Source organism: Clostridium sp. Cult3, from assembly GCF_021655115.1.
GTDB lineage: Bacteria > Bacillota > Clostridia > Tissierellales > Tepidimicrobiaceae > PPXY01.
Genome location: NZ_PPXY01000013.1, coordinates 57,672 through 115,342, shown reverse-complemented (window position 1 = coordinate 115,342; position 57,671 = coordinate 57,672). Strand labels below are relative to the sequence as shown.

Here is a 57,671-nt window from a genome sequence, read left to right as displayed (position 1 = left end):
GAGCTCTTCCCTCTTTAACCTCTTCTTTAAATCCAATAGGCATAGGTTTCATCTTATTAGTTTTGATAAACTTATCAGTTATCACTCCATATATACCAAAAGGGGAATTCTTAGTTATTTCGCCTAATACATTTTCTGTCTCGTAAAATACACCTTTAATTTCCCCTGGACTTCCTTTTTTACCTTGTTCAATATTGGCTATTTTTGCATTCATTATCTTACCATACTCTACATTTAATAGATTTCCTGTATCCATATCTGCAATCCCATGGCCTAAAGCTCCAAATATTTTACTGTCTTCATCATAAAAAGTAAGTGTTCCAATACCAGCAGTTTTATCTCGTACCCAAATACCCAATCTAAGGCAATTATCCTGTATACTCTTAATGGGCCTAACCTCTGTTTCATATTTTATTTTATTTCGTTCTATCATTAACTTAACCTTATCTTCCTGTACCTGATTTAATAACTCTACTAGGTGTTCTGCATCTTTTACTTTTACTTGATTTAATTCTAATATGCTATCTCCATTTTTTATGCCTGCATCTCTAGCAGGATTATATCGTTTCCCATCAATACCAATTACATCTGTAACTGCTACTACTAATACACCTCTTGTATTTAACCTAACGCCTATTGCATTTCCTCCAGGAATTAATGTATCCCTATTAACTACACTTACATCATATCTTTTTACTGGAATTAAGCCTAATAACTTTAATTGAAATCTTGCTTCTCCTGCATTCATTGCATCTATTTTATAGGTTTTCTTAAAACCGATAGTGGAATCCTCATTATAAGTTGATTGTACTATAGTATCCTCATCGTGTAGTGCACTTAAAGAAAATGGAAATAGTACTTCTATACTCTTATTCTCACCTTTTGCAATTTTAATTTCTGCAGGATAGTAAAATACGGTCAACATCTGAATTATATAAAAAAAAGCCAATACTATAACGGATAAAGAAAATACCTTTCGGTTTTCTTTATATCTATCCAAGTACAATCACTCCTCTAATTTTCCCTTAAGCTAATTCACCTCCATAAAATATTATTTGCGTAAATATAATTTAGCCTTTTTTCATCATATTTATTCTTTAAAAATTTAATTGTAATGCTAAGTAAAATATATTTTTACAAATGTTGGAAAATAAAAAAACGCTTTACTGAATATAAAGCGTTTTTTTATTTAATTACCCTGACTTTTAATTTTTTAACATTTTTGACATCTCTAACATCTCTTTTGCATGAAGTTTCGTCGTATCGGTTAGATCAACACCGCCTAAAAGTCTAGATAACTCCTCTATTCTTTCTTCTTCATTAAGTTTACGTACTTTTGTTATAGTATTATTATCAATAACATCTTTTTCAATAACAAAGTGGGTATCCGCTAGAGCAGCTATTTGAGGCAAGTGAGATATACAAATAACTTGATGACTATTAGATACCATTTTTATCTTCTCTCCTACTACCTGGGCTGTTCTACCACTAATTCCAGTATCGATTTCATCAAATATTAAACAAGGTATATTATCATAATCTGCTAATATAGTTTTAAAAGCTAACATTATTCTAGACATTTCCCCTCCAGATACAATTTTAGACAATGGCTTCAAATCCTCGCCTCTGTTTGTAGATATTAGAAATTCTACCCTATCCCATCCATTAGGCGTAAAATGATTTAGTTTATTAAAATTTATCTGAAATACAACATCTGACATATTTAACTCTCTTAGTTCTCTCATAATTGATATTTCTATATCCTTACTTATGGTCTTTCTTATATCGGTTAGGCAAGTACAATACTTCACTAATTGATTTTCAATATCACGAATTTTGTGGTTAGATTTTTCAATTTCCTTTTCATTGTTTAACAGAACCTCAAGTCTATTATTTATAGATTCCCTATACTCCAATATATTATCAATAGTATTACCGTATTTTTTCTTCAAGACATTTATTGTATCTATTCTTTCTTCTAAAAACTCTAGTCTTTCTTCATCAATTTCTATGCTTTCCAAGTAATTTTTTATATCTCTAGATAAGTCCTGTAATTCAAATCCTATGTTTTCCATAGTAGCATTGTATTGTTGTAATCTACTGTCAAACTTCTCAATATCCTTCAAATTTACTACGCATTTATTAATACCATCTAATAGGGATAGACTCCCATATATTTCATTATCTAAGATATCAGATACTTCTCCCAACTTATAAATAATTTCTTTTATATTGGTCATCTTCAAATGTTCCCTAATTATAACCTCTTCATCAAAATTCAATAAATTGGCATTATCGATTTCATCTAATTGATATTTTAATAAATCTATTTCCCTATCTCTTTCTATGCTGTCTAAAGATAGTTCCTCTAATCTTCTAATTTCTTTAGTTAGATCTTCGTACTTACTTTCTACATTATTTAGCAAATCCTTTAATTTCATATCGCCAAATGTATCTATTAATTTAATATGATTATTTATATTTAATAGAGATTGGTGTTCATGTTGCCCATGAACATCTACCAAAGTCGAAGTTATACTATTTAACATCGTTAAAGTTACAGTTCTACCATTTACTCTAGACACACTTCCACCATTGGCATATATTTCCCTAGATATTAATAGATAATTACTTTCATCTACATCGATACCATAGTCATTCAAAGTATTATTTACTCTATTTGGATCCTCTAGATAAAATAATCCCTCTAATATCGCCTTCTCCTTTCCCGTTTTCACCAAATTCTTGTTAGCACGTCCACCTAAAATCATACTAATTCCTTCTACAATTATGGATTTTCCTGCCCCTGTTTCGCCAGTAAGTACATTAAATCCATTAGTAAAGTTAATATTTAAACTATCTATAATAGCAAAGTTACTTATATTTAACTCAACTATCATAATTTATACCCCCAAATTATTTGAGAAAATTATGGATACTAGTTAACACAGAATCCATTATATTTATGTTTTTTACAGCTATAAAAATAGTATCATCTCCTGCAATAGTTCCTATGATACCTTGAATCTTAAAATTATCAACTGCTGATGCACAGACCTGAGCTGCGCCTGGTAAAGTTTTTATCACTATGATATTTTCTGCTGGTTCTACACTTAAAACTGAAGATCTAAATATATTGCTCAATCTTTGATGGACCCCTTCATAACTGCTGTCCATAGCCGCATACTTATATTTTCCCGTTGTTGTTAATACTTTTACAAGTCTTAATTCCTTTATATCTCTAGAAATAGTAGCTTGAGTGATATCTATTCCCTGATTTAACAGATAGTCAGCTAGCTCCTCCTGAGTTTCTATCTCATATTTATTAATCAAATTTAAAATAATCCTCTGTCTTGTATATTTATTCATTTTTCCCTCCTAAACATTATCCTTAGGAAATATATAACTACTATAAAGACTCATGAGCTTCACTTACAACTTTTAATATATATTCATCGTCAATAGAACTTTCATCCATATTTTTAGATATATAGGCCAAAAACTCAATATTGCCTGTAGCACCCGCAATGGGAGAGTAGTCTAAATCCACTATATTTAATTGAATGCTATTGCTAAAATCAGCTATAGCTTTTATAACCTCTATGTGGATATTTCTGTCTCTAACTATCCCCTTTTTGCCAACCTTGTCCCTTCCAGCTTCAAATTGGGGTTTTATCAAAGCTACTATATGGCCATCATCAGCTAATAACTCCTTTGCAACAGGTAATACTAGTCTTAAGGATATAAAGGATACATCTATGGATATTAAGTCAAATATTTCATCTATGTCTTCCTTTGTCACATGTCTAATGTTGGTCCGCTCCTTGACTACAACCCTAGGATCCTTTCTCAATTTCCAATCTAACTGTCCATAACCAACATCTATAGCATATACTTTTCTAGCTCCATATTGAAGCATACAATCGGTAAATCCTCCAGTAGAAGCACCTATATCCATGGTTATTTTATCTTCTAAATTCAAATTAAAATATTTTATAGCTTTTTCTAGCTTTAATCCACCTCTGCTTACATAAGTAAGGGGATTTTTTTTAATTTCTATAGGATCATCAATACTAACCTTTTCACCAGGTTTATCTATCCTCATATCTCCAATAAATACCGTCCCTTCCATGATAACTCTCTTGGCCTTTTCCCTTGATTCTACCAATCCCTTTTCAAATAGTATTATATCAGCTCTTTTTTTTTCCATATAATCTCTCCTAATTATCTATCCCTTTCATTGTTTGATTTATTATTCTTGTTCTTTTTTTTATCGGGTAATATATCTATTCCAAATTTTTTCTCTAAAAAATTGAATATCCTAGCAGTTTCAAATATTATTTTCTCTGAATGAGATATAGCTATAGATTTACCTAAAGCTTTACCTCCTACAGTCACAGAAGCTACTAGTGAAGTAATAATAATACTCAATATACTGCCATTTTTTATATCATAAATATTAATCAATTTATAGATTATGCTAGTGCCTACTGCACCACTGACGATACCACTTATATCACCAATAACATCATTGCAAAAGTTGGATACTTGTCCCGCATTCTTAACCAGTTTTATAGCATATTTAGCTTCTTCTACTCTATTAGCTGCCATAGCATGAAAGGGTTTTTCTTCTGAAGTAGTAACTGCAATACCTATAATATCAAAAAAAATTCCTATAAATATTATTATTATAAGTATCACAAATGCAAGAAAAATATTGAGGTTTTTCACTAAACCTTCAGTAATTATACTAAAAACTATAGCCATAATAAATGTCCATATAGTTATCATAATAACCCATCTCATATTATGCTTTTCCGCAAAATTGTTATCTTCTTTTTTATCCATTTAATATTGGTACCTCCACAATATAATATAAAAAGCTGATAGCATTATGCTATCAGCTCATGAGTGGCAGCATATTGGGTAAATCTTACGGCTTAAGGTCCAGCAGGATTTCCCTGATAAAAACTGTATGTCGCCATAACCAGCGGTTTCCCTTCAATTTTACCACTACTTTGTCACCAATAGCAGGGCTGGATTACCACTTAGTCCGCACTGTAATCCCCAATATACTTCTACCGTGAACAGTCTAGGAGTTTTCCTCTACAACCAGTCTAACCCTTAGCCTCTTTTGCAATCTAGGTTTCGATAACAAAACTATTATCACTTGGGCCCCTCATGAAAATAGTCGAACTTATCATCTCCCTAAATCACTCAAGGCAGGCTACTCTAAGTGTTTCTATTTCTACACCTAGGTCTATCTTACCATGTCCCAAATGGTAAGTCTCCACGAAAGTAGGGTCAACGCCTGCATGCCATTGCAGATCGCCCCATCTTTCTTACTCCCAGCACCGACCCTCGACTGGGCGTCGCGAGCCGAAACAAGGAACTTCATCGATATGCCCTTCGACGGATTTTTAGCCCCGCCCTCCAGATTAGCTGTGTTGACTAGAATACTGTGCCACTCTTTGCTCTACTAATTATAGCATAATTTTTATAATTATTCAATATAAGTTCAATGCTTTCTATCTATTAGATCCTTTGTAAATAAAGTGAGAAATTGGGTATCTTTGTTTATAAATTGATTTAAAATGCCTATTGCCTTTTTGCTTAAATCCTCTACCTTTTTTTCTGCATCGTCAATATTATGGAACTTTAAATAGGTAATTTTATCTATTTCATTATCCTCTTTCACATCTAGAATATCATCCTTAATTTGATAGGCTAACCCAAGATATAAACCAAACTTTCTCATGTTTTCTACATCCTCATCAGTGCCTCCACCTAATATAGTTCCAGCAACAACAGAAGCCTGAATTAAAGCAGCAGTTTTACAACTGTACATAAATATTAGTTTATCCTCATCCATGGATATATCATTAGATAGTAAATCCACTACTTGACCGCCTATCATACCATATACACCTGAATATTTCGCAATTTCATTCATTGCCTTTGTATATTTTTCATAATCATTAATATCCTCTGAATGTTTTAAGGTATGATCAATCATAGTTTCAAATGCCAAGTTCAATAATCCATCTCCTGCTAGGATTGCAATAGCCTCACCATATACCTTGTGATTAGTAGGTTTGTCTCTTCTAAAATCATCATCGTCCATAGAAGGTAGATCATCATGGATTAGAGAATAAGTATGTATCATTTCTATAGCTAATGAAAATGGAATTGCTTTGTCATATTTTCCACTAAACATTTCACAGCTTTTCAATAATAATATAGGTCTAATTCTTTTGCCTCCAGTAAATAGGCTATAGTTTATCGAATCAAATATTACATCTTGATATCCTATTTTTTTTACAAAAATTTTTTTTAAGTCATCATCTATTTTACCCTTTACTTGGCCTATTATTTCAGCTAACGTCATTTAATTATACCTCCATTTGAAATTCCTCTTCCTCAATGGCTCCTTCATCGTCTTGAAGTAATATCTTAACCTCACCTTCCACACTTTTTAATATTTCATTACAATAATTATATAAGGCTACCCCTTTTTTAAACTTTTCTAGGGAGTCCTTTAAAGCAATGTCATCCTCCTCGAATGCTTCTAATATTTCTTCCAATTCTTTTACTGCTTCCTCATAAGTCAAATCCATATCATTCATGATAAAACTCTCCTTTGTTAATTTTAACCACTTTAATCGTTAACATACCATCTTTGATAATTAAGTTTAAATTTTCTTCAGCCTGTACGTCTTCTATGCTGGAAATCATATTACCTTGTTTATCTAACACTAAACCATATCCCCTATCTAAAGCAGATATAGGATTTAAATAATTTATTTTGTTATGTAGATTATCTATAAGAACCCTGTTCTTATTTATTTTAGTATCCATCATCATAGTCAGATTCCTAAATAGATTGTCCAACTCCTGGGCTTTTTCCTTAATTTGGTCAATAGGGTTGTAATAGTCTAGACTTCTCCTTATATATTTCAGCCTAACACAATGCTCATTCAAAATATAGTTATAATTTCTATTCAACTGAGCCATTTTAGCATCAAGATTTTCCTTTAACTTATCTAGTTCTGGTGTGACTAGTTCTGCCGCTGCAGAAGGAGTAGGAGCCCTTAAATCTGCCACAAAATCTGCTATAGTAAAATCCGTCTCATGGCCTACTGCCGACACTACCGGTTTTTCCATAGCATAAATAGTTCTAGCTACGGATTCATCATTAAATGCAAACAGCTCCTCTATAGATCCTCCACCACGTCCTGTAATAATTACATCTATATCATCTCTATTATCTAAATATAATAAGCCTTGACATATTTCCCTTGGTGCTTGTATGCCTTGCACTAATACCGGATATATCAATATATCAGCAATAGGATATCTTCTTTTTATTACAGTAATTATATCTCTAATTGCAGCTCCAGTAGAAGAGGTAACAACACCAATTTTCTTCGGCATATAAGGCAATTCCTTTTTATTTAATGGATCAAACAGTCCTTCCTTTTCTAATTTTTGCTTCATCTCTTCAAAAGCTGCAAACAGATCCCCGACGCCACTTTCTTCTATTTTTTTCGCATATAGCTGATAGTCACCTTCTTTTTCGTAAATAGATATATATCCTGTAATCACAACCTTTAATCCATCTTTCAACTGAAAATTGACTAATCGATTATCAGATTTAAACATCACACATTTTAATTTTCCTCTTTCATCCTTTAATGAAAAATACATATGCCCACTATAATGATGCTTAAAATTTGAAATTTCCCCTTCGACCTTAATATTTGAGAGTATTAAATCTCTTGCAAAAGTTTTTTTGATATATTGATTCACTTCACTCACCTTTAAAGGCTTTTCTACCAAATTTATCACCTACTAAATTACTTTTTGTTTTCCCCAAGTAAGCTATGCCAACTGCATTGTCCGTACACAAGTTTTTCTTAGGAAAAAATACGTCTATTCCCTCTCTACATAGTTCTTTACTTAAATAGTTTCTTATAGTACTATTAGCAGCTACACCTCCTGTAATTAACACACTGTGAATATTATACATATTGCAACCGTTGAGAATAATATCCTTTAAAAATTGGGATATGGTATAAAACAAGGTTGCTATTATATCTTCTAGATCGTGTTCACTTTTTTGTATTAGTGCCTTAAAATAGTTTTCCATACCCGATAGATTAAACCAACAACTATCTTTAATATTAATATGTATATCCAATTTTAAATTATTCCCTATTTGGGACACCTTATCCATCTCTTCGCCACAGGGGAATATTAATCCAAGCTCCACTCCTACCCTATCTATAAGCTGCCCTAAACTTAAATCCAGAGTACCTCCTATTATTTCAATATCAAAACCATTCTTTTTATTCTTTACTAGCAACATTTCTGTAGTTCCTCCAGAAATATGAAGGCTAATGAATCTTTCTTTTTCCTCCATATTACTATTTATCATTCCAGCCCCTATATGACCTTCTTGATGACTAAACTCCTTATATCCCGTATTTAGAACTTTAGACAGAATAAAAGCCTGTCCTTTACCAACAACAAAAACAGGCATATATGATTCTTCCCTATTTCTAGGTCTATTGCTACATGATATATTCACTATTTTAGTAGTATCTATTTCTTGAGCCATCTTTTCTATTAAGAAAGGTAGATTTTGGATATGTTGAAATACAGCTTCCTGTTGTCTCAATCCCCTTTTACCTTTTTTTACCTTTAGTATATCTCTTATATTTAATACGATATTATCCTTTTCATCTAATACAGCTAAAGATGTAGTATATGAAGAGGTGTCTATCCCGACAAAATATTTGGTCATATTCTATCCCTCGATTTTACAAAGCCACCTAAAACACCATTGATAAACTTAGAGGATTCTACAGTACTATACTTTTTGGAGATCTCTATAGCTTCATTGATTGAAACTTCTATTGGTATATCTTCCCTATACATTATCTCGTAAATTGCAATTCTTAGAATAGATAGATCTACCCTTGCTAGTCTATGTATCTCCCAACCTTCTATATTTTGTTTTATATGTGAATCAATTAACTCTAAATTATTCACTATGGTATTAATGGCACCTTCTATATATGCTTTTTCCCCTTCATCAAATACATTGTTCTCGAAAAATATATTGACTACTGTTTCAGAAAAATCTGAGTTTATTTCCATTTGATATAATAATTTCATTGTAGATTCTCTTGCGTATTTTCTACCCATCCTTTGCCTCCCTGGTAATATCTATTATTTATTGTTCCCTATTATGAGGGATGATTTTATCTATTAGATCTTTAAAATTCTCCTTACTGTCCGATTTGCTTCCTAAATAATATCCAGCCCACGTACATAGGACGATAAACAAGGTCTTAAAAAAACCTATATTTAAAACCAATATAGCTATTAAAAAACCTAAAATTCCTCCAAAAAATTTCCCCTTGTGGTTTCTAACCCAATCTATAAATTTACTAAACATTTCTCTCGCCAATTTGCCAACACCTCTACAATTATTTTACATTTCTTATAGGTGCAGTCACATTAGTAATCAATACTTTAATTTCACTAACATTAACTCCTGTACAATTTTCTACATGTTCCTTTACCTTTAACTGTAACTCTTCAGTAGTTTCAGGTATGTTTATCTCTGGAGACACTTGCCCCTTTAAATCTATAAATATTTGTCCCTCTAATATCTCTACTTTGGTCTTAATATCTCTAACACCTGTAAAGTGTTCAGCAACGGATTCAACCAGACCAACTATAGTATTAGATGATATATTAATTTCACCATGGTCTGTTCTCTGAATTAAATAGGTTGTTTTGTTTTTATCTTTGTTACCCTTAAATGCCACAACTATTAATCTAATACTAGCTAACAGAAAAATCAGTCCTACTACAGAATAAACATAGTTACCTATAATATTATCTAACAGTAATTCAACATTGTTTTTAGACAAAAAATCAAATTGTTGAAAAGGAAACAGTACCAAAGCTAATGATAGTATAGCTATACAAAGTGAAAAAACAACTAGTACTATCTTATCGAAAATATTCATATTTAGCTTCATCCTCCCAAATAATATTTAAATTTACCCCCTGGATTCCAGAGGGTAAATATACTATTTTACTCGTGGTTCTACTTCTACTTTAGGCTCTTCTTTAGGTATATTAACCCCTTGTATGTTTACATTAACTTCTACTACACTAAGACCAGTCATAGTTTCAACTGTCTCCTTAACATGATTTTGTACTGTATTTGCAACCTCAGAAATCTTAGAACCATATTCCACTATAATAAATATGTCAATAGCAGTTTCTTTTTCACCAACCTCCACCTTAACACCCTTTGATAGGTTTTTCATACCTAACATCTCTGTAAAATCTGCTGTCATACCACCACTCATTCCAGCAACGCCGTCTACTTCAGTAGCTGCTAGGCCAGCTATTATAGCAACAACTTCATTAGCAATTTTAACTGTTCCATATTTGACTTTTTCATCATTCACAAACTCTGCCACATTGGACACCTCCTATACTCTGAAACTCTTTAGAATTATTATATCAAAGCCCTGTGATTTTTACAAACATTTCTAATTCTTTTTCATGATTTTAATATTAGAGGCATCTAAATTTGTTTCTCCCATTACGATATCTAAAATTTTTACTACATCCTGTTCAGTAAGTTCTTCTCTAGATACTACTATTTTAGCACTTTCTTCTGTCATAAAAACTAAAGCTTCCTCAAATCCTTTTGCCTTAATTAAACCTTCTATAGCCAACTCTTTTTCTGCTAAATCACCAATATTCATTATTCTTTTTTGGGCTTCAGATCTTACATCTTCGCCTGTATTCTCATTATCCACTATTGTGTTTAATCTATCTACTAAGCCCGCTCTCAATTTATCTCTAGCTAATCTTTGCTCAATAAAATAGTTCTTAGAGCGCAAACTTTCTTCTTTGCTAATGGCCTGGTTGATATTAGAGTTAGCTTCTTTTGATATTTCATTTATATTCTCGTCTTTTGTATCAAGTATTTCAATATCCTCTAGCTCTTCACTACCTTCGCCTTCCGATATAGCCTCCACCAGCTCTTTATCATCCATATCCCAACTCTTAGCCATCTCCATCTCCTCATGTTTTTGATAATCGCTAGAAACTTTAGACGAAGCCCTCAAAGTAAGGCTATGATTAATATAACCAGTAACTACCAATAATACTATCAACACCATAATTATTGCTGGTTTTTTCATTGTAAACATCTATATCCCTCCTATTTACTAGAATACACTTCAACCTTGTTTCCTGGTATACCCAGTACAGTTTTAACTGCTTCATATAACATCTCTTTTATCTCTATATCCTCTGCCCCATCTGCTATTACTATTACACCTTTTACTGTTGGTTTAATCTCTTTCAAAACTACCAATCCTCCTTCATTACTAGTAACAACTTGAATGGTCATATCATCTCTAATGATCTCACGGGTACCTCCTTGTGAATCGATCTCGTTAGTAGTTTCATTATTTTTAGTAGTATTAAAAGCAGGAATTTTTTCTACCGTATCTTCCAATGTGATCATAACTTTTACCTTATTCACACCTTTTAGCTGGCTTAAGGCGTCCTCTAGTTTTACTTCCAGCAGAGAGCCATAATCTTGTTCAGAACTTGACAATTTGCCAACAGTATTAGCGGATTCTAAATTTGTATTATCAGTTTTTCTTTCCTCTATAAATATATTAGCTATTATTAAAAGTATGATTCCTATGATGAGTATTATAAATAAATTATTCATAAATTTCTTATTATCCATAGTTTCCATATATTTTTTGATTTTATCTATAAACTTCTCCATCTAGTTCACCTGCCTCCAAAGTATTCAAAAATACTCTAATATTTTCTTTAGAAATATTAAATTTTTTTGATAGAGATTTCTTAAGGTCCTCCCCATCTTCCAGGGTCTTATAAGCATTAAATGCTTCGTCGTTATTATCTATAGACACATCATCTATCTTGATAATAGCAATTGAATTTTTATTTACATTTTTGTCTATCTTTTCTTCTCCGTCCACTTTTAACAATATTTCTATTTCCTTCAGTTTGCCAAAATTCTCATTAGTTTCATCAATAGATAGATTTACGCTTTCCACCTTGTAATTGCTAGTTTCGTGAACAAATTCTGTAACCTCTAACTCCATTTTATTAGTGTACATTTCTTTAACCTGTTTATCATACACCGATGATAAGTTTGATTTGTCTTTATATACTAATTCGTTCATTTTTAAATGCTCTTTTAGCACTCTTTCATCGATACTATAATCCCTAGATAATAGTTTAATAAAAGGTGAAACTATCACTATTATTATTAAAAAACCTATTACCATATTTATATATTTCCTCATATTACTATTAGGAAGAAGTATTTCAACTATAGATACTATGAGAAAAATCATAACTATATCTTGTATCCAATATCTTAAAAAACTCACCGCCTTCATTTTTATTCACCCCTATCTAAACATCAAGGCTGTGTTTCCTGCTTCCACAATAATTGTAATAGTTATAAAAAACATAATAGCAACGGATAATATACCAATTAGAACTAATAATAAAGCTTTTCCCACTTCAGTAAATAAGTTTATAATGTTTTCGCTGGCAATTGGTTGTATAAGGGCCGCCACTAATTTATATATAAACATAAGCACCATAATTTTTATCGCAGGAATTATGCATACTAGAAACAAAGCTATTAGTCCAATAGTGCCAATTCCATTTTTTAATATAACCGAGCATCCGATAACAGTTTCCACTGCATCGGACAAAAACTTGCCTATTATAGGTATGAAATTATCTACGGCATATTTTGCAGTTCTTATGGTGATCCCATCAACTTTTGTACCTATTCCATATATAGTTATTATTCCAATGAATATAGTCAAAGATAGACTTACCAATACGATGATAACCTGTCTAATCAACTCCGATAGTTTAGAAAATTGAATTTTCTGTGATATATTACTTATTATCCCTATGATAAAGGAAAATAATATAAGTGGAAAAATCAATTCCTTAATCATAGATCCTATTATGTTTATAGTTCCAATTATCATAGGATGAAATAACAACTTCGTATTAACTCCACTAGCAGCCGTTAACAACGTTAACAATATAGGTAAAATTATTTGCATAAAGTTTACCATTTGAGCTACCGTCTTTTTTCCTAGATCTAAGGACAATATAAAACTGTTTATCATTAACATAGCTAAAATAATATAACATGCATAATGGGCTAATTGCCCTACGGTATCCTGCTCAAAACTACTCTGTAAATTGGTTAGTATTGAACAAGCTATAATGATTATTAATATTTGTGAGACCAATACTATATTATCAACTATTTCAGAAAAAAATATCTTAGAAATAGATGTTATTATGACTTTAATATCTAATGGATTTTTACCTTTTATTATTGATAAGACATTATCCCTTACATCTATTCTAGGATAATATTCTCCAGTAGACTTAACTATATCTTCCAATACCAGCTCTAGTTCACTAATATTTAAGTTATTTAGTTGCTCTCTAATAAACCTATCAGCTATACCTTCTTCCTCCATAGATTCTCCAAAAGAACATATAGATAATATGGAAATAAATAATATTACCTTTAATAAAATCCCAATGTTTTTTATCATTTTTTCACCTTTATGGAAGTATTTTTATTATCAAATCCATCAAAGCTAATAGTATGGGCATTGCAAGTACCATTATTATTATCTTTCCACCTAGTTCAACCTTTGAGGCTATAGCTTCCTCCCCTGCATCTCTAGATATTTCAGCCCCAAATTCCACTATATATGCAATGCCTATAATTTTAAGCACCGTAGTAAAGTATGCAAATTCCAAATTCGTATACCGCGTTAACTGACTTAATGTATCAACTACATATTTTAACTTGCCTAATAACATGGAGAGTATGAGAATCCCCGTAACTATACTGACCATTATGGCAAACTCTGACTTATTGGACTGTCGTAGTAGTACCACCAATATAGTAGAGACAATACCTATAGATACGATTTGCAATATTTCCATATGATCACTTCCTATCAATACAGTTGAAAAAGGGTCTTAATACTATCAAATAGTTTGCTTATCAAGCCAATAACCGCACCAAATACTATAACCACCCCTACTAGAGTAGTGATATATCCAAACTCCTTTTTACCCGCCTGGTCTAATAGCGTATGGAGTACGGATAACAATATTCCTATGCTTGCTATTTTAAAAATTAAATCAACATTCATATTTTTCTCTCCCCTATATAAGTATTATTACTATGGCAAGACCAATCAGTACCCCTAAATTTTTAAACATCTTTTCATTTTTATCCCTTTCCAATTTTGCCTCCTTTTCCAATAAAATTATCTGATTTAATATTAGTTTAAAGTTCTTTTCTTGATCTTCCCTATCAGAAGCCCCTAATATTCTTCCTAAGGACAAGAATATTTCTATCTCCTGTTGTTTAAAGTAAAGACTTTCCTTTAGAATATGCCTCACATGGAAAAAGCTATAATAAACATCCTCTACTCTGTTGTTCAAAATATGATCCCTAATCTCTTTAAATATAAAAGACACCTTCTTATTGCCTTTGTTGTACACATTTAATAAGGCTTCTGGTAAAGGCACTGCACCATATACAATCTCTGTTTCAAGAATTTTAATACACTGTTCCATATAAATTAAGTTATTTAGTCTATTCGAATACTTTTTTCCATAGCTAAACCCCATTAAACTAGATGAAAGTAGGACCAATGTTCCACCTGCAAATTTTAGAAAAACCATAAAACACCTTCTTTCTATTTTAATAGGGATTTAAATTTTTTACCTTCAACTATATCCTTAATAGTACCTATTCCTTTAGAATTATCTAAAAAAATATATCTCTCAAATATTCTATCCTCTATTAAAACCTTAAGACTCCTCCTTGAAACCAAATCTTCAATATTATTTCCATGAACAGTAGCGATAACTTTTACTCCAGCTTTAAGGCTTTCATGAATTGCTTCCACATCTGATACGCTTCCAATCTCATCCATTGCGATAATATCCGGGGACATAGCCCGTAATAGCATGGTAGTCCCATCTTTTTTATTGCAACCATCCAGGACATCCGTTCTGATTCCAATATCATGCTGTGGAATCCCATTATATACTCCAGCTAATTCTGACCTCTCATCGATTACTCCTATTTTAAGTCCTTTACTTAACAAGGGTGACCCATCGCTTAAACTCCTTATAATATCCCTTAAAAGAGTAGTCTTACCGCATTGAGGTGGCGATATAATCAATGTATTACATACACTATAAGGAAAGGCAATAATATGCTTTAATATTCCTTCAGCTATCCCCTTTTTCTCCCTTGCTATCCTTATATTTAGAGAAGAAATATCTCTAATAGTATCAATATCCTTAGCTCCGTATAGTACCTTTCCTGCTATTCCTACTCTATGGCCACCTTTCAATGTAATAAACCCATTCTTAATCTCCTCTTCGAAAGCATATATTGAATAATTACTAATCAATTTAAAGGTCTTCTGGATATATTCTCTTTTTATAAGCATGCCTTCAGTACTTCTTTTGGTAAGGGTGCCTATTTCAGTCACAAAATAATCATTTCCTTGAAAACTAACAATTAAGGGTTTCCCATTTCTTAACCTAATCTCTTCTGTTTTTTTCTTATATTTCGAGGGTATGTTTATTAGTGCTTTGTTTAACTCTAAGCATGTATATTCTAATACATCATCAAATATCCTCACTTCTTTATCATCCATAACATGTCCCTCCTTTATATATAAATATGAACAAGCTAAAATAATATGCAAAAAAATAAAGACTTAAACCAAATTGGTTTAAGTCTTTATTAACTAATATAGTTATTATTCTCCTTCTTCAAACTCGTCTATCATTTCATCATCACAGCAGTTACAATCAAATTCTATACAATCCATATCGTCTTCATCAAAATTGTCAAAAGGATAATAATCATATTCATCGTCATATTCATCAAATCCATATAATTCATCTTCCACATCTGATAGATCTTCATCGATATAGTCTACATACTCTTCTAATTCTTCATAATTTTCTATCATATCAGACATAACATCGGCAAACTCTTCTAAAGTATCAATAATATGTATCAATAGTTTGCCTTCTTTTGATTCCTCTCCAATCTCCATTCCCTCTGCCAATCCCTTCAGGTAAGAGACTTTTTGATAAAGGTAATCCATATTAATCCCTCCTCATAATTATATATTTATATTATTCCCTAGACTCTTGACAAATACTCACCTGTTCGAGTGTCTATTTTTATCTTATCTCCTATATTAACGAATAAGGGAACATTTACCGTTGCTCCTGTTTCCAATGTAGCAGGTTTTGTGGCTCCAGTTGCCGTATCACCTTTCACTCCAGGCTCTGTATGACTAACTTCCAACTCTACAAAATTAGGTGCTACTACCTCAAAGGGCTTTCCTTCGTAAAATCTAATTATAGCATTGTCATTTTCTTTAATGTACATAATAGCTTCCTCTACTTGCCCCTCCTCCAATGGCAATTGTTCATAAGTTTCGTTGTCCATGAAGTAGTACAGTACACCGTCATTATATAAATATTGCATCTCCTTAGTTTCAATACGTGCTAAGGGATATCTATCACTTGGGTTAAATGTTACCTCTTTAGTTGCTCCTGTCATCACGCTTTTAATCTTGGTTCTAACAAAAGCTGCACCTTTTCCAGGTTTTACATGTTGAAAGTCGATAATTTGATACACATCTCCATCCATTTCAAAAGTAATGCCTTTTCTAAAGTCGCCTGCAGATATCATATCAATTCCTCCTTAATCTTAACTCTATATCATATTGATTAATGCTTCCAAAGCCAATATATAGCTATATATACCCAATCCTGATATTTGTCCAGTACATACTGGAGCAGTAACGGACTTCCTTCTAAAACCTTCTCTAGCATATATATTGGATAGATGAACTTCTATTATCGGAATATCTAATATTTCTATAGCATCCCTTATGGCAATGCTATAGTGGGTAAAAGCCCCAGGATTGATTATAATGCCTTTAACATTTTTTTCTATACTTTGATGTAGCTTATCTATAATATCGCCTTCATTATTTGATTGGAATATATCTAATTCCATATGGCATTTAGTAGCCTTATCAAAGAGCAAAGAATCTATATCTTTTAAAGAGTAGTTTCCATATATAGATTCATCTCTCCTTCCCAATAAATTTATATTGGGCCCATGGATAACTAATATTTTCATTCTATCTTCCCCTTAATTTGCTTATATAATTATATCAGTCATTAGGTCTAACTACAATAGATATACTGATTAAAAATAAAAATTATTTCATTTCCTATCTCCTCAATAGATTTATTGTCCACGTTTATAATATGGTCTGCAGTAATTGAATATAATTCATATCTTTCTGCATATAGTTTACTTATACTATTATATAAATTGTCCATATCTAATAGTGGTCTATGGCCCTTTGATGACGTGGACGATAGTATATTGGATACCAGAGTACTAACATCGGCATTTAAAAAAAATACAACTCCATTATCTTTTAACACCTTCCTATTGCGAGTCTTCAGTATTGCTCCTCCACCAGTAGAGATAATTACACCATCTTTAGAGGATGTTTCTATTATAGCTTGCTTTTCCAAATGCCGAAAATAATCCTCCCCATATTTTTTAAATATGTAGTCTATAGTTTCTCCAGTATACTTAAGTATTATATCATCAGTATCTTGAAATTCAATATTTAGTCTATTAGAAATGTATTTTCCAACTGATGTCTTGCCTACTCCACTCATCCCTATTAATACAATGTTTTTCAAAATATCACCTTATTCATGATGAGGTTCCTTGTCCACGATTTCAATAGCTTTAGTAATTTCTTTTACCAGATCCACATCATACTGATAGTCTAAAGTATCAACTTTGGCATATAGTCCACCTTTTTCTGTAACAACATATTTGGGTTTTAAATTATTTAATGCAATTGCAGCAATATCTAATCTACATTTATCACAACCACAAACCTCGTCTCTATCTTTTAGTACTCTATCAATAGTGTTCATTACTTCATCTTCCATTAAGTTTCGTAACTCCATAATATCACGCTCCCTATAATAAACTAAAGCTAATTGATCTTAATTACTTCTACTTTTGGGTCAATAAAGCCAGGCAAGTAAATCCCATTATTTTTTATTTCATGAATACTATAATTAACCTCTACATCTTCATAATCTAATAGTTCTTCTGCATTCTCTCCCAATACTATACCGTTAAATTTTGCTTTAATATTAGGTTCCACAAAGATTTTGCCTCCATTAACAATTAGTATGCCATTAAACTCCATATCATTATATACTTTCAGATCCCCTTCAACATACATGATCCCTTTTAAAACTATTAGATCTGAAGGAACTTCAGAAAGAATAGATACTATCGTAATCCCATTACCGGTATTTTGGGCTAGTAAAAAAACTTTTTCTCTGTTTAATGTATATCCCTTAATAGGCATTTCAATACTATTTCTATATAATTCTACATTAGTTTGGTTGTCTATCCTCTTGATAATATTTATGCGGTCATAATCCATGGCTTCTATCCCCATCATATCACTGTTAAGGGGGGGTATTTGGATTTCCTGTTGTAAATAATCCATATACCCCATATATATTTCAGTTTTCTCGTTTTTTAGTATACTGGTAGATACTACTGGTAATCCCATTTCAAATATTTCGTTAATTATGGTTAATTTGGCAATAGCCTTCCTTTTTATATTATTGTAAATAGCCTGAGTTTGCAATTCTATTAATCTTCTATTGTCTTCTTTAGAAAAAGATAGGTTTATCCTATTGTAATTATCCCCTTCTATCATATCCTCATCATCTAGTATAATAATTTTCTTATCTGGATCGGCAATTCTACCCTTTTTTAAATACTCCTCTAACCTTGGTAGAAGCATATCTTTGTAATATTTATCTTTATTTAATACCATCAATATCTTACCTTCAGCTAGATAAAAAGCCTGGGTATTGTTTTTGCTTGAATTGAGAATCATATACTCTAAGTTGGAACTATAGGATAAGAATAAGCTAGACACCAATATAGTGGCCATTACTAATAAGGCCAGTATTGATATAAAACCTTTGTTTATTGTCTTACACACTTATTACACCTCGTAATTCAATATATTACGGGACATCTAATAATCAATTTAGTGCTGAATTTAGTTTCTCTTCTATATTCTCCCTTTAGTATAAAGCATATATCAATAATATTAGTTTCAAAATCTACCTCAGTCCCATCTATGGATATAACATAATCTGCAATTTTATTATGTCCACCAACATCAAAAGATCTTACCTTGGGATATGTGTCTGTTTTAGAATTAACAGCTATTCTATAGATAGAATTATCCCTAAGGTAGTAAGTTGAGTAATTATATTTCAATTCCTTATTAGGCATATAGTTTAAAATTACAAATCCAAAGTTATCCTTATACTTCTCATCTACCCCTTCAAATTTGCTTATGTGAATGATTTTATCTGCATATTGTATCTCTTTTTTTATGTATTCTATAGCATGTTTCCCATTTAACAGTACCTCATCTTCAATATCTCCTACTTTACAAGCATCTATTGTAAAATTAAGTATAGAATACAAGGGAATAACTATTGTTGCAACAATTGCTATTGATAGAACTAATTCAATTAATGTAAACCCATAATTGTTTTTTTTAACTTTTAATGATTTATTATTTTTGCGGAATAGGCATAAAAGCCACAATTGTAACATCCTTAAGCCTTTGCTCCTTATCAATAGGTGATACCTCCACACTAATCTTCCACAGTTCGGAAAAATCTTTCTCTTTATGTATAGTACACAGGTATTTCCACTGACTATTATCAGTATTTAGCGGCAATACAATAGTGACTTGCTCTTCATCCATCAGACTATCCGCTAATTCTATTAACTGAATATCAAATAAATATTCATCTTTTTGAGTACTATTATAATCAAAGGACTTCAATTGTTCAATAGCAGACTCTGCAATATATATCATCTCCATCTTATCTTTTGATAATTGCAAATTTCTTAGAGCAGTATTTAAAATAGGCAAACAGCTGACTGTGATTAGTCCTAACAAAAACAGCCCCATTAATATCTCCATTAATAAAAATCCCTTTTTATTCATAATCCTTCAACTCTCACATAATTTGAATTTATGCTATTACATACTGTAATACTATTTTTGATATATATTTACTTTCCCAGTAACAGGTGTAATAGTAATTTCGATTTTATCTCCATTTTTATCTTCAAGATATATAGTTCCTGCTTTAGATGGAATGCCTAGATAGCTAAAGGCTAACTGATTTCCCATATTTTTTGTTCCTTTTAATTTAATTCCATTTTTGAACTCATACTTTTTTAATACTACTTCTTTGTCCTCATATTTATTTATACAGTAGAAATTGTCTTCAAAATTCATATAGACACTATACATAGTTGATTCAACTATGGCTCTATTTCGTGCATATTCTATATCCTTCTTGAAGGTCCTCAGTTCTTTTCTTTCCTTAAAGTTTGAGGCTATAGTCCCTTTTAATGCTGGTATGAGCAAAAATATTCCCAATATACTAATAACCAACATTACTTCTATTAAGGTAAAGCCCTTTCTATCCATTGTCTCATACCTCAATCAATATTTCCATTCATTTAATAGATAGAGCATATATACAACTTCAGCCCTAGTAATATTATTTTTCATATTATTATAGGATTTGCTTCTATAATCTTTATGATAAAGTGCTTTAGCAGCAGTATTATACCAGCGGAAATTTTTATTGTTAGTTATTCTTTGCATTATTATTTCCACTTCCTTGTAGGTAATAGGATTATTAGGCTTAAAGGTTCCATCTGGATAGCCTTGGACATAGTCTTGGTTTATAGCATAACTAATCACATCTTTATAGGAACCAAATGTTTTGTTATCCTTAAAACTTTCAGATATATCGGGTATGGATTGGATTTGCCAACCATATACCCTACCTAACACAGTTAAAAATTCTCCTCTGGATATATTTTTATCTGGTTTAAAGGTATTATCTGAATAGCCTGATACAATATTTCTTCTAATAAAAGTGTTTATTTCGCCTTTAGCCCAATTACCTCTAATATCCGGTAATGACCTAGCCTCCCGATCGACCAAAACAACATATATATTTTCTCCCTTGGATAGGGAGTTAGGATTAATATTGGTTTTTATGAAGTTTTCATCTATGATTGAAGGCATATAGATCCACTTATCATCAACAAGTTTATATATACCTCCATTGTCCTTGCCATAGTACTCAAATTTTAGCTCCACAATATTGTCGTTGTCAACTACATAGGAATCGTTATAAATACTCACTTTATAAACTTCCGACGCTTTTATATATCTACTCTCCAATTTAGAAGGATTATAATACATTTTTTCTATGGCTACTGTAATAGGGTTATAATATGTTCCCTTATGAATATTCAGAAACAAATAGTTATCTAAGCTAGAAATCTCTCCCCCAGCACTTGGTACTACTGTTTCTACGTAGGAGCTACTATGTAAGTCTAAATTCATAGTTCTAAACTTTTCGTTATAGCTTTCTTCATAAGCTCTTTTGAAACCGGTTAAAAAACCTTCTTTATATTTATTCGAATCTTTATTTAGGGAATACTTTCGTATGATTGTCGAATCTGAAGGAATATTCCGTTTGTAATCTATTGATTCATTGCTAAAATAGTCTTTTGAACCATCTGCAGCTCCCAATATTGTCCCAATCTTTTCTCCATCCTCTATTCCTATTTCATAGGATGTTTTAATAGGCTCTAGGTTTGCCACTCTATATCCTTCATTATAACCAACTTTAAAGTTTCCCCTAAAAGCATCTAAGAAAACATGTCTATATTCATAGATCTCTTTATCTAAATTGTACATATCTATTAATTGCTTATTAGAAGGAATAGCCTTAGACCAGTTATTTTTATTTCCCTGATAAAAATCCCTATAGCCATATACCTCTCCTAAGGTTTTCCCCAATGTAGCAGCATAATCTATCCTTTCTTCTTTATGTTTATCGTCTTGATTCCCATCTTCTTTAGATTTCTTTGCAGAATTATATCCATACATAAATCCATCAATATAGTTGTCAAGAATATCCTCTCTATGCTTTTCATCATAATCCCATCTATATTCCATCTCAAGTCTATAAATTATTTCTTCATCCCTTGGCAATGCCCTATAGTAGGGAATATCTATGTCATTTTTTGCTCCCTCTATTTTGCCATCCTCATAACCTAAATTATATGCCTTTTTATCTATATCCCTCTTTATATCTAAACTATTACCATATACAGTAGGAATATGGCTCATAATCAAAAATATCAATATAATAATAGATATAGCTTCTCTAAACTTTTTCATCTATATCACCTTTTCCTATCTTGGTATTACCAGTATTTTGCCTTCCCATATATCCTTATCGGATTTTATTTCATTGTATTTCTTAATTATATTGGTCTTATTGGATGTCCCATAATTTTTAACACTGATCTTATTCAGCGTATCTCCTGATTCCACCATATAAAAGGTAAATCTCTCTATATTGTTATTATTGGATTTACGATACTTTGCTTCTAGTTTATCTATCAAAAGCACTCCATAATCGTCCCTATTATAACCTAGTTCCAAGTAAAACCGATCTAATTGTAATGGATATAGAGATAAATCCTGAGGTGGGGTAGCTTCTATGTATTGCCATCCTAGCCAGTTAATCCCTTTAGATAACTCTACATCTATCTTTTCACCAGCTTGTCCCTTCAGTCTATAGCCTAATGTAAGCGGAGAATAGGAATATGAGTATGCCCATATCCCAATAGATGCGGGCGGGTATTTGAGGATTATATCTTTATCCGTCAAATCCACATATGCCCTGTTTTCATCTTCTAATGCAAGTATATTATATTCCAAACGAAGGGAATACTTATTTAATTTGGAGTTGTTGGATTTAGATATACTGCCTTTTATCTCCTTATTAGAAGGAATAAAATATATATCCTCTTCTTCAAAATCTTCTAGTACTTCTCTATTATAATCATCCTTAGAAGCACCTTCATCTACAGAACTAGGAATGCCTTCACTGAGATTAGTACCGGAAAAACCACTGGAGTCTTCAATTGAATTCTCTAGATCCATATTATCCACTTCATCATATTCTTCGTAGGCCATAAAAGGATCGGATTTATCAGTTTTAATAATCCTACCAATATAGCTAGTATCCTCTTTCTTATCTGCTAATCCCTCTAAACTATAAACTTTTAACGATATATTCCCAACTAATTTTCCATCCACATTTTTATCCATTATCAAATTAGATATTAGCATCTTTTTAGGGCTTGAATTAATAGCTTCTATAATGGAAACAAGACCATCATAACTCCCCTTATAGGGAAGAACTATATTCATAGAATCTACCGTTAAATCCCCTATCTGTTCTTTCGTAGGCCTATCAAAATTAATATCCAGTATATCTATTTCCTCATTATTTAATAAGTTGTTTAATATATATATTATTTCTGGTTGGTCTATAGTTGCAAAATACTTGTTGAGTATCATAGCTTCTTCATTATGTAACCCTATCCATTCCTTATCAATGCTTTTTTCACCTTTTAACAGGGTATTCATTCGGGATATTTTATCCTCATAAGCCCATTTTTGTTCGGTCAACTCTTGCAATTTGCTAGCTTGAGGGGTGATAACAAATCTAAAAGTTACAATAAAAATAATCAATACCATCAATATAACAAACAGTAATTTCTCATTCTTCGTCAGAGGTCTCTTCATCTTCATCTTGTTCAATAGCGGGCTCATCTTCATCTATATTCACATCCTTTAGATCAATATTCAGATTGAAGTTATAATAGCCAACTTCGGAGGATATGTTTTCTACAAATATCTCCTTAAACTCTTCTATTACTTCTAAGCTTTTCCCTAATTCTGCAATGGAATATTTATTCTTAGATACTCCAACTATTTGAATACTATCATCATATATACTGATAGAGGTAAAGAAAACATCCTCTGGCATGCTTGATGTAATGCTCTCCAATAAGTATACATCTATAAAGCTCTCTTCCTTAACTAAATCATCTATTAGTTTTATTTTATCTAAGGACTGTTTAAACTCTGCTACTTCCTTCTTCTTATTTTCGATTCCTTTGACCCTTTTGTTTATTCGTTCATCTTCAACAGTAGCTTTTAATTTTCCAACATCCCTTTCAATCCGTCTAATCCTAATCTGGTTAAGTATGGTATAGGATAATATACAAATGGTTAACAATAGACCTAATAAAGAAAATACCAATCTTTTATCTATATTTATCTCTTTCTTCTCTATATATGGTTCAAAAAAATTTAAATCCTTCATATCTACACCTCTGACCTAATCATAGAGCCTATTGGATTAATATACTTAGTCATATCCCCCTGGAAACTTATATTATCTAAGGATTCTACTTTTATAGAAGGAATATCAAAATAATTTGAAAATAAATTAGGTAAACCACCGATATTTGAACTTCCTCCATATAATAAGATAGTGTGAATTTTGTTATCCATTTCTCTTGTGAAATAATATCTAAATATTATTTCAATTTTCTCGTTTAAAGTATCAAAAGCATTTTTTACAATACTAACTAAGCGACTATAATCCAGATCTTCTCCATCAATATGACTAATGTCATTAATTCCTTCTTTTGCCTGTTGAAGCTCTTCGCAGGTATATTCGTAAAAATTTAAAACACTCTGATCTATGTATTTCCCACCTATTTCAACTACACGGCTTAATTGAAGTATACCATTTTTAATTATTGAAACTTTGGTGCTATCATAACCTATGTCGATAGTAGCAAAAGTAATATTTTCCGTTGGATATCTATAGTTTATGTAATCTGTATATTTTATCAGTTTAGCTATGGAATTAGGTTGATAATCTAGGACTAAAGGGCTTAAACCTAGATCTACCAACAGATCGTAATGGTTTTTTACCATTTCCTTTGGTATGGCTATTATTAGTATATTTAACTTTTCTACTTCATCTTCGTAGAATCCACCTATAGTCTTAAATTGAACTATGTAATCATCCAGGTTCATAGGTATGTAATCTTCTAGTTGATAGCTTAATACGCTCTCAATTTCCTCCGGTTCCACCTTAGGAATTATTATCTCCCTGGTGATAATAGAAGGGCTATTAATATTTAAATATACATCTTTAGTTTTTAGTTTTCTATTATTTATTTCTTCATTCATTACATAGAATATTAGATCCCTGTCCATTATTTGGCCATTGACATAGGCTCCCTTTGGCATAGGAATGGTAAAAAAATTATCGATTCTTATCTGGCTTTTAGTTACCTTACCTTCTACAGCCTTTATTTCATAAGAGCCTATATCTAGAGAAAGAATTTTTCTTTTAGGAAGAAAGGACTTTAAATTCAATAGGTATCATCTCCTTTTGTACTCGTATATTCAATAACGGCGCCTTCTTTTTCATCAGTATTAGAATCTAGAATATTTAATAATTCAATAGATAAATCTGTAATAAATATTTCATTATTTATCTTAGCTTCAAGCTTTAGATTTAACAAATTGCCCTTTTGTTTAAACTGCAAACTATTGGCTAATATATTCCCTTCTAATAAATTTACTAGTTTTCCATCGCTTGTTTGTAATTTAATAGTATTTTCATCTAAAAATATATAGTTTTTATCTAGTTTAAAGCTGTTCCTTTCTTCATAGATATTTATTTCTGTTGCAAATTTTAATTCTCCTTCAATTTTCCTGCGGCAACTATTTAAATTACTTTGTACATCATATTTATCAACACTTTTATTAAAAGTGTTATAGTTAAATTGAAAGAAACTAAACACTAACAAACTGACTATTCCCAACAACGCTATAGTTAAAATCAACTCCAAAAGAGTTAAACCTTGATTTTTAGGTAAATTATTCATTTTTATCTTCCTCAATAGGGACGTAGGTTGAAAGTTCCACTTTCTTGTTGTTATCATCATAAAAAATTAAAACCTTTATCTTTGCTATACTAACTGTTATTAAATTTCCATTACTTTGACGTAAATCCAAGGGCTGCTCTTCAATAAAATATTTTATGTTTTTATCTTCATATTGGGGATAATCCTTTTCCAATATCTCGTCAACTATTTCTTTTACATTTTCAATATCATAAATTTGATCACTGGAATCAATTTTTGAACCTATTTTATTTAAAATACTACTCGCCTCCATTATAGCATTTAATCTATTACCGGAGTAAGTAATTCCTATATTGGTTTGTGTGAAAAGGCCTATGAAGGAAATTGAAACAATTCCCAATATAGCCAAAGTAATTAAAACTTCTAATAAGGTCAATCCCTTATTGTTCATGCTTATACCCCTATCCTTTTGACCAATAGATATCATAATTTTTATAATCAAAGTCCCTCTTTACTTTGTTTATTACTTCAATGTCTATTAATTTAGGATAATTGCTATCTATTCTTTGTTCCCAACTATTACCGCCGTCTTTAGAAAGCAAAAACCCATTGCCATTTTCGCTGTAAGCTATTATATAGTTCCCACTAGATGATATATATTTATAATCATAGTAGTATTTAGACCCTTTAACAGGGATTATATTCTCTCGTAGAAACCTATACCAATTTACACCATCCTGGGATGAATATATGGTGTTTGCGCCTCCAACAGCTATAAATTTTTCTCCCGTCCAGGTTATTTCATATAATGGATACCCTGTTCCCATTGACTTTACATTGCCCCTTTGCCACCTTGTACCATCATCTGAATAAATAATTATAGGATGACCATTTATGTTGTCAGCGCTATCACTACCTACAATTACAAACTTTCCATTACCGTATGTTATTCCATTATAAGTACCATTTATACCTGTATAGTTTTTTTTCCAACCGTTATCCTTTAGCTTGTAAGCTACATAATCATCATATTGTGTTGAAATACCTATTAAAGTATTATTCCCTTGAGCTAGTTTTTCTGCCTTAAATCCTGAGGTTGGTTTATGGATATCTTCCCATTCTTCATCCTTGTTAAAGTAATTTATTTTATCATTATTTGTATTAAGAGCATAAAACAAATCTTTTTCTTCTGAATATACTATATGTTTAAATCCATTTCCATTAGCCTTGCCTTTTGGTTTTCTCCAACAACCTTCAGGAATATTATAAATTAGAGTATCTACCTTGTTTCCACTTTCTCCACCTACTAAAATTAAAGTATCCTTTCCATTCCAAGCAAAACCACTTGGATTTTCTATATTTATTGTCCTATTAGTTTTATCCCTTATATCTAACTTATTATAACCCTCAAGATCCTTATCAAACTCATATATATTTCCATTTCTATCTATACCAAATATTATCCTGTCATTGGAGCAAGCTTTAAATTTTAACCTTGCTTGGATTCTGCTCTTGCTTTTATTATATTTTTGTTCATTTACTATCCCTATGGAATTTATGATTATATTATTATCATCATCCAATTTAATATCTATGGTAGCCCTATCTCTATCAGAAAACTGTACATTGAAGCTTTCTTCTGTCTGATTCTGGTTTTCCATTTCTTCTTTTATAATCCCTATATTATCTATTACAATATCTGCACCAGCTTTTGCAATATATTGAGCTTGAGCATTGTAGTGAGTAAATAGAGATTCCCTACTAGCTGAATAGCTTATTCTATATGCAGCAATGGATAATATGGACAATATTATGAGGCCAATAAGTAAGGTGATCAATATATTCCCCTTTTGATTATTCATAGACTCACCTCAAAATTTTTTCATATACCAAAGTATCAACTTATCTCCCCAGAACACAGTTATCATAAAAGCCAAGCAGATGAAAGGTCCAAAGGGAATAGGATCTTTTTTGCCTTTTATATTAAATAATAATAAAAATATTGATATAATTGCACCTAGTAAAAAAGATAGAAACATGGTTAAGGTAATTTCCTTTAAACCTAATATAAATCCTAATACTCCAATTAACTTCATATCCCCTCCACCCATGCCACCTTTAGATATCAATATTATCAACATAAAAACTCCACTAGGGACTATTAGAGCCAATATACTATTTATGATATTTATAGGTATATTATATATGTTGTATCTAAATATCCTATATATAAGTCCTAGAATAAGTAACCCAATGTTTAATGAATCTGGAATTATCATATGTTTTAAGTCTATAAATGTGATTACGATCAATATACTAAATATAATGCCATAAAATATAATATCCATAGTTAATCCTAATTTATAATATAAAGCTATATATAATAATCCATTTATGGATTCTACTATTGGGTATTGAAGACTAATTTTTTCACCACAATATGTACATCTCCCTCTTTGTAAAATGAAACTAAATATGGGAATTAAATTATACCTTTTTAAAGGAGTGCTACAATTAGGGCAATGAGATGGTGGATATATGATGGACTGCCCCTTTGGTATTCTATATATGCATACGTTTAAAAATGAACCTATGATAGTCCCAAATAGAAATATTAGTACATACATCTGTAGCCCTCCTTTTTTTATTTATTCTGTAGGTAATATGAGATAGGGAGAACCGTCACTATTGTCCCATTACTTATTTTCCTAATTCGTTTCATCGTCTCTAGATTTTAGTGTAGCTTCTCCATCATTAATTTCCGCCTCACCTGGCTCCACTACTATGTTTCCATTTTCAAATTTCACAGTATATTCTATTCCTTTTTTAAAACTACCTACCTTTACAGGTGTTTTAGGAATTTCTTGCCCATCAAAATATTCTTTAAATTTGTCTTTATTTGTTTTGCTTGTTAAAACCTCATTTTCTCCAGTATCTGGATAATCTGCTAAATACATAGTTGCAGCTGATTTTAATATTCTCACATTGGCATTGTGAGTCGCAATTTCAGATGATAATCTTGACCTGATTAATCTAGGTACAGCTATTCCTGCTAAAATACCTAATATAGCAATGACAACTATCAGTTCGACTAGTGTGAATCCCTTATTGTCCTTTCCTATCTTCTTTAAAATCCATTCAAACATAAAACCTTCCCCCTTGTTTTTATCTTTATTGCATAATGTAAAATCTATGTAACCTATCCTAAATATCACCACCTTTATCCAATAGGCAGTACACCATTTATTCTTTATATTTTTACATAAAATATCGTATTTTTTGTTAAAAAAGGCTGCATAAATATATAAAAAGTATATAATTTATGCAGCCGAACGATCATAATTGCTACCTATAGTAATTTCAGACTCTGGCTTTGCGTCACCGTCTTTCGGCGGTTTTGCCCAATATAAGCAGAAATTGTAGTATTTGATAATATCTTAGCACAAATTTACTGATAAATCTATATATAACATCAATATACTGCTAAAACGGCTTAACTATATCCTTGCTCAAGTACTATATTTCTATAGTATTTACCATTTCAAACATTGGCATAGCCATGGCTATTACTATAAAACCTATAACTACTGCCATAAATATTATCAATATTGGCTCAAGCATTGTAGTCATTCTTTCTAAGGAGGTTTCCACCTCTTCATCGTAGAAATCTGCAGTTTTATATAGTATTTCGTCTAATGCTCCTGATTCTTCTCCTATTTTTATCATTGAGTCTACCATTGGAGGGAATAGGCCCATATCCTTGATAGTCCTTGATAAGGGTATACCCTTTCGTATATCCTCCTCAGCTATCTTTAACTTTTCAGCTACTATTTTATTTCCTACAACTCTACCTACTACATCTAAAGCTTGTAGTAAAGGCACACCACTGGATAACAGTGTAGATAGAGTTCTGGTAAATCTAGAGGTTATTATTTTTATATTTATCTTTTTTATGCCAGGTGTTTTTAGTTTTATATTATCAAAAAAACTCTTTCCCTCTTCCGTTTTACCTAAAGATATAATTCCAAATAGAAGTAAAACTACTATAGCAATAAAAATATACCAATATTTAGTTAGCCAATCGCTTATGGCTAAAAGAGTCCTAGTTGGCCCTGGTAGCATAGTACCACTGGTTTCAAACATACCTATGAAGCTAGGCATTACAACAGTCAATAGGAATATTACAACAGCTATTGCTACTATGCTCAACACTACTGGGTATACAAAAGCATTTTTTACCTTGTTCTCAATCTTGTTTTCCTTTTCATAATGGATTGCCATTCTTTCCATGATTCTATCTAAATTACCACTAACTTCCCCTGCTTCTACCATATTAATCAATAGGAGAGGAAATATCCCCTCATGTTTTCCCATACCTTCCGATAAGGTCATCCCTTTCTGTACATCCTCATGAACTGTAAATATAGTATTTTTCAAGGTTTTGTTTTCTGTTTGTTTTTCAAGTATATCTAAACAATTAATAATGCTTATTCCTGCATCAAGCATAGTATAAAATTGCCTACAAAATATAGCTATATCCTTTTTAGTAACTTTTTTTGCAAATATATCCTCTTTAACTTCACTACCTTCATCTATTTCAATGGATATGGGAAAGTAATTATTACTCTTTAACATATTTAATACATCTGATTCGGATTTGGCTTCGTAATAACCTTCTAATGCTTGTCCATTTTTTGATACAGCCTTATACTTGTACACTGACATATGCTCACCTTCCTAAAGGATATACCTCATTACCAGGTCTTGGTTTACAGCTCGATTTAATAAGGTCTCCTTAGATATAATTCCACTTCTATATAATCCCAATAAAGCATTATCCATAGTTTGCATGCCTTGCTTTCCACTAGTCTGGATTATCGTATCTATCTGATGAGTTTTTTCTTCCCTTATTAAATTCCTTATAGCCTGATTAGCAATCATTATTTCAAAAGCAGCTACCCTTCCTTCACCATTAGCCTTAGGTAATAATTGCTGAGTGATAATTGCCTCTACTACCGAAGAAAACTGCACTCTTACCTGCTGCTGCTGATGAGCTGGAAAAACATCTATTACCCTATCTATGGTCTTAGCTGCACCAACAGTATGAAGTGTAGAAAGGACTAGGTGGCCAGTTTCAGCTGCCGTAAGGGCAATACTTATGGTCTCTAAATCTCTCATCTCCCCCACCAGTATAACATCTGGATCCTGTCTTAAGGCCGCCCTTAATCCATTGGCAAAGCTATTGGAATCAGAGCCAACTTCCCTTTGATTTACCATACTCTTATTATGCTTATGTAAATATTCAATAGGATCCTCTAAAGTCAATATATGGTAGTTCTTTTCCTCATTGATAAGGTCCACCATAGAAGCTAAGGTTGTAGATTTTCCACTGCCTGTAGGACCAGTAACCAGAATTAACCCTCTAGGTAATCTGGCTAAATCCTTTACAATTGGAGGCAAACCTAGTTCATTAATTTTTGGAACTTTAAGAGGAATGATCCTCATAGCTAAAGCATAACTCCCTCTTTGTTTATAAGCATTGACACGAAAACGGCCTATACCAGGGCTAGAATAGGAAGTGTCGAGTTCCCCTTTATTATCTAAATCCTTTAACTGTTCTCCATCTAGTATTTGTTTAACTAGATCCTCTGTATCTTCTGGCGTCAATCTTTCTTTCCCATATTTAGTCAAAGCACCATCAATTCTTAATATTGGTGGCATTCCTACGGTTATGTGAATATCCGATGCTCCGTTATTGGAGGCATATCTTACTATCTCAAATAATTCCATTCCTACCCTCCTAACCTAATGTATATCCAACTCTTAACACCTCTTCAATTGTGGTAAAGCCCTTTAAAGCCATCTGAACAGCATTTTCTAGTAAAGTTTCCATGCCATTTTTTTGTGCACATGCCCTAAGTTCATCGATACTAGCTTCCATATCGATCAACTTTCTAATTTCCTCATTTATCACCATCACTTCATGAACTGCTTTACGACCTTTAAACCCATTATTACATTTATTACAACCTTTTGGCTTATATAGACTTACGCTCTCATCCCTATTCAATCCAAGTAACTTTTTATCATAATAACTAGCTTCATAAGGGATTTTACAATTGTGACACAGTTCTTTTACAAGTCTTTGAGATATTACTCCTATAACTGCTGAAGATACCATATAAGGCTCTATTCCCATATCCACCAGTCTAGCTACAGAAGATGCACTGTCATTTGTGTGAAGTGTGGACATAACCAAGTGCCCTGTAATAGCTGCTCTAATAGCTATTTCAGCTGTTTCTGAATCCCTGATCTCTCCTACCATAATTATATCTGGATCCTGTCTTAAAATAGATCTTAAACCTGATGCAAAAGTTAACCCTGCCTTGGGATTAATTTGAACTTGGTTTATTCCATCTAACTTGTATTCAACCGGGTCCTCTATAGTTATAATGTTTTTTTCAATTTTATTTAATTCTTTAAGTACAGCATACAATGTGGTAGTCTTTCCACTTCCAGTAGGCCCGGTAACCAAAATCATCCCATAGGGTTGTGCTAGTATTTTATCGAAGAATTTTAAATTGCTCTCTGCAAATCCTAGCTCATCCTTTGAAAACATAAAGTTACTTCTATCCAATAGTCTTAATACTATTTTTTCCCCATAAACAGTGGGGATTGTTGAAATACGGATATCTATTTCTTTTTCATTTATCTTCGTTTCAACCCTACCATCTTGAGGAATCCTCTTTTCAGCAATATCCATCTTGCCTATAATCTTTATTCTGGTCACTATAGCTGAAAGAGTATTTTTCGTCAACTTCATGATCTCCTGTAAATCTCCATCTATCCTATACCTAACTCGTATATCGTCAGCATAAGGTTCTATATGAATATCACTAGCTCGCATATCTACTGCTTGACTAATAATTGAATTTACTAGCTTAACAATAGGTGCTGTAGTTACTTCAAGCAGCTCATCCTCTTCTAATTCATCCAAATCACTATATTGATAGGCTTCTGTAAACTCCCTCAATACCTTTTCCGCAGATTCCTTCCTATAGTATCTATCTATACTCTTCAAAATACTTTCTCTAGTAGATATTACCTGCTGTATTTCTAACTGGGTATACATTCTAACATCATCTATAGCAAATATGTTCAGCGGATCAGCCATAGCTACTACAAGGTAATCTCCTATTTTATCTATGGCTATTAGATCATATCGCCTTGCAATGCTCTCGGGTATTTGCGAAACCACATCTGGTCTAATGATGTATTGATTTAAATCTACATGAGGAATACCTAATTGAAACTCCAAAACCTCTATTATATCATTATCAGTAATATATCCAGCCTTTACTAATATTTCTCCAATTTTTTGTTCTGTAGTTTTTTGCTCAATTAATGCCTTATCTAATTGTTCTTTGGTAATTTTACCTGAATATAACAATAATTCACCTAGCTTAAGATTAGAAGTTCTCATTTTACCACCTGCCAATTTTATGTAACAAAATAATATATATATTATCATTCGATATCATTTTCTAAAACCCTTCTTATTTCATCAAAATAATTGTAAACATTACATTTTTCATCATCAATCCATATCTTTTGACTGTATAATCCTTGGTTGATTAACATATAAAGTCCATTTATTGTCCTATAACCTTTATCCTGAGCTACTTTTAACAACTTTGTATTCCTAGGCTTATATATAAGATCATAAACTATCAAGTCATCAGAAAATCCATCTAATATAATGGGAATGTCGTCTACATTTGGATACATGCCTGCTGAAGTACAATTAATTATCATATATATCTTTTCTTTTTTTACACCTATTAAATCTACTCCCCCATATTCTACTAGCGTATTAGGAAATTGATATTTAATTTTTTCCGCTAACCTTTTAGCACTTTCTATGCTTCTATTATTAATATATATTTTTTTTGCACCATTTAAAGCCAAAGTTGTAGCGATAGCATTTGCTGCGCCGCCAGCCCCTAATATCAGCATGTTTTTGTTTTTGATATCTAAATCCATCATATGCAACGATCTTATAAAACCCATACCATCTGTGTTGTATCCGATAAGTTTTCCCCTTTCATTTTTAACAGTATTAACAGCTCCTATTAATTTAGCTTCATCTGAAATCTCATCTAAATAATCAATAATATTTATTTTATAAGGTAAGGTTACATTAAAACCTTTTATGTTTAAAACTTTAATCCCATCGATTATAGTCTTTAAATTTCCTTCTTCTACATCGAAAACTAAATACAAGCAATTTTTGTCTATTAATTCAAAAAAGCTATTGTGGATCACGGGAGACAAGGATTTTGATACTGGATGTCCTATTAGACAATAAACATCAGTATCCCACGTTATATTCATCATATTTACCTCCTATTGTCGATTTAATGTTCTTTAAATATTATATCAGATTATTTATATAATATGTTTATCATTTATGATAACATTTGTTATGATATCCTTATTCCTTGTTTATACATATAATTTAAAAATTAGTCTAAATAAAAAATGAGTAAAAACTCAAAATATATATAGGAGGTGAAGCTTTTGAAAAAAAATAAAATATTTATTTTAGTTTTTGCTATAGCTTTACTAATTTTCACAATTGGCTGTACCCCAACAAAACCTCAAAGGCCAATGGGGACTGAAACCAGAATAGGGGATAACAGTGTCAATGAAAGAGCTAGGCGCCAAAATACCAATATGATGGGAATCGACAGAAGAAATATGGATAATATAACCGACATGACCCCAAATACAACTAACAACGTTGTTCGACGAAACCAAGTCGGTCCTGGTCCCAATACTACAACGGATATAACTAGGAGAAATAACTTAGTCGTTCCTGATAATATGGCAACAAGGGCTAATGGCATAGCTCAAAGAGTAGCTAATCTAAATGAAGTAAATAGCGCATCTGTTTTAATAAGTGGTAATAGCTGTATCGTAGGTGTGGATATGAAAAATAATATCCAAGGAAAAATGACTACTGATTTAAAACAAAAAATAGAGAGGACCGTTCGGAATACCGATAGTAGTATTAAGAACGTTAGCATTACAGCAGACCCAGATCTTTATACTAGAATAAGCAATATGGCAACAAATATAGGTAATGGAAGGCCAATAACAGGCTTTGCAAAGGAATTTGAGGAGATTCTCAGAAGGATTACTCCTGTAAAATAAATCCGGGATATTCCCGGATTTATTTACCAGTTGCATAAAGCTAATATGCAAAGGAGAATACTATGAATAATTTAAAAACAAATAAAATCCTCTGCGTTTTGCTTGTACTTGCAAATTTGTTTTTTATAAACAGTGGGCAAGGCTCAAAGAAACAAGTTATAGCAGAAAATGAATATGGTATGGTAGTTAAAAGCGGAACTAAAAACAAAAAAGTTGTTGCTTTAACTTTTGACGATGGCCCTCATCCTAGGTATACAGAAGATATACTCAATATACTGGATGAATACGATATAAAAGCTACCTTTTTTGTATTAGGTAAATTAGCAGAAACTTATCCAGATATAATAAAAAGGCAATGGGAAGAAGGCCACGAAATTGGCAATCACACTTACTCTCATATTGATGCAAAAAATGCATCAAAAGAGAAGCTATTAGAAGAATATAAAAAAACCCAGGATATAATATATTCTATAACCAAATATGAGCCAAAGGTATTTAGACCTCCTTATGGTTCCTTTGATAAAAAAGTCATTGATATGGTTGAAGAAAATAGTTCTATGGTAGTTCTCTGGTCTGCTAACCAAGATTCAAAGGATTGGAAAAACCCAGAAATAGAAAAAATCATCAATAATACTCTCTCTAATGTTGAAAATGGTGATATCATCTTGTTCCATGATTATGTATATTATGATGAAAGTCATACTGTAGAAGCTTTGAAACAAATAATACCCGAGCTGAAGAGTAGAGGCTATGAATTTGTAACTCTATCAGAATTATTGAAGCTGTCTAGAAATTAGTTTTCCATGCAAAAGATCCGATTTTATCCGGATCTTTTGTTTTTTATAGTAGTAACTTTATTATCAATACATACCATGTATTTAAGTACAATTCCATATCTAATATTTAAAACCTATTTGATAGAGATAGAGATTGTGATTATGATAGCTCCTTACTATTTTTCTTTTATTGTTATTAGTATTGTTCTGCAGTTGTGATGTTTTGGGTAGACGCTAGAATCCGGATTCCTCCAGATTCTAGTTATTCAAAGCTTTATATAGTTTATCAATTGCCCGCTTTTCAATTCTAGATACATAGGATCTAGATATACCTAGCATATTTGCTATTTCCCTTTGAGTTTTACAGACACCATCAATCAAACCATACCTCAATTCAATAATGATCTTTTCTCTATCTTTGAGGACGCGGTTTATAGCTTGATATAGTTTTTTTATTTGAAGTTTCAAATGAACTTCATCTAAGATATCATCCATATCTGTCCCCAAAATATCTAGCAGCGATATTTCATTTCCTTCTTTGTCAATACCAATAGGTTCTTGAAGAGACACTTCTATTTTAGATTTTTTATTTGATCTTATTGTCATTAAGATCTCATTCTCTATACAACGAGCTGCATAGGTAGCCAATCTTGTACCTTTGCTCATGTCAAAAGTCGATATAGCTTTTATTAAACCTATGGTACCTATAGATATCAAATCATCTACATCTTTACCCGTATTATTGTACTTTTTTACTATATGGGCCACTAATCTTAAGTTTCTTTCAATGAGAACATTTCGGGCCTTTTCATCCCCTTTTGAAAATAATTTTAAATAGTATTCCTCCTCTTCTCTAGTAAGTGGCTTTGGAAATGAACTAGTATTTGCTACATAACCTGAAAACACCAAAAAGGGTTCTACAAACCCTAACAATGAAAATAATAGACCAACAGACATAAGGCACCTCCACTTTCCCCATACTAAAGTATATGAATATAGGATAGTGAAGGTGCCAGTCCTATCTGCTAATCTTGTTAATTTGTTTTACTACTTCCTCGAAAATAGGCACAGCTGAACTAGAACCAGAAAAACCCTTTTCCACAAATACTGTCACTACATATTTGGGATTTGTAGCTGGGTAAAAACCAGAAAACCAACCGTGAATAGTTTCTTTTTTGTTTAATATCGCCTGAGCAGAACCAGTTTTCCCTCCCGCCCCTCCAATATCATGTAAATCCATTTTTTTGGCTGTACCATTTAATACTACGTCTAATAAATATTCCTGTATTATTTCAGCAACTTCCTTGGACATAACCCTTTCATCTGAACCTTTGTTAAATTTCTTTATCATGTATCCATCTTTTGTAGTTATACTATCCACTACCGTTAAACCCTTCTTTACCCCATTATTGACTATTATCATCATCATATTTGTTACTTGTAGAGGAGTTGCTTCAATACTACCTTGACCTATAGAAATATTGCCTATAGCTGGACCCTTCAGATCCTTTCCTGAAGGGAGGTTCCCTCCTACTTCCTCTAAAAGTCCTATGTTTATCTTTTCCCCAAACCCTAGCTTATTTGCCATATGGATTATCTTAGTACTTCCAATTTCTTGCCCTAATTGAATAAAAGCAGAATTACAGGATTTAGAAAAAGCATCCTTTAACCCTATATAGCCATGACCATTAATATTGTTACATTTTATAGTTACACTGTTGAGTTGTTCATAACCCCTACAATAAAAAATCTTATCCATATATGAAATATCTTCTTCCAATGCAGCTGCTAATACTACTGTTTTAAACAAGGATCCTGGCGGATTTGCTACCTGTATAGCCTTATTGTATAAAACCATATCTTCTCTCTCTAGATATTCATCTATTTCATATTGATTGAAATTGGGCCTACTAGCCATAGCCATAATATCTCCAGATTCTACATCAGCGACAATTATTGCACCCTTGGTTTTATTCTTATCTAGTATATCTTCAACAATTTTTTGTATATGATAATCGATAGTTAACTTTACGGCTTTTGGGTCCTCAAGGTTACTCTTTTGGTCTACTGCATACTCTCCTCCTAAGAAAGTTCTGTTTTTCTTGTCAAACTCAATATAAAGGGAATAATTATCGCCATCTTTGAGAATTTCATCATAGGCCTTTTCAATTCCTGCCTCTCCCCTGTTTTCTGATTTATTAATATATCCAATCACATGGGATAATAGGTTATCTTCTCCATACCTTGTAGTTCTATCAGCTATTAATATTCTATTGTCGTCTACCACTTCTATACTATATCTAAGGGGTATATCTACTATGTTGTCCTTACTTTTAATATAATCTTCTAAATTTTCCTCATCTAAATACGAATTTTCTAAAATAAAAGCTCGCAATTCCTCATCATCCAATACATTATCTTTATATATAAAAGCTGTGGGAATCCTATCTCTATTGGTAAGGGGAATTAAATTTCTATCATATATTATTCCTCTATTTGGATATAGGTTTATCTCCTTTGCCCGTTGTTTTAAAGCTTGAACTTTTAGTGAATCATGTTCAGTTATTTGAATATGCCCTAATCTTAGAATCAGTAACAATAATAGTGCTGAAGATAGAAATAGCATTTTTAGTATCCTTATATGTATTATATTTTTCCTGAATCTTTTCATAAAAAATACCTCCCTGTCTAATAATTATATTATTGCCTATTTACAGGGAAGGTATAATTCTATTTATCTAATATAGAATTGATTTTTGTTACAATTATGTCTATAGCTACTTTGTTATATCCACCTTCTGGTATGATTATATCAGCATATTTCTTACTAGGCTCAACAAATTGAAGATGAGCTGGTCTAACAGTAGCCATATATTGATCAATAACGGAATCTAAAGTTCGTCCTCTTTCCTTAATATCCCTTTCGATTCTCCTTATAACTCTTACATCAGAATCCGTATCAACAAATATCTTAATATCACATAGATCACGAATTTGCTCATCAGCTAATATCAATATTCCTTCTAATATGATTATTTTCCTTGGATAAACGGTTATTGTCTCATCCTTTCTAGTATGGCGCTCAAAATCGTATATTGGCTTTTCGATGGGTTTATTACTCATCAGATCCTTAAGATGCTGAATCAACAGATCATTATCAAAAGCAAAAGGATGATCGTAATTGGTCTTAACCCTTTCTTCAAAGGATAAATGACTTTGCTTTTTATAATAGGAATCCTGTTCTATAATAGCTACATTTTTTTCATGAATAGACTTTAGTATTTCTTTGGACACAGTGGATTTACCTGAACCAGTACCACCTGTAATCCCAATTAGCAATGGCTTTTCCAAGTATATCAGTCCTCTCTGCTCTTTCTAATAATGTCCCACTTCCCAACTTTTTCATTTATTTTCATCTTTACAATCTGCTGTGGATGAGGTGCTACATCTATTTCGTTGCCCTCCTCATCCCACATTTTATCGATAATTTGGGTAAAATGTTTTCTATCAGGTCCAAATACCTCTATTTCATCACCAACAAACATCCTATTCCTCTGTTCTACTGTTGCCAATTTAGTATCTTCATCATAGTCTAATACAAGGCCTACAAAATCATAGCCTCTAATATAAGAACTAGATGTATAAACCTGATCTTTCTCTGTAGGTTTTCCAAAATAAAATCCAGTAGTAAAGTCCCTATGACTTGCCTTTTTAATCTCATTAATCCAATCATCGTCAAAAGCATAGTTATCAGGATCTTTGAAGTATTCATCTATAGCCATCCTATAAGAACGAACTACAGTGGCTACATAATAAGAGCTTTTTACTCTCCCTTCAATTTTAAAGGACCTTATTCCTGCCTTTACCAATTCCGGTATGTGTTCAATCATACAAAGATCCTTAGAGTTAAATATAAAGGTTCCCTTCTCCTCTTCTACTACAGGAAAATATTCCCCAGGTCTTTTTTCCTCCATCAAATAGTATTTCCACCTACAAGGATGGGCACAGTCCCCCCTATTAGCATCTCTACCAACCATGTAATTGCTCAATAAACATCTTCCCGAATAGGATATACACATAGCTCCATGAACAAAGGTTTCAATTTCCATATCATTAGGAATATTATCTATTATTTCTTCTATTTCCTTTAAGGACAATTCTCTAGCTAATACAATCCTCCTAATGCCTAAATTATACCAAAACATTATAGTTTCATAGTTTGTAACACTAGCTTGAGTACTTAAGTGTATGGGTAGATTAGGAACAGTTTTATTAATTATAGAAAATATTCCTGGATCTGATACTATTACCCCATCTACTCCCACTTGATATAATTCTTCTACATATTGTTCCAATCCTATCAGATCTTCATTATGTGGAACTATATTCATAGTTACATATACTTTTCTACCCTTATCATGGGCAAATTCTACTCCTTCTCTAATTTCTTCCTTAGTAAAATTTTTAGAAGCTTTTCTAAGCCCAAACTGTTCTCCTCCTAAATATACAGCATCGGCCCCATAAATGATGGCCATTTTTAGTTTTTCCAAATCTCCAGCTGGTGCTAATAATTCTGGTTTTTGCACAGTATTTCACTCCTCTCTATATGTTAATGCTACACCATCTCCTATAGGTATAACACAGGAGGTGTACCCTTCCAAATAATTTATATGTTTAAGATATGCTCTTAGTCTCTTTACTATAGTCTTTTTTCTCCTTATGACCAAGTCATCAGAAGCCACCATGCCTTTAAACAAAACATTATCAGATACTATCAATCCATTCTCCTGAATTAAATTGCTGCAATGGTTGAAAAATTCCATATATTGTCCTTTCGCAGCATCTAGAAATATAAAATCATATATATCATCAAGATTAGGTAATATATCTTCCGCTTCACCGTATAGCACTTTTATTCTATCCTTGTATACTGTATCATTGATATTCTTCTCAGCTAATTCCACCATATCTCTACGCCGTTCAATTGTAGTAATAGAACAATCGATATCTGTAGATGATGCCATTACAAGGGAAGAATAACCTATTGCTGTACCAATTTCTAGTATTTTTTTTGGTCTGTGGATTTTTAACAATACCTTGAGTAATTGAGCCACTTCCCTTTCTACTATGGGAATATGATTTTCATATGCAAATAACTCTAATTCCTTCAAATAATCTTCATTCTCCGGAAGTATACTCAATATATAGTCTTCTATATATTCTTCATTTATATGATTCAATTTTTTTCCTTTCCTCCTTGGCATAAATAATACGTGGTAAGACCACGTATTATTTCTATTATACATTAAAAAATTCTATTTATTAGGATTAGCCTTTAGGTGTTCATCATAAGTCCTAGAAAAGGTATGGGCTCCAGTTCCATCCTCTTTTGTTCGAAAATACAGATAATCTACACTAGCTGGACTTACAGCTGCAATCAAAGATTTTTTACCAGGCGATGCAATAGGTGCGGGAGGCAAGCCCCCATGTATATAGGTATTGTAATCCGATTGTATCCGTGTATCCTGTTCAGACAACGCTTCTTTTCGTTCTCCTAAAGCATATTGAACTGTAGCACAGGATTGCAAATACATCCCTTCTTTTAATCTGTTATGAAATACTGCAGATATAAGCTCTCTTTCATCATCACGCTTAGCCTCTCTCTCTATTATAGAAGCTAAGGTGATTGCTTCATTGAAATTTAAATCATACTTATCCATATTTGGTTTTACATCCCCTTCAAACACCTCTTCAAATTTAGATATCATTTTATCTATAATATCCTCTTCTGAAGCACCTATGTATATTTCATAGGTTGATGGAAATAAAACCCCTTCTAATCCCTGACCTTCCTCTAATTCCTTTAATATAGGGTGCTTATCTTCAAAATACTTTTTATCTGAAGTTAATTCTAAAAAGCGCTCTTTTTCAACAATACCTTCTTTAGCCAATTTCTCTGCCATCTGTCGTATTTCATAGCCTTCAGGAATGGTAAAACTTATTACTTTTTCATTTACTCCACCCTTCGTTAGCTCATCGATTATATCGTAAATATCCATACCCGTATTTAGTATATACTTTCCTGCCTTTAACTTCTCACCAGCTGCTCTATTCCTTATAGCTATTTTAAATGGAATTTCATTCCTAATCAATCCCTTTTCCTTCAATATACTAGCTATATTACTTGGATTGCTACCTAAAGGAATTTCAACATCAATTTCCTTTAAATTTTCACTATCTATTGCAGTAAATCCTTTATCATAATAGTTTTTCCCAAAGAATAATACTACTATTAATAATATTAACAGAAATATTTTTTTCACAGGCTTGTTATTCTTTTTGTTTTTTGCATTAGTAGTCTCTGTCACAATATCCCACCTTTAAAAAGATATTTATCTATATTATTATACAGTTTTTGTCTTAAGATTACAAGAAATAGTATAATTATCCATAATCCTTTTTTATGAGATAGATGACCTTGTTATAAAAACTACTCATTATTGAATTCGATAGCCTCTCCGATAATATTATTTATATCTTTAACTAATTGGGTAAACCTCAACTCCGCCATAAAATAATCTTTAATAACTGGATTAAGCATCAATACATCTTCTAATTTACCTAGTTTTTCCAGTTCAGTCTCATCTACTTCTTCTCCAGAAATATGCTTCATTTGAAGTTCAAATACTTTTGCTTCAAAGTCTTCCACCATATCTTTATTCTTTTCATCAGAACTAAGTACTTTTCTTTTCTCAAGATAGGTCCTGTATTCTTCTGAATCCCTTATTGCTCTTGCCAATTTATGAGCCTGATCATAAACATTAGTCATATAATACCCTCCTATTCTAAACATTATGGATATCCTAGCACATAATCCCATCATTTAATTAATTATTATATCATTAATAATGGCCATTGAACAGTTAATAGAAAAATATTATAGTCCTAGCTTGTTGAAATAAGCCAGGACTATATTTTATACCTCCATTATTATAGGCAGTATCATTGGGTTTCTCTTTATCTTTTCATATAAAAATCCTCTTAAGGCATCTCGTATATTGGATTTTAAGGTAGCCCAATCGGTTATATGACGCTTTTCACATTCAGTTAATACATCCCTTACCACTTTCCTTGATTCCTCCATTAAATCTTCTGACTCCCTTACATATACAAAGCCTCTAGATATAATATCTGGTCCTGCAATCACCTTTCCATCCTGTTTACTCATGGTAACTACAACAACTATTAATCCATCTTCAGAAAGGTGCTTTCTATCTCTTAATACAATATTTCCAACATCCCCTACTCCAAGACCATCCACAAGTATATTACCAGCCTGAACTGACTGCCCTATACTTGCTGAATTTTTAGTAAATTCAATTACAGAACCATTTCGCGCAAGAAAAATATTGTCCCTTGGCATTCCCAGCTCATGGGCTAATTCGCCATGTCTTTTAAGATGTCTAAATTCCCCATGAATCGGAATAAAATACTTTGGTTGTAATAATGTATGCATCAGCTTTAACTCTTCTGCACAAGCATGACCAGATACGTGAACATCTGCTAAGGATTCATAAATTACTTTTGTTCCAATCTCCATTAATCTATTGATTATCCCAGAGACGGTTTTTTCGTTTCCTGGAATTGGACTAGCAGATATTACAACTAAGTCTTCTGGAACCAATTCTATTTTTCTGTGTTCTGAAAACGCCATTCTAGTCAAAGCTGACATAGGTTCTCCCTGACTACCGGTTGTAAGGATTACAATCTCATTGCTTGGATATTTATCCATATCATTGATATCTATTATGGTATCCTCTTTCATTCTTAAATATCCTAGATCCCTAGCTACATTAGTAGTATTTATCATGCTTCTCCCAGATAAAACAACCTTTCTATTGAACATCTCCGCAGCATCGATAACCTGCTGAATCCTGTGTACATTAGAGGCAAAAGTTGCAACAATTATTCTCTGAGGTGCCTTTAAAAATATATCATTAAAAGTAGCACCTACAGTTCTCTCAGACATAGTATATCCTGGTCTTTCTACATTTGTACTATCAGCTAATAAAACCAATACCCCTTTACTTCCAATCTCTGCAAATTTATGCAAATCGATTAGATTATCATTAATAGGCGTATAATCAATTTTAAAGTCTCCAGTGTGAACTACCATACCAACGGGTGTATCTATAGCCAAAGCTACACTATCAGGTATACTATGACTAGTTTTAATAAATTCTATCTTGAAACAACCTAATTTGATTATATCGCCAGCCTTAATCTCATTTAATTCTACATTGTTTAGCCTGTGTTCCTTTAACTTATTCTCCACAAGACCTAAGGTTAATTTGGTTCCATAAATAGGAAGGTTCATCTTCTTTAAAGTATAGGGCAAAGCACCTATATGATCTTCATGTCCATGAGTTAAAACTATGCCCCTTATCTTTTCTCTGTTTTTAAATAAGTAGCTAATATCCGGTATAACCACATCAATTCCGAGCATTTCATCTTCTGGAAAGCTCATACCGCAATCTACGATAACTATATCATCTCTATACTCAAACACGGTAATATTCTTCCCGACTTCTCCTAATCCACCTAATGGAATAATTTTTAACTTATTTGGTTTTCTTGCCACTTCATCATCTCCTTAATCATTAATTTCCTCATTTATTATTAGGATGTATAATTATTGGAATACTATTTAACCTGTTCTAAAAAAATAAATCCCAAAATGGGATTTATTTTTGGCAATTGGTACAGTATCCAAAAAACTTTACATTATGATCTACTATTTTAAAACCGTTTTCATTTTCAATTTCATTCTCTAAGTTTTCTAATAGATCTAATTTTACTTCCATCACCTTCCCACATTTTAAACAAATCAAATGATGATGATGGTGGTTTTCCGATTTATAATTTAACTCATATCTATTATAACCATCATCAAAATTTAATCTATAAATTATATTCAGCTTTTCTAACAACTGTAATGTTCTATAAACCGTAGCTATACCGATCTCTGGATATTTTTCCTTTACTATATCATAGATCTCCTCGGGATTTAAATGTTTATCGTGATTTTCTATGATAACATCTAGAATAGCTCTCCTTTGAGTAGTAAGCTTATACCCCTCCTCCTTAAAAATTTCCTTAATCTCCTCCATATTAATATCCATATTTTCACCCGCTTATTATCCTATATTATAGAATACTAGTTGATGTCTTATTTGTCAACCACTGGTATTTATTGAAGCTTCTCTTTTTGTATTTCCTCATAGATTTCAATTACTTCTTTAAACTCTTCCTCGTCATCAATTCCTACTAATAACACATCTCCATCATTATCATATTCTATACGAAGCAGATATGTCAAAGCTTCTATATCGTCTAATGGTAACAACGCCGCATAATCCACATCATCTATTCCAAAGGTTGATAACACCTGAAATTCTATTTCATTACCCATCTCATCTAATAGCACTATTATATCATCCATATTCTCACCTCTTTAATTTCTATCTAGATATGTTTGCAAAATATAGGTTGCAGCCACCATATCTATGACTTTTTTCCTATTTGCCCTACTTACATCTCCTTCAATTAACGTCCTTTCTGCCGCCACAGTAGTCAATCTTTCATCTTCCAGTATTACATCTATATCTATCCTATTCTTTAATATTTCCACAAAGCTTAATACCTTTTCACCTTGGGGACCTATAGTATTATTCATATTTTTGGGAAATCCAATTACTATTTTATTAACATTGTATTTATCAATAATCGCCCTTATCTCATCTATATCTTCTTTATTACTCTTTCGTTTGATGGTTTTAAGTCCTTGGGCGGTAAACATTAAAGGATCGCTTAGCGCAACTCCTATGGTCTTATCTCCTACATCTAACCCCATTACTCTTTCCATATCCTTCTCCTTTTATATTACCTTAATGCAAAACTCTGGACAATTTCTAGCACAATAACCGCAAAGTATACAATTTTCATTAGGTGTAGCTTTGCCATCAACTATTTCTATGCCCTTTTGTTTGCAAGTCTTAACACAGTTACCGCAAGCTATACAATAATCAGCAACGATTAATCTCCTCTTTTTTCTTTTTAGCTTTTCTTCTAAATCCTTAGGGATTCTTCCCGTTTCCATTAAGTTAATATTGCAATCTATTTCTTCCTGGGATTGCATACCAATGGCAAAAGAATGAATAAATGGTATGTTCTTGACAAAATTAAATGCTTCTTCTACTTGACCAATTAAATGTCCTCCACCTAAAGGTTTCATTCCATAAATGCCTTTTCCCATGTTGTAAGCTTTCTTAATTATATTCAACATATCGTCCACATTACCGTCTTGTATACCAATACCTTCTTTGTTAATGATAGGATGAACCACTTCTAATTCATCATACTGGGTTACTGCATATACACCTTCTACCCTATGAGTTGAAATTCCGATTGCTCTTATTTTACCCATATCTTTAGCTTTTAAAAAGTATTCAATAGCCTCATAATGTCCTCTAACGGTATGAACACTTTCCTGTTCATGGAGTAAAAATATATCAATATAATCAGTGTTCAATTCCCTTAAAGCTAATTCCAAACTATCCTTAGCCATCGCCTTAGTATAAGCATAGCATTTTGTAGAAATAACAAAATCTTCGCGTTTAATTCCCTTTAAAGCTTCCCTAATGTAGCTATAATTATCGTATATCTCAGCAGTATCAATAAAATTAATCCCTTTATCATAGGCATACTGTATAAGTCTTCCACCTTCATCTACCGGTAGATTGGCTTGGAAAGGCGTCATGGTCAATGACCCAAAACAAAGACTTGACACCTCGATATCCGTATTACCTAACTTTTTTCTTTTCAATTGTTCCACTTCCCGTTTACAAATATTTCCTCATCATCTATAACCATAAATAATATGAATAGGGTAATTATGCTCATGGCTAAAGCAGATAATATTATACCTGAATCATTTAATAACAATCCTACTAGACTACCTACTATGCCACTTAGAATCCCCTTTCCTAAACCCTTTTCCATAAGTAGTTGAATTTTATCTTCTAATATATAAGATATTACTACTTGAACAATCATATTAAATAACAAGACTTTTGTCCAAATGGAGGCACCAATTAATTTTATATTCATCAACAGTTTTCTATTTATGATATTTTGTGTAATTCCAATTCCTTTTTCTCTTATTAGCTCTATTGTCTTGCCTAGATGAGTCGGATTTGGATTTAAAGCTATGTCAATATAGCCTAAGATCCCTATTACTATTCCAATAAGAATTGCAAATAAAAATAAGTTTTTAAAATCTAATTGTTTGCCCATAGTGGCCAAAATGAAATAAAGAGTAGCAGATAATATAGCCAGTGTACCCCCTACATTGGCTCCTAATCTTGGGTGACCTACCATAATAACCGATAGTAATAGTACAATAACGGGTATAAGTTTATTTTTAAATCTGTCCATCAATATTCCAGCAATTAAGGTAGCAATAGCTAAAAATACCCCTACCATCTCATTCCCCATACCAAAGTATCTAGCTCCTATAATTGGATCATGACTAAGTACTGAATACCTAGTAATACTTCCATTTAACAATAGATCCAATAGGAATATGATGAAATAGGCTATAGTAATAAGATATATGTCCCATTTCCTATCATGTTTGTTTGCTATAAAACTAAATAACAATATAAGTACTATTAGGCTAATTAAATATTTAGAAATGCTATCTATATTAAATAAAGAACTCAATATAAGTATCATAGGAATAGCATACAATAACAAGCACAATCTCTTAAATGTAGTCCCTAATCTATTGTCCATATTGATATTTAAAATAAACAAAGCTACCCCCATTAACATAGTAAGTATAATTACGATACCGTATACTAGCAATGTTTTGGACCTAATCTTAGATGCAATACTAATGCGATTATTAATGGAGTTAATATGCTCCACCGCTCCACTTCTACTCAAGCTTTGAATAGGATTACCTGCCATATTTTCTATTGGAGCCTTAAGGAATTTAGCCACTGTAGGGCTAATGTCTAAATTGGATATAACCCCTTCTCTATTAGTAGTAGATGAAGTAAGTATGCCCTTATCTACTCCTTTTCCCCAAAGTATTAGGGGAGATAATCTATTTCCATCTATTCTTTCTTCTCCAGCATTAGGACTAAGGATCATGAGCATTGATTTTTCTTTATCTAAATTTGCTACCATATCTCCAATAAATATGTCAATATCCCTTAGTATTAAATTCCTCTTTTGGTAAAAAACATCAGTAGATAAAAAATCACTATAGCTATTAAGTCTGTTTAAATCACCTGTATCTACCAATACTAAAGAAGTTTCTTCTTTAACTGTTACTAATTCCGATAATATTTTATCATAATCAGTTCTTATACCATAAGGGTAATCAATATCCTCTAACAGTATGTCTTCCACATTACCATAATCGATAAGTCCTTTTGAGTCCATTACAATTAATGGGGCAGATCTGATTACTTCCTCATCCGTATCACTATTACCGTAAGAAGCTGTTTTTAATCCAATACTGTGGATACTATCTCCTAAAGCTCCTATATGAGGTGAATAATTATTTGTTTCATTTTGATTATATAGTTTTCCTAATTGAACATTACCAATAGCATAGTCCTTATCCAACAAACTTACTCGATTTTCATATATTCCTTTATATTCATCGTTTAAATTGTGCAATTGACTACTTTCATTATTTGCATAGGCCTTAGTTGATGCATTTATAGTAATAAAACTCTCAGCACCTTTGTAACCGCTAATACCACGAGTGTTCATCAATCCAATACTACCTTCATCTATTAACCTATTTACATTTGGCATCTTTTCAATATCTGAAAGAGTAAGCCTATTTATAACTATTATATAAGCCTTAGAATCTCCTTCTCCATAGCCTATCCCATAACTTATTTGTCCAAACAAAAATAATGCAATTGTAATTATTAATACTGTCAAATACAATCTGCTTCTTTTCACTTATGTTTCTCCTCTAAACCTGTTTTTTTCTCTCACTTTTCAAATAACAACCTAATATTTCTTCTAAAAGCTCATCCCGTTCAATTTTTCTAATTAAACTTCTGGCGTCATTGTGACTTGTAATATAGGTTGGATCCCCTGATAGAATATATCCAATTATTTGATTTATGGGATCGTAGCCTTTTTCCTCTAATGCATTAAATACAGTCAAAATAATCTCTCTTACTTCATTAGCATTATCTTTTGGCGGTTCAAACTTCATAGTTTCATTAAATTTATTATTCACAAAAACACCCCCTATAGTATTTATACCATATCGTTAATATAATATACAGTATTAAAATAAATATTAGCCATTAAAATGGCTAATATTTATTTTAATTGTTCTTTTATTATAGCAGGGACTATGTTTAAAGCATCTGTTACCTTATTAATATCTTTCCCACCAGCCTGGGCCATATCAGGACGGCCGCCACCACCGCCACCAGTAACCTTAGCAACCTCTCTGATAATGTTACCAGCATGAATACCCTTTTCAATTAAATCTTTAGTAACCATTGAAACGAAAGATACTTTATCCTTAAAAACACTTGCCAAAACTATTACTCCAGAACCTATGCCATTTCTAAGTTCATCACCCAAATTTCTTAAACTATTCATGTCCATATTTTCTACCCTATAGCTTATCAGTTTTATTCCTTCAACATCTATCTTTCTATCTAGAATATCCTCTGCAATAGAAGAAGCCATCTTAGATTTCAAGGAATTAATCTCTTTTTCTTTCTCTCTAAGTTCTTCGGTGATACTATAAACCCTATCAACAACATCCTTTCTACTGCTCTTTAGGATACTGCTTATATCTTCAATTTCCTTCTCCAATTGGTTCATATAGTGATAAACCTCTTGACCAGTAATGGCCTCAATCCTTCTAATACCAGATGCAATACTGGATTCGGAAATTATCTTAAACAATCCTATATTGCTAGTATTATCCACATGTGTACCACCACACAATTCTTTGGAATAATCGCCCATTTGAACAACCCTAACCTCATCCTTATATTTGTCTTCAAACAATCCTACCACTCCCATTTCCTGGGATCTTTCAAGTGTGGTGTTCATAGTTTTCACTTCTAAGGATTCAAGGATTTTTTCATTAACTATTCTCTCTATTTCCCTTAATTGTTCTTCCTCTACGGCTTCATAATGAGTAAAATCAAACCTTAATCGATTAGGAAGTACAATAGACCCAGCTTGATTCACATGTTCACCTAATACATCCTTTAAGGCTCTATGCAATAGATGAGTTGCAGAGTGATTCCTCATGATATTCCTTCTACGTATTTCATCCACAACAGCAACTGCTTTGCTTCCCATATCTACTCTACCTTTTTCCACCTTAACAAAGTGTAGTGTCGTTTCATCCTCGGAATGCTTAGTATCCAATACTTTAACTAAAAACTTTTCACCCTTTATATATCCAGTATCTCCTACTTGTCCTCCACTTTCAGCATAAAAAGGTGTCTTTTTTAATATAAGGACTCCTTCGTTCCCTTCTTCTAATTTTTCTACTATCCTTCCATCATGAAATAACCCTACTACTTCTGTTTCCCATTTTAAAGCTTCATAACCTTTAAAATAGCTCTCATATTTACCAGATAATTCTAGGGACTGACCATTTTTCCATCCTGCATCCGTAAACTCTTCCCTAGCCTTTCTTGCTCTATCCCTTTGTTTTTCCATCTGCTTATTAAATTCAACTTCATCAACGGTTAAATCCCTTTCCTCTAAGATCTCCTTTGTCAAATCTAAAGGAAAGCCATAGGTATCATACAATTTAAAGGCCTTTTCTCCACTTAAACAATTCTTGCCTTTATCAATCAATTCCTCAATATACTCTTCTAATATATTGATTCCCTGATGTATAGTTTCTTGGAACTTGTCCTCTTCTGCCTTTATGACTTTCTTTATCTGTTCTTTTCTTTCCTCTAACTCTGGATATTCTACTTTCCAAGAGGAGATAACCACATCTACAATGCTAGTTAAAAAAGGTCCTTCAATACCTAGCAATTTACCATGTCTTGAAGCTCTTCTTATTAATCGCCTTAAAACATAACCTCTTCCTTCATTACTTGGTAAAACCCCGTCAGAAACTAAAAAAGTCATGGCCCTACTGTGATCGGTAATCACCCTGATGGAAGTATCTATTTTATGATCCTTTCCATAGAGCTTTCCAGATATCTTCTCTACAGAATGAAGTATGTCTTGAATTTCATTTACTTCAAATATGTTTTTAGCCCCTTCCATAACAGCAGCAATTCTCTCAAGTCCCATTCCCGTATCTATATTTGGGTGTTCTAATGGATAGTAATTTCCTGCCTCATCTTTATTATACTGGGTAAAAACAAGGTTCCATACTTCAATGAATCTATCGCACTCACAACCCGGCCTACAGGTTGCTTCCCCACAACCATATTCTTCCCCTCTATCTATATAGATTTCAGAACAAGGTCCGCAAGGGCCAACCTCTAATTCCCAGAAATTATCTTCCTTTCCTAAGGGAACTATTCTATCCTCTTCTAAACCTATGACCTTATTCCAAATGTCAAAAGCTTCTTCATCCTCCTCATAAATAGAAGCCCATAAGTCCTTTTCTGGTATTTCCATACATTCCGTTAAGAACTCCCAAGCCCATTTTATAGCCTCTTCCTTGAAATAATCACCAAAAGAAAAATTACCAAGCATTTCAAAAAAAGTAGCATGTCTATCGGTTTTACCTACATTTTCAATATCTCCAGTCCTAATACATTTTTGACAGGTAACAATTCTTTTGTTAGGTGGAGTTTTTTCTCCAGTAAAGTAAGGTTTCAATGGAGCCATACCAGCATTTATCAATAATAAACTTCTGTCATTTTGGGGCACTAGAGAAAAACTTTCCATGGCTAAATGACCCTTTTCCTGAAAAAAATCTAAAAATTCCCGTCTTATTTCATGTAAACCAATATTCCTCATCTATTGTACACCTCTCTAAAAATAATCTAAATCCTATAAAAAATTCGTCCCTCCTCAAGGGACGAGAATTTACGATACTGTCTATATTTGGATTATAATTTAAACTAATTGATTTGTCAACAAATAGTCTAGATAATACAGTATTAATCTATATTATTTGGCTTTTTTATGTTTTCCATGATAAAATTAAACAATATCTTTGCTACTGCTACCAATGGAATGGAAAATATCATTCCCATAACTCCAAACATTCCGCCCCCTATTATCAATGCTAATAATATAGTTATAGGATGTATACCTGTGCTTTCTCCAATTATTTTAGGAGCAAGTACATTGTTCTCTATCCACTGAATTCCAATGAATAACACAGCTACCCAAAAAGCTTTGATAGGGCTATTTAGTAGGGCAAAAAACACTGCTGGCAAAAATCCTAGGAAAGGTCCAAAATAAGGTATAATATCTGCAATTCCTGTGATCATGCCTATCACTATAGCAAAGTCAACCTTTAATACAAGTAATAGAATAGTTGTTGCTACCGCTACATATAGTGCTAGTAATAATCTACCCCTTATAAATTGGCTAAGGGCTCTGTCTATTTCTAAGAATAAAACCTCTACCTTTTTTCTATATTTCTTAGGAATAGTTAAATAAAATTTATTTCTGAAGTGCTCCTTATCCTTTATAAAATAAAATGTTAATATCGGAATCAATATTAAGCTGATAACCTTTGAAAAAGTAGATATTATTCCCTCAACAAACTTACTGATACTAGTTATTATTACATTTTGAACATTATCTATGCTATTAATAATTACTTCCTCTATTCCTTTAAACAAAGGTGGCATATTGTCTATATTTACATAGTATTTCATATATAATCTATCTATAAATTGAGAAACACGTTGTAAATACACAGGCAATACAGATATTAATCTTTTCATTTCTTTGCCCGTTTTAGGTATTACTAAGAATGAGAATATAAAAATTATTCCAAGGGTAATTGCGTATATAATAAATACTCCTAAGCCCCTTTTTATATTATACTTTTCAAAATATTTTATTATAGGGTTTATTAAATAAGCTAATACCCCAGAAATTATTATTGTATATATGATATCCGATAGAATTCCATACTTTCTTATCAAAAAATATGAAATATATATAAATAAAATCCCTATTAATAAAGGAAATGCCTTTTTTCTATTAAAGTAAATTCTTTTTTCCTGATCAACATATCTGTTTCCAATATGGATTAAATAATAAATTATTAGTATTATGAGAATAGAGATTAAAAAGATCAGGTTTTTTATTAAAACTGGCGAATATATATCCATTATGTTCAACTCAATAGGCAGCAATTGCTGCCTATCCCCATAGAGAATTTATACCATTCATTAATGTAGATGTTGCTCTTCTAGCGCTTCTAACAATTTTTCGTTTTTGCATGGGACCCATTCTGGCCCCAAAAAACATACCTAAAGAAGCTCCTATGATGCTTCCTAACAAAGCACCATTTTTAAAACCATTATTATTCACTTATATCCTCTCCTTTGTATTTGTATCTACTATTTTCCCACCATTCCAGTAATAAATTCAATCATTTTTTAGTATTAATTGTTATTTTTGTCAATGGAATTAAGCATACTCTTAAATATACAAATTGAATCCTCTGTTATCTTTGTATTTTCAAAGAGAGGCATATAGTTTCTACCTTTTAATATATCTTCAAAAACTCCCTCGGTAATTATAAAGCCTTCAATGGAGCCTTTTAGTTTATCTATAACAATGTCCTTAACATATCCAATACATTCTCCATCCTCTGTTTTTATTTCTTTTTCTATATATTTAAATTCCTCTACTAATACATCCTCTAAATCTTTATCCAAGTCCCTTTCATCTTTTAAATACAATATTTGATTATCCTCCAAAAAAACAACATCCCCAAAGGGTATTGGGGCTTTGTTTTTGATTAGATTGTCGTTTTTTACCAATAGGTGAGTTACCCTCCTATAATCGTCTGAATAGATTACATCCAGTATTTTTCCTATAGGCTCTTTATTCTTTCTATCAATAAGTTTCGATGTTAATAGTTGTTTATATTTTATCACAAATATACCCCTCTTCTACTCTATTCCTTTATTATTATTTCTTAAACAATATGAATTTATTAAGTCAAATTTAACCATTTAATTGTGCTAAATATAGAGCTAGAAGAAGGGTACAACGCTATTCTATTTCGTGATCATGAGGATCTTCCGTTGGATCAAAATCTTCTAATCCTTCTATTCTTACATTGTTCTTATTTGAATAGTCAAGGAGAGCAGCCTTTATAGCTTGTTCTGCTAGAACAGAACAGTGCATCTTAATAGGTGGTAGTCCATCTAAAGCGTTAGCTACAGCCTTATTTGTAATCTCCATAGCCTCTTCTATGGTTTTACCTTTAACCATTTCCGTTGCCATGCTTGAAGATGCTATAGCAGAGCCACAGCCAAAAGTCTTAAATTTCACATCTGTAATAACTCCATCCTCAATCTTTAGATACATTTTCATTATGTCTCCACATTTTGGATTACCTACTTCTCCGATACCATCGGCATTTTCTATTTCTCCTACATTTCTAGGATTTCTAAAATGTTCCATTACCTTTTCTGAATACATCTATTTCCCCTCCTTAACTTCTTCATATAACGGTGACATAGCTCTTAATCTTGTTACTATTTCTACCAATTTTTTTACTACATAGTCCACTTCTTCTTCTGTGTTAAAATCTCCCAATGAAAGCCTTAAAGACCCGTGTGCTATCTCATGTGGTAAACCTATGGCTAGCAATACATGGGATGGGTCTAATGTGCCAGAAGTACATGCAGAACCACTAGATCCTGCAATGCCTTCCATATCCAAACTGAGTAACAAAGACTCTCCTTCGATAAAATGAAAACATATATTGACATTTCCTGGCAACCTTTCAGTTGGATGGCCATTAAGCTGTACATAATCTATATTGTCAAATATTCCTTTAATCAATCGTTCCCTCAAGGAAATTAATTTTTCATTATTTTCATCCATATTTTCATAAGCTAATTCTATTGCCTTTCCCATACCTACAATCCCTGGAACATTTTCCGTACCAGCCCTTCGATTTCTCTCCTGTCCTCCACCAGTTATAAGGGAATCAATTTTTACACCTTGCCTTATATATAGTGCCCCTATGCCCTTAGGACCATAAAACTTGTGCGCTGCCATAGATAGCATATCTATATTCGATCCATCTACATCTATTTTTACATGTCCTACTGCTTGAACAGCATCGGTATGAAAGTAAACTCCCCTCTCCTTGGCTATCTTTCCTATCTCCTCAATAGGTTGGATAGTACCTATTTCATTATTAGCAAACATAATGGAAATAAGTATGGTTTTGTCTGTTATGGATTTTTTTAGCTGTTCTAAGTCTATTACTCCATACTCATCTACATCTAAATAAGTTACTTTAAAACCTTGTTTCTCTAAGTACTCACAGGTATGAAGTACCCCATGATGTTCGATCTTTGATGTAATTATATGATTGCCTTTTTTCCTATTGGCATAAGCTACCCCTTTTATAGCCCAGTTATCGGCTTCAGATCCTCCCGCTGTAAAAAAAACCTCTCTAGGGCTAGCACCAATAGCCTTAGCTATTTTCTCCCTTGCTTCTTCTACTGCAACCTTAGATTGACTCCCAAGGGAATATACACTGGACGGATTACCATACTTTTCAGTAAAATAAGGTAACATGGCCTCTAAAACCTCTTTTTTTACTGGAGTCGTAGCAGAATTATCCATATATATAAACTTATCCATTAGTATTCCTCCTAAGCATTAAATTTTTCTTTTTGCATCTCTTCTCGTTCATCTAGCATATCCTGTAAAGTAATAGAATCTACAACCTGATCTATACTGTCCCGAATCCTCATCCATACCAACTTAGTAACACAATTTTCTTCATTTTCACAATCATATTCATCACCTGTTACACAGTCAGCAGGAGCTAGATTGCCCTCTAAAGTTCTAAGAATGCTTCCCACAGTAATATCACTTGGCGGTCTAGCTAGCATATATCCACCCTGAGCACCTCTTACACTATTTAAAAACCCTTCCTTCCTTAGAGAAGAAACCAATTGTTCTAGATAGTTTTCTGATAAATTTTGTGCATCAGCAATACTCTTTAAAGGTATTGGACCCTCTCCATAGTGAAGAGCCAATTGGTACATTGCCTTTAATCCATATCTACCTCTTGTAGATAATTTCATATAACCACCTCTTTTAATCCCAACCAATTTCCTTGGTATTCTTTTATAAGTATATTATACCCTACTATTTTTGTCAACATTCAAAAGAATTATTTGCAAAAAATAAAAAAGGAGCATAAGCTCCTTTAGAGATCTGATACTATGTCATCAAATTGTGGTGGGAAAAAGTCAGGGAATGGTTTGTAATCAAATTCATCACAAATATCTTCAGGACTAAATTCAATGCAAAAATCAGGTGCAGGGCAATACCCAAAAGTTGGTATCAACAATTGCACTGTACCTACTACTTTAGTTATGATGAAAACTCCTGCGGCAAAAGTCAACTTTTCTCCAGTTTGAATAGGCTGACCTAATACATCGGTACTCGTTTCAATTACTATCCTAAATTCAAACTCATCCCTTGCATCTGGCATAAATAAGATGATATCTTTAAATATATCTGGCAAAAATCTATGAATAACATTACCTTGTGTAGTCGTTATTTCAAATGGAATTCTCAAAGTAAATCTTACTCTTCTAAAATTTGGCTGATTCTCAATGTCCGTAATCACTAATGTATTTGGCACAATAAAGCCTGGTTTAAATCGTATACTTTGAAAAGTCTTCCCATCTAAATCCACCTCGACCTTTGGGAAACATTTTCTCTGTTGACATGATGCAAATACCTTGTCTAATATTACACAATCCCTATCGAAACTATTCATTATTTTTTCCATAGTATTATCTAAATCAAAATCATTCATCTATTCTCACTCCTTTGAATTTATTTAAATAAATTGGCTTTTGTTTTCATATTATGTTATAAGAATACTTTTGTGCCACTATTATTATAATAGGAGGTAAATAATATGAATGATCATTTAATTATCAGTTCAAGAGGTGAACTAATTCTGTTTAACCTAACCCCCCTTAATAATATCGATTATACTATATACGACCCTCATCATAACCCTTTGATAACTAAAAAACTATGTGGAGATCGGGTTTTGAATTTTTATGCAACTATAGATGATAAAAATGTAATACACTTAATCTCTTTAATGGAGTCAGGCCAATTGAATTATTTCATATTTAAAGATGACAATTGGTCAAAAGCTGTAATATCAAAATTCAACTTTAAATCTAACATATATAATAACATGCTATTCTTTCTAGAAGGTAATAATATAAACCTATTTTACGACTATGCTAATTTAATAAATTCAAAGCTTTGGACTATCC

68 protein-coding genes and 1 riboswitch (2 of these 69 cut by a window edge) are annotated in these 57,671 nt (G+C 32.1%); of the genes, 3 read left to right on the top strand and 65 right to left on the bottom strand.

Annotated features, from left to right (window positions below):
- From spoIVB to aroE, 43 genes are all read right to left on the bottom strand, one after another.
- On the bottom strand, positions 1 to 1,000 hold the 5' portion of the coding sequence (gene spoIVB, locus C3E88_RS03475; RefSeq protein WP_236908772.1) for a SpoIVB peptidase. The gene continues 317 nt to the left of window position 1, outside the view; only the first 1,000 of its 1,317 coding nucleotides appear in the window; it begins with the start codon at positions 998 to 1,000; its stop codon lies beyond the left edge, outside the window.
- 205 nt (positions 1,001 to 1,205) lie between these two features.
- A complete protein-coding gene (gene recN, locus C3E88_RS03470; RefSeq protein WP_236908771.1) occupies positions 1,206 to 2,900 on the bottom strand; it encodes a DNA repair protein RecN in 1,695 nt (564 codons plus the stop codon).
- A gap of 16 nt (positions 2,901 to 2,916) precedes the next feature.
- Positions 2,917 to 3,369: an arginine repressor gene (argR, locus tag C3E88_RS03465; protein ID WP_236908770.1), complete on the bottom strand. Its 453-nt coding sequence runs from the start codon at positions 3,367 to 3,369 to the stop codon at positions 2,917 to 2,919.
- A gap of 40 nt (positions 3,370 to 3,409) precedes the next feature.
- Positions 3,410 to 4,210, bottom strand: coding sequence for a TlyA family RNA methyltransferase (locus tag C3E88_RS03460; RefSeq protein ID WP_236908769.1), 801 nt, complete (start codon positions 4,208 to 4,210; stop codon positions 3,410 to 3,412).
- 14 nt (positions 4,211 to 4,224) lie between these two features.
- The gene (locus C3E88_RS03455; protein ID WP_236908768.1) at positions 4,225 to 4,848 is read right to left on the bottom strand and encodes a DUF21 domain-containing protein; all 624 of its coding nucleotides are present in this window, start codon (positions 4,846 to 4,848) and stop codon (positions 4,225 to 4,227) included.
- Positions 4,849 to 5,518: 670 nt separating this feature from the next.
- Complete coding sequence (locus tag C3E88_RS03450) at positions 5,519 to 6,388, bottom strand: polyprenyl synthetase family protein (protein ID WP_236908767.1); 870 nt, start codon at positions 6,386 to 6,388, stop codon at positions 5,519 to 5,521.
- 4 nt (positions 6,389 to 6,392) lie between these two features.
- Positions 6,393 to 6,626 carry an exodeoxyribonuclease VII small subunit gene (xseB, locus tag C3E88_RS03445; RefSeq protein ID WP_236908766.1) on the bottom strand — a complete coding sequence of 78 codons (234 nt, stop codon included), beginning with the start codon at positions 6,624 to 6,626 and terminating at the stop codon, positions 6,393 to 6,395.
- The gene (gene xseA, locus C3E88_RS03440; RefSeq protein WP_236908765.1) at positions 6,619 to 7,848 is read right to left on the bottom strand and encodes an exodeoxyribonuclease VII large subunit; all 1,230 of its coding nucleotides are present in this window, start codon (positions 7,846 to 7,848) and stop codon (positions 6,619 to 6,621) included. Before xseA ends, xseB begins: the two co-directional genes overlap by 8 nt.
- A complete protein-coding gene (locus C3E88_RS03435) occupies positions 7,811 to 8,806 on the bottom strand; it encodes a Kae1-like domain-containing protein (RefSeq protein WP_236908764.1) in 996 nt (331 codons plus the stop codon). The genes xseA and C3E88_RS03435 overlap by 38 nt, the downstream gene beginning before the upstream one ends.
- Complete coding sequence (gene nusB, locus C3E88_RS03430; protein ID WP_236908763.1) at positions 8,803 to 9,210, bottom strand: transcription antitermination factor NusB; 408 nt, start codon at positions 9,208 to 9,210, stop codon at positions 8,803 to 8,805. Before nusB ends, C3E88_RS03435 begins: the two co-directional genes overlap by 4 nt.
- 28 nt (positions 9,211 to 9,238) lie before the next feature.
- Positions 9,239 to 9,475 (bottom strand): DUF2273 domain-containing protein, encoded by a 237-nt coding sequence (locus tag C3E88_RS03425; RefSeq protein WP_236908762.1) that lies wholly within the window; start codon positions 9,473 to 9,475, stop codon positions 9,239 to 9,241.
- Positions 9,476 to 9,494: 19 nt separating this feature from the next.
- Positions 9,495 to 10,043, bottom strand: coding sequence for an alkaline shock response membrane anchor protein AmaP (gene amaP / locus C3E88_RS03420; protein WP_236908761.1), 549 nt, complete (start codon positions 10,041 to 10,043; stop codon positions 9,495 to 9,497).
- 63 nt (positions 10,044 to 10,106) lie between these two features.
- Positions 10,107 to 10,505, bottom strand: coding sequence for an Asp23/Gls24 family envelope stress response protein (locus C3E88_RS03415; RefSeq protein ID WP_236908760.1), 399 nt, complete (start codon positions 10,503 to 10,505; stop codon positions 10,107 to 10,109).
- Positions 10,506 to 10,577: 72 nt separating this feature from the next.
- Positions 10,578 to 11,246: a SpoIIIAH-like family protein gene (locus C3E88_RS03410; RefSeq protein ID WP_236908759.1), complete on the bottom strand. Its 669-nt coding sequence runs from the start codon at positions 11,244 to 11,246 to the stop codon at positions 10,578 to 10,580.
- Positions 11,247 to 11,257: 11 nt separating this feature from the next.
- The gene (locus C3E88_RS03405) at positions 11,258 to 11,839 is read right to left on the bottom strand and encodes a hypothetical protein (protein WP_236908758.1); all 582 of its coding nucleotides are present in this window, start codon (positions 11,837 to 11,839) and stop codon (positions 11,258 to 11,260) included.
- Positions 11,820 to 12,482, bottom strand: coding sequence for a stage III sporulation protein AF (gene spoIIIAF, locus C3E88_RS03400; protein ID WP_236908757.1), 663 nt, complete (start codon positions 12,480 to 12,482; stop codon positions 11,820 to 11,822). The genes C3E88_RS03405 and spoIIIAF overlap by 20 nt, the downstream gene beginning before the upstream one ends.
- Positions 12,483 to 12,494: 12 nt before the next feature.
- Positions 12,495 to 13,679: a stage III sporulation protein AE gene (gene spoIIIAE / locus C3E88_RS03395; RefSeq protein ID WP_236908756.1), complete on the bottom strand. Its 1,185-nt coding sequence runs from the start codon at positions 13,677 to 13,679 to the stop codon at positions 12,495 to 12,497.
- A gap of 10 nt (positions 13,680 to 13,689) precedes the next feature.
- Positions 13,690 to 14,079: a stage III sporulation protein AD gene (gene spoIIIAD / locus C3E88_RS03390; RefSeq protein ID WP_236908755.1), complete on the bottom strand. Its 390-nt coding sequence runs from the start codon at positions 14,077 to 14,079 to the stop codon at positions 13,690 to 13,692.
- 14 nt (positions 14,080 to 14,093) lie between these two features.
- The gene (gene spoIIIAC, locus C3E88_RS03385; RefSeq protein ID WP_236908754.1) at positions 14,094 to 14,291 is read right to left on the bottom strand and encodes a stage III sporulation protein AC; all 198 of its coding nucleotides are present in this window, start codon (positions 14,289 to 14,291) and stop codon (positions 14,094 to 14,096) included.
- Between the two features lie 13 nt (positions 14,292 to 14,304).
- Positions 14,305 to 14,829 (bottom strand): stage III sporulation protein AB, encoded by a 525-nt coding sequence (locus C3E88_RS03380; protein ID WP_236908753.1) that lies wholly within the window; start codon positions 14,827 to 14,829, stop codon positions 14,305 to 14,307.
- A gap of 14 nt (positions 14,830 to 14,843) precedes the next feature.
- Positions 14,844 to 15,818 (bottom strand): stage III sporulation protein AA, encoded by a 975-nt coding sequence (gene spoIIIAA / locus C3E88_RS03375; RefSeq protein ID WP_236908752.1) that lies wholly within the window; start codon positions 15,816 to 15,818, stop codon positions 14,844 to 14,846.
- Positions 15,819 to 15,923: 105 nt separating this feature from the next.
- Positions 15,924 to 16,277 carry a CD1247 N-terminal domain-containing protein gene (locus C3E88_RS03370; protein WP_236908751.1) on the bottom strand — a complete coding sequence of 118 codons (354 nt, stop codon included), beginning with the start codon at positions 16,275 to 16,277 and terminating at the stop codon, positions 15,924 to 15,926.
- A 38-nt stretch (positions 16,278 to 16,315) separates the two neighbouring features.
- The gene (gene efp, locus C3E88_RS03365; RefSeq protein WP_236908750.1) at positions 16,316 to 16,873 is read right to left on the bottom strand and encodes an elongation factor P; all 558 of its coding nucleotides are present in this window, start codon (positions 16,871 to 16,873) and stop codon (positions 16,316 to 16,318) included.
- Between the two features lie 24 nt (positions 16,874 to 16,897).
- A complete protein-coding gene (gene aroQ / locus C3E88_RS03360; RefSeq protein ID WP_236908747.1) occupies positions 16,898 to 17,329 on the bottom strand; it encodes a type II 3-dehydroquinate dehydratase in 432 nt (143 codons plus the stop codon).
- Positions 17,330 to 17,376: 47 nt separating this feature from the next.
- Positions 17,377 to 17,910: a shikimate kinase gene (locus tag C3E88_RS03355; protein ID WP_236908743.1), complete on the bottom strand. Its 534-nt coding sequence runs from the start codon at positions 17,908 to 17,910 to the stop codon at positions 17,377 to 17,379.
- Between the two features lie 9 nt (positions 17,911 to 17,919).
- A complete protein-coding gene (locus C3E88_RS03350; protein WP_236908740.1) occupies positions 17,920 to 18,186 on the bottom strand; it encodes a late competence development ComFB family protein in 267 nt (88 codons plus the stop codon).
- A 29-nt stretch (positions 18,187 to 18,215) separates the two neighbouring features.
- The gene (locus C3E88_RS03345; protein ID WP_236908734.1) at positions 18,216 to 19,250 is read right to left on the bottom strand and encodes a hypothetical protein; all 1,035 of its coding nucleotides are present in this window, start codon (positions 19,248 to 19,250) and stop codon (positions 18,216 to 18,218) included.
- Between the two features lie 17 nt (positions 19,251 to 19,267).
- Positions 19,268 to 19,903 (bottom strand): PulJ/GspJ family protein, encoded by a 636-nt coding sequence (locus C3E88_RS03340; RefSeq protein ID WP_236908731.1) that lies wholly within the window; start codon positions 19,901 to 19,903, stop codon positions 19,268 to 19,270.
- A complete protein-coding gene (locus C3E88_RS03335) occupies positions 19,839 to 20,255 on the bottom strand; it encodes a hypothetical protein (protein ID WP_236908728.1) in 417 nt (138 codons plus the stop codon). The genes C3E88_RS03340 and C3E88_RS03335 overlap by 65 nt, the downstream gene beginning before the upstream one ends.
- Positions 20,256 to 20,330: 75 nt before the next feature.
- Positions 20,331 to 20,771, bottom strand: coding sequence for a prepilin-type N-terminal cleavage/methylation domain-containing protein (locus tag C3E88_RS03330; RefSeq protein ID WP_236908727.1), 441 nt, complete (start codon positions 20,769 to 20,771; stop codon positions 20,331 to 20,333).
- Between the two features lie 15 nt (positions 20,772 to 20,786).
- Positions 20,787 to 22,547, bottom strand: coding sequence for an S-layer homology domain-containing protein (locus C3E88_RS03325; RefSeq protein WP_236908726.1), 1,761 nt, complete (start codon positions 22,545 to 22,547; stop codon positions 20,787 to 20,789).
- Positions 22,548 to 22,562: 15 nt separating this feature from the next.
- Positions 22,563 to 23,999, bottom strand: coding sequence for a LysM peptidoglycan-binding domain-containing protein (locus C3E88_RS03320; RefSeq protein ID WP_236908725.1), 1,437 nt, complete (start codon positions 23,997 to 23,999; stop codon positions 22,563 to 22,565).
- Complete coding sequence (locus C3E88_RS03315) at positions 23,941 to 24,549, bottom strand: PilN domain-containing protein (protein ID WP_236908721.1); 609 nt, start codon at positions 24,547 to 24,549, stop codon at positions 23,941 to 23,943. The genes C3E88_RS03320 and C3E88_RS03315 overlap by 59 nt, the downstream gene beginning before the upstream one ends.
- Positions 24,550 to 24,551: 2 nt before the next feature.
- Positions 24,552 to 25,619, bottom strand: coding sequence for a pilus assembly protein PilM (gene pilM, locus C3E88_RS03310; protein ID WP_236908716.1), 1,068 nt, complete (start codon positions 25,617 to 25,619; stop codon positions 24,552 to 24,554).
- Complete coding sequence (locus tag C3E88_RS03305; RefSeq protein WP_236908714.1) at positions 25,616 to 26,134, bottom strand: prepilin-type N-terminal cleavage/methylation domain-containing protein; 519 nt, start codon at positions 26,132 to 26,134, stop codon at positions 25,616 to 25,618. The genes pilM and C3E88_RS03305 overlap by 4 nt, the downstream gene beginning before the upstream one ends.
- Positions 26,127 to 26,564, bottom strand: coding sequence for a type IV pilus modification PilV family protein (locus tag C3E88_RS03300; RefSeq protein ID WP_236908712.1), 438 nt, complete (start codon positions 26,562 to 26,564; stop codon positions 26,127 to 26,129). Before C3E88_RS03300 ends, C3E88_RS03305 begins: the two co-directional genes overlap by 8 nt.
- Before the next feature lie 10 nt (positions 26,565 to 26,574).
- A complete protein-coding gene (locus C3E88_RS03295) occupies positions 26,575 to 27,975 on the bottom strand; it encodes a hypothetical protein (protein WP_236908711.1) in 1,401 nt (466 codons plus the stop codon).
- Between the two features lie 9 nt (positions 27,976 to 27,984).
- Positions 27,985 to 28,740 carry a prepilin peptidase gene (locus tag C3E88_RS03290; protein ID WP_236908709.1) on the bottom strand — a complete coding sequence of 252 codons (756 nt, stop codon included), beginning with the start codon at positions 28,738 to 28,740 and terminating at the stop codon, positions 27,985 to 27,987.
- A gap of 81 nt (positions 28,741 to 28,821) precedes the next feature.
- Positions 28,822 to 29,259, bottom strand: a complete 438-nt coding sequence (locus C3E88_RS03285; RefSeq protein WP_236908706.1) for a type II secretion system protein — start codon at positions 29,257 to 29,259, stop codon at positions 28,822 to 28,824.
- Positions 29,260 to 29,433: 174 nt separating this feature from the next.
- Positions 29,434 to 29,525: riboswitch (cyclic di-GMP riboswitch) on the bottom strand.
- 104 nt (positions 29,526 to 29,629) lie between these two features.
- Positions 29,630 to 30,838: a type II secretion system F family protein gene (locus C3E88_RS03280; RefSeq protein WP_236908705.1), complete on the bottom strand. Its 1,209-nt coding sequence runs from the start codon at positions 30,836 to 30,838 to the stop codon at positions 29,630 to 29,632.
- Positions 30,839 to 30,850: 12 nt separating this feature from the next.
- Positions 30,851 to 31,903 (bottom strand): type IV pilus twitching motility protein PilT, encoded by a 1,053-nt coding sequence (locus C3E88_RS03275; RefSeq protein ID WP_236908702.1) that lies wholly within the window; start codon positions 31,901 to 31,903, stop codon positions 30,851 to 30,853.
- Between the two features lie 10 nt (positions 31,904 to 31,913).
- The gene (locus C3E88_RS03270; RefSeq protein ID WP_236908700.1) at positions 31,914 to 33,596 is read right to left on the bottom strand and encodes a GspE/PulE family protein; all 1,683 of its coding nucleotides are present in this window, start codon (positions 33,594 to 33,596) and stop codon (positions 31,914 to 31,916) included.
- Positions 33,597 to 33,640: 44 nt separating this feature from the next.
- Entirely contained in the window at positions 33,641 to 34,510 is an 870-nt protein-coding gene (gene aroE, locus C3E88_RS03265) for a shikimate dehydrogenase (RefSeq protein WP_236908698.1), read from the bottom strand.
- 183 nt (positions 34,511 to 34,693) lie between these two features.
- On the opposite strand from aroE, the gene C3E88_RS03260 reads away from it, so the two are divergent.
- Together C3E88_RS03260 and C3E88_RS03255 are read left to right on the top strand one after the other, a co-directional pair.
- A complete protein-coding gene (locus C3E88_RS03260; protein ID WP_236908695.1) occupies positions 34,694 to 35,329 on the top strand; it encodes a YhcN/YlaJ family sporulation lipoprotein in 636 nt (211 codons plus the stop codon).
- Between the two features lie 62 nt (positions 35,330 to 35,391).
- A complete protein-coding gene (locus tag C3E88_RS03255; protein ID WP_236908684.1) occupies positions 35,392 to 36,126 on the top strand; it encodes a polysaccharide deacetylase family protein in 735 nt (244 codons plus the stop codon).
- A 237-nt stretch (positions 36,127 to 36,363) separates the two neighbouring features.
- Here C3E88_RS03255 and sigK read toward each other — a convergent pair whose 3' ends face one another.
- The 22 genes from sigK to C3E88_RS03145 all read right to left on the bottom strand — a co-directional run bounded on the left by sigK (position 36,364) and on the right by C3E88_RS03145 (position 57,193).
- On the bottom strand, positions 36,364 to 37,062 hold the full coding sequence (gene sigK / locus C3E88_RS03250; RefSeq protein WP_236908680.1) for an RNA polymerase sporulation sigma factor SigK: 699 nt from the start codon (positions 37,060 to 37,062) through the stop codon (positions 36,364 to 36,366).
- 61 nt (positions 37,063 to 37,123) lie between these two features.
- Positions 37,124 to 38,776 (bottom strand): peptidoglycan D,D-transpeptidase FtsI family protein, encoded by a 1,653-nt coding sequence (locus C3E88_RS03245; RefSeq protein WP_236908678.1) that lies wholly within the window; start codon positions 38,774 to 38,776, stop codon positions 37,124 to 37,126.
- A gap of 59 nt (positions 38,777 to 38,835) precedes the next feature.
- Entirely contained in the window at positions 38,836 to 39,456 is a 621-nt protein-coding gene (udk, locus tag C3E88_RS03240) for a uridine kinase (protein WP_236908675.1), read from the bottom strand.
- Positions 39,457 to 39,461: 5 nt separating this feature from the next.
- Positions 39,462 to 40,691, bottom strand: a complete 1,230-nt coding sequence (locus tag C3E88_RS03235; RefSeq protein WP_236908673.1) for a peptidase U32 family protein — start codon at positions 40,689 to 40,691, stop codon at positions 39,462 to 39,464.
- 6 nt (positions 40,692 to 40,697) lie between these two features.
- The gene (locus tag C3E88_RS03230; RefSeq protein WP_236908671.1) at positions 40,698 to 41,345 is read right to left on the bottom strand and encodes an O-methyltransferase; all 648 of its coding nucleotides are present in this window, start codon (positions 41,343 to 41,345) and stop codon (positions 40,698 to 40,700) included.
- Positions 41,346 to 41,420: 75 nt separating this feature from the next.
- Positions 41,421 to 42,473 (bottom strand): endolytic transglycosylase MltG, encoded by a 1,053-nt coding sequence (gene mltG / locus C3E88_RS03225; protein ID WP_236908670.1) that lies wholly within the window; start codon positions 42,471 to 42,473, stop codon positions 41,421 to 41,423.
- 122 nt (positions 42,474 to 42,595) lie between these two features.
- The gene (locus C3E88_RS03220) at positions 42,596 to 42,934 is read right to left on the bottom strand and encodes a YlbF family regulator (RefSeq protein WP_236908666.1); all 339 of its coding nucleotides are present in this window, start codon (positions 42,932 to 42,934) and stop codon (positions 42,596 to 42,598) included.
- A gap of 147 nt (positions 42,935 to 43,081) precedes the next feature.
- Entirely contained in the window at positions 43,082 to 44,746 is a 1,665-nt protein-coding gene (locus tag C3E88_RS03215) for a ribonuclease J (protein ID WP_236908663.1), read from the bottom strand.
- A gap of 103 nt (positions 44,747 to 44,849) precedes the next feature.
- Positions 44,850 to 45,287 carry a Fur family transcriptional regulator gene (locus C3E88_RS03210; RefSeq protein ID WP_236908661.1) on the bottom strand — a complete coding sequence of 146 codons (438 nt, stop codon included), beginning with the start codon at positions 45,285 to 45,287 and terminating at the stop codon, positions 44,850 to 44,852.
- A gap of 68 nt (positions 45,288 to 45,355) precedes the next feature.
- Positions 45,356 to 45,607, bottom strand: a complete 252-nt coding sequence (locus tag C3E88_RS03205; RefSeq protein WP_236908660.1) for a DUF1292 domain-containing protein — start codon at positions 45,605 to 45,607, stop codon at positions 45,356 to 45,358.
- A 12-nt stretch (positions 45,608 to 45,619) separates the two neighbouring features.
- Entirely contained in the window at positions 45,620 to 46,030 is a 411-nt protein-coding gene (gene ruvX / locus C3E88_RS03200; protein ID WP_236908658.1) for a Holliday junction resolvase RuvX, read from the bottom strand.
- Between the two features lie 12 nt (positions 46,031 to 46,042).
- The gene (locus C3E88_RS03195; protein WP_336513056.1) at positions 46,043 to 46,999 is read right to left on the bottom strand and encodes an aldo/keto reductase; all 957 of its coding nucleotides are present in this window, start codon (positions 46,997 to 46,999) and stop codon (positions 46,043 to 46,045) included.
- On the bottom strand, positions 46,987 to 49,152 hold the full coding sequence (locus C3E88_RS03190; protein WP_236908650.1) for a hypothetical protein: 2,166 nt from the start codon (positions 49,150 to 49,152) through the stop codon (positions 46,987 to 46,989). Before C3E88_RS03190 ends, C3E88_RS03195 begins: the two co-directional genes overlap by 13 nt.
- A 13-nt stretch (positions 49,153 to 49,165) precedes the next feature.
- Positions 49,166 to 49,414 carry an IreB family regulatory phosphoprotein gene (locus C3E88_RS03185; protein WP_272878399.1) on the bottom strand — a complete coding sequence of 83 codons (249 nt, stop codon included), beginning with the start codon at positions 49,412 to 49,414 and terminating at the stop codon, positions 49,166 to 49,168.
- A gap of 110 nt (positions 49,415 to 49,524) precedes the next feature.
- Positions 49,525 to 52,164, bottom strand: coding sequence for an alanine--tRNA ligase (alaS, locus tag C3E88_RS03180; RefSeq protein ID WP_236908647.1), 2,640 nt, complete (start codon positions 52,162 to 52,164; stop codon positions 49,525 to 49,527).
- 143 nt (positions 52,165 to 52,307) lie between these two features.
- On the bottom strand, positions 52,308 to 53,498 hold the full coding sequence (locus C3E88_RS03175) for an AI-2E family transporter (protein WP_272878392.1): 1,191 nt from the start codon (positions 53,496 to 53,498) through the stop codon (positions 52,308 to 52,310).
- 31 nt (positions 53,499 to 53,529) lie between these two features.
- Positions 53,530 to 53,700 (bottom strand): hypothetical protein, encoded by a 171-nt coding sequence (locus C3E88_RS03170; RefSeq protein WP_236908645.1) that lies wholly within the window; start codon positions 53,698 to 53,700, stop codon positions 53,530 to 53,532.
- A gap of 74 nt (positions 53,701 to 53,774) precedes the next feature.
- Complete coding sequence (locus C3E88_RS12410) at positions 53,775 to 54,272, bottom strand: PRC-barrel domain-containing protein (RefSeq protein ID WP_236908644.1); 498 nt, start codon at positions 54,270 to 54,272, stop codon at positions 53,775 to 53,777.
- A 118-nt stretch (positions 54,273 to 54,390) separates the two neighbouring features.
- Positions 54,391 to 54,822, bottom strand: coding sequence for a Fe-S cluster assembly scaffold protein NifU (gene nifU / locus C3E88_RS03160; protein ID WP_236908640.1), 432 nt, complete (start codon positions 54,820 to 54,822; stop codon positions 54,391 to 54,393).
- On the bottom strand, positions 54,823 to 56,001 hold the full coding sequence (gene nifS, locus C3E88_RS03155) for a cysteine desulfurase NifS (RefSeq protein WP_236908638.1): 1,179 nt from the start codon (positions 55,999 to 56,001) through the stop codon (positions 54,823 to 54,825).
- Between the two features lie 11 nt (positions 56,002 to 56,012).
- Positions 56,013 to 56,450 carry an RrF2 family transcriptional regulator gene (locus tag C3E88_RS03150; RefSeq protein ID WP_236908629.1) on the bottom strand — a complete coding sequence of 146 codons (438 nt, stop codon included), beginning with the start codon at positions 56,448 to 56,450 and terminating at the stop codon, positions 56,013 to 56,015.
- A 125-nt stretch (positions 56,451 to 56,575) separates the two neighbouring features.
- Entirely contained in the window at positions 56,576 to 57,193 is a 618-nt protein-coding gene (locus C3E88_RS03145) for a hypothetical protein (RefSeq protein WP_236908623.1), read from the bottom strand.
- 105 nt (positions 57,194 to 57,298) lie between these two features.
- Between C3E88_RS03145 and C3E88_RS03140 the strand changes: the two genes are divergently transcribed.
- Positions 57,299 to 57,671: the start of a hypothetical protein gene (locus tag C3E88_RS03140; RefSeq protein WP_236908620.1), read on the top strand. The gene runs 902 nt beyond the window's last position; only the first 373 of its 1,275 coding nucleotides appear in the window; it begins with the start codon at positions 57,299 to 57,301; its stop codon lies off the right edge, out of view.

What these genes read in the sequence shown, in the direction of transcription:
- C3E88_RS03145 (WP_236908623.1), bottom strand. Translation starts at nt 57,193, where the DNA reads ATGAATGATTTTGATTTAGATAATACTATGGAAAAAATAATGAATAGT.
- C3E88_RS03220 (WP_236908666.1), bottom strand. Translation starts at nt 42,934, where the DNA reads ATGACTAATGTTTATGATCAGGCTCATAAATTGGCAAGAGCAATAAGG.
- C3E88_RS03270 (WP_236908700.1), bottom strand. Translation starts at nt 33,596, where the DNA reads ATGAGAACTTCTAATCTTAAGCTAGGTGAATTATTGTTATATTCAGGT.
- ruvX (WP_236908658.1), bottom strand. Translation starts at nt 46,030, where the DNA reads ATGGAAAGAGTAATGGGGTTAGATGTAGGAGATAAGACCATAGGAGTT.
- C3E88_RS03380 (WP_236908753.1), bottom strand. Translation starts at nt 14,829, where the DNA reads ATGGTTTTTCTAAAATTTGCAGGTGGAACATTGGTCCTACTTTCATCT.
- spoIIIAC (WP_236908754.1), bottom strand. Translation starts at nt 14,291, where the DNA reads ATGAATGTTGATTTAATTTTTAAAATAGCAAGCATAGGAATATTGTTA.
- C3E88_RS03280 (WP_236908705.1), bottom strand. Translation starts at nt 30,838, where the DNA reads ATGTCAGTGTACAAGTATAAGGCTGTATCAAAAAATGGACAAGCATTA.
- C3E88_RS03300 (WP_236908712.1), bottom strand. Translation starts at nt 26,564, where the DNA reads ATGAACAATAAGGGATTGACCTTATTAGAAGTTTTAATTACTTTGGCT.
- C3E88_RS03245 (WP_236908678.1), bottom strand. Translation starts at nt 38,776, where the DNA reads ATGAAAAGATTCAGGAAAAATATAATACATATAAGGATACTAAAAATG.
- spoIIIAA (WP_236908752.1), bottom strand. Translation starts at nt 15,818, where the DNA reads ATGGATGATAAAGAAGTGAGGATATTTGATGATGTATTAGAATATACA.
- nifS (WP_236908638.1), bottom strand. Translation starts at nt 56,001, where the DNA reads ATGGATAAGTTTATATATATGGATAATTCTGCTACGACTCCAGTAAAA.
- spoIIIAF (WP_236908757.1), bottom strand. Translation starts at nt 12,482, where the DNA reads ATGAAGGCGGTGAGTTTTTTAAGATATTGGATACAAGATATAGTTATG.
- C3E88_RS03460 (WP_236908769.1), bottom strand. Translation starts at nt 4,210, where the DNA reads ATGGAAAAAAAAAGAGCTGATATAATACTATTTGAAAAGGGATTGGTA.
- C3E88_RS03205 (WP_236908660.1), bottom strand. Translation starts at nt 45,607, where the DNA reads ATGGATGATATAATAGTGCTATTAGATGAGATGGGTAATGAAATAGAA.
- C3E88_RS03405 (WP_236908758.1), bottom strand. Translation starts at nt 11,839, where the DNA reads ATGGAGAAGTTTATAGATAAAATCAAAAAATATATGGAAACTATGGAT.
- spoIIIAD (WP_236908755.1), bottom strand. Translation starts at nt 14,079, where the DNA reads ATGGAAATATTGCAAATCGTATCTATAGGTATTGTCTCTACTATATTG.
- C3E88_RS03185 (WP_272878399.1), bottom strand. Translation starts at nt 49,414, where the DNA reads ATGAAGTTTGAACCGCCAAAAGATAATGCTAATGAAGTAAGAGAGATT.
- xseB (WP_236908766.1), bottom strand. Translation starts at nt 6,626, where the DNA reads ATGAATGATATGGATTTGACTTATGAGGAAGCAGTAAAAGAATTGGAA.
- C3E88_RS03450 (WP_236908767.1), bottom strand. Translation starts at nt 6,388, where the DNA reads ATGACGTTAGCTGAAATAATAGGCCAAGTAAAGGGTAAAATAGATGAT.
- efp (WP_236908750.1), bottom strand. Translation starts at nt 16,873, where the DNA reads ATGATATCTGCAGGCGACTTTAGAAAAGGCATTACTTTTGAAATGGAT.
- sigK (WP_236908680.1), bottom strand. Translation starts at nt 37,062, where the DNA reads ATGTCTGTTGGTCTATTATTTTCATTGTTAGGGTTTGTAGAACCCTTT.
- recN (WP_236908771.1), bottom strand. Translation starts at nt 2,900, where the DNA reads ATGATAGTTGAGTTAAATATAAGTAACTTTGCTATTATAGATAGTTTA.
- C3E88_RS03255 (WP_236908684.1), top strand. Translation starts at nt 35,392, where the DNA reads ATGAATAATTTAAAAACAAATAAAATCCTCTGCGTTTTGCTTGTACTT.
- C3E88_RS03410 (WP_236908759.1), bottom strand. Translation starts at nt 11,246, where the DNA reads ATGTTTACAATGAAAAAACCAGCAATAATTATGGTGTTGATAGTATTA.
- alaS (WP_236908647.1), bottom strand. Translation starts at nt 52,164, where the DNA reads ATGAGGAATATTGGTTTACATGAAATAAGACGGGAATTTTTAGATTTT.
- amaP (WP_236908761.1), bottom strand. Translation starts at nt 10,043, where the DNA reads ATGAATATTTTCGATAAGATAGTACTAGTTGTTTTTTCACTTTGTATA.
- C3E88_RS03285 (WP_236908706.1), bottom strand. Translation starts at nt 29,259, where the DNA reads ATGTTTGAATGGATTTTAAAGAAGATAGGAAAGGACAATAAGGGATTC.
- spoIIIAE (WP_236908756.1), bottom strand. Translation starts at nt 13,679, where the DNA reads ATGATAAAAAACATTGGGATTTTATTAAAGGTAATATTATTTATTTCC.
- aroE (WP_236908698.1), bottom strand. Translation starts at nt 34,510, where the DNA reads ATGATGAATATAACGTGGGATACTGATGTTTATTGTCTAATAGGACAT.
- C3E88_RS03370 (WP_236908751.1), bottom strand. Translation starts at nt 16,277, where the DNA reads ATGGATTACCTTTATCAAAAAGTCTCTTACCTGAAGGGATTGGCAGAG.
- C3E88_RS03150 (WP_236908629.1), bottom strand. Translation starts at nt 56,450, where the DNA reads ATGAAATTATCTACAAGAGGTAGATATGGATTAAAGGCAATGTACCAA.
- C3E88_RS03350 (WP_236908740.1), bottom strand. Translation starts at nt 18,186, where the DNA reads ATGGAGTTACGAAACTTAATGGAAGATGAAGTAATGAACACTATTGAT.
- C3E88_RS03335 (WP_236908728.1), bottom strand. Translation starts at nt 20,255, where the DNA reads ATGGAGATATTAATGGGGCTGTTTTTGTTAGGACTAATCACAGTCAGC.
- C3E88_RS03210 (WP_236908661.1), bottom strand. Translation starts at nt 45,287, where the DNA reads ATGGATATTAATATGGAGGAGATTAAGGAAATTTTTAAGGAGGAGGGG.
- aroQ (WP_236908747.1), bottom strand. Translation starts at nt 17,329, where the DNA reads ATGAAAATATTAGTTATCCATGGGCCCAATATAAATTTATTGGGAAGG.
- argR (WP_236908770.1), bottom strand. Translation starts at nt 3,369, where the DNA reads ATGAATAAATATACAAGACAGAGGATTATTTTAAATTTGATTAATAAA.
- C3E88_RS03435 (WP_236908764.1), bottom strand. Translation starts at nt 8,806, where the DNA reads ATGACCAAATATTTTGTCGGGATAGACACCTCTTCATATACTACATCT.
- C3E88_RS03330 (WP_236908727.1), bottom strand. Translation starts at nt 20,771, where the DNA reads ATGGATAGAAAGGGCTTTACCTTAATAGAAGTAATGTTGGTTATTAGT.
- C3E88_RS03275 (WP_236908702.1), bottom strand. Translation starts at nt 31,903, where the DNA reads ATGGAATTATTTGAGATAGTAAGATATGCCTCCAATAACGGAGCATCG.
- nifU (WP_236908640.1), bottom strand. Translation starts at nt 54,822, where the DNA reads ATGTATTCAGAAAAGGTAATGGAACATTTTAGAAATCCTAGAAATGTA.
- C3E88_RS03455 (WP_236908768.1), bottom strand. Translation starts at nt 4,848, where the DNA reads ATGGATAAAAAAGAAGATAACAATTTTGCGGAAAAGCATAATATGAGA.
- C3E88_RS03320 (WP_236908725.1), bottom strand. Translation starts at nt 23,999, where the DNA reads ATGAAGATGAGCCCGCTATTGAACAAGATGAAGATGAAGAGACCTCTG.
- nusB (WP_236908763.1), bottom strand. Translation starts at nt 9,210, where the DNA reads ATGGGTAGAAAATACGCAAGAGAATCTACAATGAAATTATTATATCAA.
- C3E88_RS03305 (WP_236908714.1), bottom strand. Translation starts at nt 26,134, where the DNA reads ATGAATAATTTACCTAAAAATCAAGGTTTAACTCTTTTGGAGTTGATT.
- C3E88_RS03290 (WP_236908709.1), bottom strand. Translation starts at nt 28,740, where the DNA reads ATGTATGTACTAATATTTCTATTTGGGACTATCATAGGTTCATTTTTA.
- C3E88_RS03315 (WP_236908721.1), bottom strand. Translation starts at nt 24,549, where the DNA reads ATGAAGGATTTAAATTTTTTTGAACCATATATAGAGAAGAAAGAGATA.
- C3E88_RS03295 (WP_236908711.1), bottom strand. Translation starts at nt 27,975, where the DNA reads ATGAATAATCAAAAGGGGAATATATTGATCACCTTACTTATTGGCCTC.
- C3E88_RS03325 (WP_236908726.1), bottom strand. Translation starts at nt 22,547, where the DNA reads ATGAAAAAGTTTAGAGAAGCTATATCTATTATTATATTGATATTTTTG.
- C3E88_RS03175 (WP_272878392.1), bottom strand. Translation starts at nt 53,498, where the DNA reads ATGGATATATATTCGCCAGTTTTAATAAAAAACCTGATCTTTTTAATC.